42 protein-coding genes and 2 riboswitches (1 of these 44 running past the window's edge) are annotated in these 57,671 nt (G+C 60.7%); of the genes, 18 read left to right on the top strand and 24 right to left on the bottom strand.

Annotated features, from left to right (window positions below; translation table 11 throughout):
- On the bottom strand, positions 1–455 hold the start of the coding sequence (gene gnd / locus ACP7A2_RS01410) for a phosphogluconate dehydrogenase (NAD(+)-dependent, decarboxylating) (protein WP_348060280.1). It extends 529 nt beyond the left edge of the window; 455 of the gene's 984 nt are visible here — the first part of the coding sequence; the start codon lies at positions 453–455; its stop codon lies beyond the left edge, outside the window.
- A gap of 283 nt (positions 456–738) precedes the next feature.
- On the opposite strand from gnd, the gene ACP7A2_RS01405 reads away from it, so the two are divergent.
- The 4 genes from ACP7A2_RS01405 (at position 739) to ACP7A2_RS01390 (ending at position 5,539) form a co-directional block, all read left to right on the top strand.
- A complete protein-coding gene (locus ACP7A2_RS01405; RefSeq protein WP_426132939.1) occupies positions 739–900 on the top strand; it encodes a DUF6026 family protein in 162 nt (53 codons plus the stop codon).
- A gap of 154 nt (positions 901–1,054) precedes the next feature.
- Positions 1,055–2,797, top strand: a complete 1,743-nt coding sequence (locus ACP7A2_RS01400; RefSeq protein ID WP_426132784.1) for a phosphoethanolamine transferase CptA — start codon at positions 1,055–1,057, stop codon at positions 2,795–2,797.
- 130 nt (positions 2,798–2,927) lie between these two features.
- Entirely contained in the window at positions 2,928–5,165 is a 2,238-nt protein-coding gene (locus ACP7A2_RS01395; RefSeq protein WP_426132783.1) for a TonB-dependent siderophore receptor, read from the top strand.
- A gap of 152 nt (positions 5,166–5,317) precedes the next feature.
- Positions 5,318–5,539, top strand: coding sequence for a hypothetical protein (locus ACP7A2_RS01390; protein ID WP_426132782.1), 222 nt, complete (start codon positions 5,318–5,320; stop codon positions 5,537–5,539).
- A 112-nt stretch (positions 5,540–5,651) separates the two neighbouring features.
- Here the strand turns inward: ACP7A2_RS01390 and ACP7A2_RS01385 are convergent, their stop codons facing one another.
- From ACP7A2_RS01385 to ACP7A2_RS01350, 8 genes are all read right to left on the bottom strand, one after another.
- On the bottom strand, positions 5,652–6,143 hold the full coding sequence (locus tag ACP7A2_RS01385; protein WP_348060290.1) for a GNAT family N-acetyltransferase: 492 nt from the start codon (positions 6,141–6,143) through the stop codon (positions 5,652–5,654).
- A 132-nt stretch (positions 6,144–6,275) separates the two neighbouring features.
- The gene (gene zapE, locus ACP7A2_RS01380) at positions 6,276–7,382 is read right to left on the bottom strand and encodes a cell division protein ZapE (RefSeq protein ID WP_426132781.1); all 1,107 of its coding nucleotides are present in this window, start codon (positions 7,380–7,382) and stop codon (positions 6,276–6,278) included.
- 338 nt (positions 7,383–7,720) lie between these two features.
- On the bottom strand, positions 7,721–10,378 hold the full coding sequence (pepN, locus tag ACP7A2_RS01375) for an aminopeptidase N (protein WP_426132780.1): 2,658 nt from the start codon (positions 10,376–10,378) through the stop codon (positions 7,721–7,723).
- Positions 10,379–10,390: 12 nt separating this feature from the next.
- The gene (locus ACP7A2_RS01370; protein WP_375069904.1) at positions 10,391–11,221 is read right to left on the bottom strand and encodes a DUF2797 domain-containing protein; all 831 of its coding nucleotides are present in this window, start codon (positions 11,219–11,221) and stop codon (positions 10,391–10,393) included.
- Positions 11,218–11,478 (bottom strand): YeaC family protein, encoded by a 261-nt coding sequence (locus ACP7A2_RS01365; protein WP_426132779.1) that lies wholly within the window; start codon positions 11,476–11,478, stop codon positions 11,218–11,220. The genes ACP7A2_RS01370 and ACP7A2_RS01365 overlap by 4 nt, the downstream gene beginning before the upstream one ends.
- 14 nt (positions 11,479–11,492) lie before the next feature.
- Positions 11,493–12,362 carry a rhomboid family intramembrane serine protease gene (locus ACP7A2_RS01360; RefSeq protein WP_426132778.1) on the bottom strand — a complete coding sequence of 290 codons (870 nt, stop codon included), beginning with the start codon at positions 12,360–12,362 and terminating at the stop codon, positions 11,493–11,495.
- Positions 12,359–13,345, bottom strand: a complete 987-nt coding sequence (locus ACP7A2_RS01355; protein WP_426132777.1) for a metallophosphoesterase — start codon at positions 13,343–13,345, stop codon at positions 12,359–12,361. The genes ACP7A2_RS01360 and ACP7A2_RS01355 overlap by 4 nt, the downstream gene beginning before the upstream one ends.
- On the bottom strand, positions 13,345–14,235 hold the full coding sequence (locus ACP7A2_RS01350; protein WP_375069906.1) for an NAD(+) kinase: 891 nt from the start codon (positions 14,233–14,235) through the stop codon (positions 13,345–13,347). Before ACP7A2_RS01350 ends, ACP7A2_RS01355 begins: the two co-directional genes overlap by 1 nt.
- 146 nt (positions 14,236–14,381) lie before the next feature.
- On the opposite strand from ACP7A2_RS01350, the gene ACP7A2_RS01345 reads away from it, so the two are divergent.
- On the top strand, positions 14,382–15,329 hold the full coding sequence (locus ACP7A2_RS01345) for a DUF1853 family protein (RefSeq protein ID WP_426132776.1): 948 nt from the start codon (positions 14,382–14,384) through the stop codon (positions 15,327–15,329).
- 112 nt (positions 15,330–15,441) lie between these two features.
- Here ACP7A2_RS01345 and ACP7A2_RS01340 read toward each other — a convergent pair whose 3' ends face one another.
- The 4 genes from ACP7A2_RS01340 to cobW all read right to left on the bottom strand — a co-directional run bounded on the left by ACP7A2_RS01340 (position 15,442) and on the right by cobW (position 22,245).
- Positions 15,442–16,044: a vWA domain-containing protein gene (locus ACP7A2_RS01340; protein WP_426132775.1), complete on the bottom strand. Its 603-nt coding sequence runs from the start codon at positions 16,042–16,044 to the stop codon at positions 15,442–15,444.
- A gap of 53 nt (positions 16,045–16,097) precedes the next feature.
- Complete coding sequence (locus ACP7A2_RS01335) at positions 16,098–17,096, bottom strand: ATP-binding protein (RefSeq protein ID WP_426132774.1); 999 nt, start codon at positions 17,094–17,096, stop codon at positions 16,098–16,100.
- Between the two features lie 322 nt (positions 17,097–17,418).
- Positions 17,419–21,180 carry a cobaltochelatase subunit CobN gene (cobN, locus tag ACP7A2_RS01330; RefSeq protein WP_426132773.1) on the bottom strand — a complete coding sequence of 1,254 codons (3,762 nt, stop codon included), beginning with the start codon at positions 21,178–21,180 and terminating at the stop codon, positions 17,419–17,421.
- Positions 21,181–21,183: 3 nt separating this feature from the next.
- Entirely contained in the window at positions 21,184–22,245 is a 1,062-nt protein-coding gene (gene cobW, locus ACP7A2_RS01325; RefSeq protein WP_426132772.1) for a cobalamin biosynthesis protein CobW, read from the bottom strand.
- A gap of 93 nt (positions 22,246–22,338) precedes the next feature.
- Positions 22,339–22,538: riboswitch (cobalamin riboswitch) on the bottom strand.
- Between the two features lie 41 nt (positions 22,539–22,579).
- A riboswitch (cobalamin riboswitch) is annotated at positions 22,580–22,793 on the top strand.
- Positions 22,794–22,887: 94 nt separating this feature from the next.
- On the opposite strand from cobW, the gene ACP7A2_RS01320 reads away from it, so the two are divergent.
- The 4 genes from ACP7A2_RS01320 (at position 22,888) to cobM (ending at position 24,986) form a co-directional block, all read left to right on the top strand.
- Entirely contained in the window at positions 22,888–23,076 is a 189-nt protein-coding gene (locus ACP7A2_RS01320) for a CbtB domain-containing protein (RefSeq protein ID WP_024075128.1), read from the top strand.
- An 11-nt stretch (positions 23,077–23,087) separates the two neighbouring features.
- Positions 23,088–23,780: a CbtA family protein gene (locus ACP7A2_RS01315; RefSeq protein ID WP_426132771.1), complete on the top strand. Its 693-nt coding sequence runs from the start codon at positions 23,088–23,090 to the stop codon at positions 23,778–23,780.
- Positions 23,777–24,169, top strand: a complete 393-nt coding sequence (locus tag ACP7A2_RS01310) for a cobalamin biosynthesis protein (protein WP_426132770.1) — start codon at positions 23,777–23,779, stop codon at positions 24,167–24,169. Before ACP7A2_RS01315 ends, ACP7A2_RS01310 begins: the two co-directional genes overlap by 4 nt.
- A gap of 70 nt (positions 24,170–24,239) precedes the next feature.
- Positions 24,240–24,986 carry a precorrin-4 C(11)-methyltransferase gene (cobM, locus tag ACP7A2_RS01305; protein ID WP_426132769.1) on the top strand — a complete coding sequence of 249 codons (747 nt, stop codon included), beginning with the start codon at positions 24,240–24,242 and terminating at the stop codon, positions 24,984–24,986.
- A gap of 221 nt (positions 24,987–25,207) precedes the next feature.
- On the opposite strand, the gene nfuA is transcribed toward cobM, so the two are convergent.
- Positions 25,208–25,792, bottom strand: coding sequence for a Fe-S biogenesis protein NfuA (gene nfuA, locus ACP7A2_RS01300; protein WP_027606479.1), 585 nt, complete (start codon positions 25,790–25,792; stop codon positions 25,208–25,210).
- Between the two features lie 323 nt (positions 25,793–26,115).
- On the opposite strand from nfuA, the gene metH reads away from it, so the two are divergent.
- Entirely contained in the window at positions 26,116–29,826 is a 3,711-nt protein-coding gene (metH, locus tag ACP7A2_RS01295; RefSeq protein WP_426132768.1) for a methionine synthase, read from the top strand.
- Between the two features lie 60 nt (positions 29,827–29,886).
- Here the strand turns inward: metH and ACP7A2_RS01290 are convergent, their stop codons facing one another.
- A complete protein-coding gene (locus ACP7A2_RS01290; protein ID WP_426132767.1) occupies positions 29,887–37,107 on the bottom strand; it encodes an NEL-type E3 ubiquitin ligase domain-containing protein in 7,221 nt (2,406 codons plus the stop codon).
- A gap of 113 nt (positions 37,108–37,220) precedes the next feature.
- Here ACP7A2_RS01290 and ACP7A2_RS01285 point away from each other — a divergent pair, with 113 nt between their 5' ends.
- Positions 37,221–37,439, top strand: coding sequence for a DUF2970 domain-containing protein (locus ACP7A2_RS01285; RefSeq protein ID WP_348058554.1), 219 nt, complete (start codon positions 37,221–37,223; stop codon positions 37,437–37,439).
- On the opposite strand, the gene ACP7A2_RS01280 is transcribed toward ACP7A2_RS01285, so the two are convergent.
- Entirely contained in the window at positions 37,440–38,507 is a 1,068-nt protein-coding gene (locus ACP7A2_RS01280; protein ID WP_426132766.1) for an ABC transporter substrate-binding protein, read from the bottom strand.
- Between the two features lie 422 nt (positions 38,508–38,929).
- Here ACP7A2_RS01280 and ACP7A2_RS01275 point away from each other — a divergent pair, with 422 nt between their 5' ends.
- Positions 38,930–40,588 carry a nitrite/sulfite reductase gene (locus ACP7A2_RS01275; protein WP_426132765.1) on the top strand — a complete coding sequence of 553 codons (1,659 nt, stop codon included), beginning with the start codon at positions 38,930–38,932 and terminating at the stop codon, positions 40,586–40,588.
- The gene (locus ACP7A2_RS01270; RefSeq protein WP_048727764.1) at positions 40,572–41,066 is read left to right on the top strand and encodes a DUF934 domain-containing protein; all 495 of its coding nucleotides are present in this window, start codon (positions 40,572–40,574) and stop codon (positions 41,064–41,066) included. The genes ACP7A2_RS01275 and ACP7A2_RS01270 overlap by 17 nt, the downstream gene beginning before the upstream one ends.
- A gap of 205 nt (positions 41,067–41,271) precedes the next feature.
- On the opposite strand, the gene ACP7A2_RS01265 is transcribed toward ACP7A2_RS01270, so the two are convergent.
- Positions 41,272–41,676: a MerR family transcriptional regulator gene (locus ACP7A2_RS01265; protein ID WP_426132764.1), complete on the bottom strand. Its 405-nt coding sequence runs from the start codon at positions 41,674–41,676 to the stop codon at positions 41,272–41,274.
- 72 nt (positions 41,677–41,748) lie between these two features.
- Here ACP7A2_RS01265 and ACP7A2_RS01260 point away from each other — a divergent pair, with 72 nt between their 5' ends.
- Both ACP7A2_RS01260 and poxB read left to right on the top strand, forming a co-directional pair.
- Positions 41,749–42,981 (top strand): NADH:flavin oxidoreductase/NADH oxidase family protein, encoded by a 1,233-nt coding sequence (locus tag ACP7A2_RS01260; RefSeq protein WP_426132763.1) that lies wholly within the window; start codon positions 41,749–41,751, stop codon positions 42,979–42,981.
- Between the two features lie 78 nt (positions 42,982–43,059).
- Positions 43,060–44,784 carry a ubiquinone-dependent pyruvate dehydrogenase gene (poxB, locus tag ACP7A2_RS01255; protein WP_375069932.1) on the top strand — a complete coding sequence of 575 codons (1,725 nt, stop codon included), beginning with the start codon at positions 43,060–43,062 and terminating at the stop codon, positions 44,782–44,784.
- 513 nt (positions 44,785–45,297) lie between these two features.
- On the opposite strand, the gene ACP7A2_RS01250 is transcribed toward poxB, so the two are convergent.
- The 4 genes from ACP7A2_RS01250 to ACP7A2_RS01235 all read right to left on the bottom strand — a co-directional run bounded on the left by ACP7A2_RS01250 (position 45,298) and on the right by ACP7A2_RS01235 (position 48,899).
- The gene (locus ACP7A2_RS01250) at positions 45,298–46,065 is read right to left on the bottom strand and encodes an SDR family oxidoreductase (RefSeq protein ID WP_426132762.1); all 768 of its coding nucleotides are present in this window, start codon (positions 46,063–46,065) and stop codon (positions 45,298–45,300) included.
- 22 nt (positions 46,066–46,087) lie between these two features.
- Positions 46,088–47,155, bottom strand: a complete 1,068-nt coding sequence (locus tag ACP7A2_RS01245) for a phosphotransferase family protein (RefSeq protein WP_426132761.1) — start codon at positions 47,153–47,155, stop codon at positions 46,088–46,090.
- A gap of 170 nt (positions 47,156–47,325) precedes the next feature.
- Positions 47,326–48,279, bottom strand: a complete 954-nt coding sequence (locus tag ACP7A2_RS01240) for a 2-hydroxyacid dehydrogenase (protein WP_426132760.1) — start codon at positions 48,277–48,279, stop codon at positions 47,326–47,328.
- 95 nt (positions 48,280–48,374) lie between these two features.
- Positions 48,375–48,899, bottom strand: a complete 525-nt coding sequence (locus ACP7A2_RS01235) for a cysteine hydrolase family protein (RefSeq protein ID WP_426132759.1) — start codon at positions 48,897–48,899, stop codon at positions 48,375–48,377.
- A 429-nt stretch (positions 48,900–49,328) separates the two neighbouring features.
- On the opposite strand from ACP7A2_RS01235, the gene ACP7A2_RS01230 reads away from it, so the two are divergent.
- Positions 49,329–50,606, top strand: coding sequence for a serine/threonine transporter (locus tag ACP7A2_RS01230; RefSeq protein ID WP_426132758.1), 1,278 nt, complete (start codon positions 49,329–49,331; stop codon positions 50,604–50,606).
- A 153-nt stretch (positions 50,607–50,759) separates the two neighbouring features.
- On the opposite strand, the gene acnB is transcribed toward ACP7A2_RS01230, so the two are convergent.
- Complete coding sequence (gene acnB / locus ACP7A2_RS01225) at positions 50,760–53,369, bottom strand: bifunctional aconitate hydratase 2/2-methylisocitrate dehydratase (RefSeq protein WP_426132938.1); 2,610 nt, start codon at positions 53,367–53,369, stop codon at positions 50,760–50,762.
- Between the two features lie 394 nt (positions 53,370–53,763).
- Between acnB and ACP7A2_RS01220 the strand changes: the two genes are divergently transcribed.
- On the top strand, positions 53,764–54,234 hold the full coding sequence (locus ACP7A2_RS01220; protein ID WP_426132757.1) for a DUF1289 domain-containing protein: 471 nt from the start codon (positions 53,764–53,766) through the stop codon (positions 54,232–54,234).
- A gap of 132 nt (positions 54,235–54,366) precedes the next feature.
- Here the strand turns inward: ACP7A2_RS01220 and ACP7A2_RS01215 are convergent, their stop codons facing one another.
- The gene (locus tag ACP7A2_RS01215; RefSeq protein WP_426132756.1) at positions 54,367–55,230 is read right to left on the bottom strand and encodes a universal stress protein; all 864 of its coding nucleotides are present in this window, start codon (positions 55,228–55,230) and stop codon (positions 54,367–54,369) included.
- 153 nt (positions 55,231–55,383) lie between these two features.
- Here ACP7A2_RS01215 and ACP7A2_RS01210 point away from each other — a divergent pair, with 153 nt between their 5' ends.
- Entirely contained in the window at positions 55,384–55,986 is a 603-nt protein-coding gene (locus tag ACP7A2_RS01210; protein WP_426132755.1) for a tRNA-(ms[2]io[6]A)-hydroxylase, read from the top strand.
- Here ACP7A2_RS01210 and ACP7A2_RS01205 read toward each other — a convergent pair.
- Positions 55,942–57,141 (bottom strand): MFS transporter, encoded by a 1,200-nt coding sequence (locus tag ACP7A2_RS01205; protein ID WP_426132754.1) that lies wholly within the window; start codon positions 57,139–57,141, stop codon positions 55,942–55,944. The two genes, ACP7A2_RS01210 and ACP7A2_RS01205, sit on opposite strands and share 45 nt — an antisense overlap.
- Positions 57,142–57,671 lie beyond the last annotated feature (530 nt).

The raw sequence follows: 57,671 nt of genomic DNA, 5'->3' as shown, positions 1-57,671 counted from the left end.
AGGCTTTTGAAGATCGGGTCGAGGCGCTGCACGGCGTCGACGTCACCGCCGATCATCATGCAATAGCCGCGCTCCAGGCCCCAGACGCCGCCGGAAGTGCCGACGTCGACGTAGTGCAGACCTTTTTCCGACAAGGCTTGGGCACGACGGATGTCATCCTTATACATGCTGTTGCCGCCGTCGATGATCACGTCGTCGGCCTCCAGCAGGTGACTCAATTCAGTGATGGTGTCTTCGGTGGGCGCGCCAGCCGGCAGCATGACCCAAACGGCGCGAGGCTTTTGCAGCCCTGCAACCAGTGCCTTCAAGTCGGCGACGCCAGTGGCGCCCTCTTCGCTCAGGCCTTTGACGAAGGCTTCGTTACGGTCGTATACAACGGTGGTATGCCCATTGAGCATCAGGCGCCGCGCAATGTTACCGCCCATGCGGCCTAGTCCGATAATCCCCAGTTGCATGTGCTGATGCTCCTAACTGCTAATAAATGTGTGACATAGTTTATAGCGCAATGAGGCTAATGAGGGTTAGTCCAGAGCGGATCCGTGGAGTTTCATGACAAAAAGAGGCCACCCTTTCACCATCACTGCCGGAAAAGTCACAACGACCATCAAAAATAAAAAAGTTCCCTTGCCCACAAAAAGAATTCAGAATCGCTCCGACTGTTGCCGAGGACCTCGACTCAAGCGTTCTGGCACCGCGATCTACCGGCTATTTGCGAGGTAAGCAATGAGCACATCACCGATGACCCGCCCGCCCCAGACCCTCTACGTCACCGTCCGCCGTGATGAATGGCACCAATTGAAAGTCGAACGCGATCAGTTGCAGCAGGAAGTCCTGCGCCTGCGTTCACACCTGCAAGCCCAGGTCAATCAGGTGTCCGGTACCCAGCCCAGCCTTTGCTGAACCCGAGCTGAACGAACCCTTTAGAATAAACTCACAAAGTTTTCACATCTTCCTCACGATACTCCCGCCGAGAATAGGGCTGCCCATGCGCGGTGGCCTGCTGTTGCGCGCATTCCTGTGCGGCGACTGAGCAATTATCGGGTTGGAGTACTGGATGGCGATGTTTAAACGCAGCACCAAGTCTGCGAAAGGTTTTGATTGGGCAGGCCTTGGTTGGCTGTTTCTGTTTTTCTGGTATTTCTCGGGCATCACCCAACTGCTCATCCTGCTGACCGGCACGTCCGGCTTCAGTGGCTTCCGCCAGGCCTTCTTCCTCAGCGCGTTGTGGCTGGCGCCCATGCTGCTGTTCCCGCGCCGTACGCGCTTGCTCGCCGGCTTGATCGGCGTAGTGCTGTGGGCGTGCTCCATGGCCAGCCTGGGTTATTTCTTCATCTACCAGCAGGAATTCTCGCAGAGCGTCATCTTCATTATGTTCGAGTCGAACATCTCTGAAGCCGGCGAGTACGCCACCCAGTACTTCGCCTGGTGGATCGTGCTGGCGTTTCTCGCCCACACGGCCATGGCGGTTTTCCTGTGGACCCGCCTGCGCCCGGTGTATCTGCCGCGAGGCCAATCGATGATGGCGGCGACCGCCATCGTATTGGCCGTGGTCGGTTACCCGCTGGTGAAACAGATTGCGACCAACCCGACCTTGAAACTCGGGATCGAAAGCTTCGAATCTCGCGTCGAGCCTGCGGTGCCATGGCAGATGATCGTCGCTTACCACCGCTACACCGAACAACTGGAAAGCATGCAAGGCATGCTGAACAGCGCCAGCCAGATCCCGCCCCTGAAAAACCTCAAGGACACGATGGCGGGCCAGCCCTCCACGCTGGTGCTGGTCATCGGTGAGTCCACCAACCGTCAGCGCATGAGCCTTTATGGCTACCCGCGCAATACCACGCCGGAACTGGACAAACTGCGTGACCAACTGGCGGTGTTCGACAACGTCATCACCCCGCGCCCCTACACCATCGAAGCGTTGCAACAGGTGCTGACCTTCGCCGACGAAGAGAACCCGGACCTGTACCTCAAGACGCCGTCGATTGTCAGCGTCATGAAGCAGGCCGGCTACAAGACCTACTGGATCACCAACCAGCAGACCATGACCAAGCGCAACACCATGCTGACGACCTTTTCCGAACAGGCCGACGAGCAGGTGTACCTCAACAACAACCGTAACCAGAACGCTCGCCAATACGACGGCGACGTGCTGGCTCCGTTTGCCAAGGCGCTGGCTGACCCCACCGAGCGCAAGTTCATCGTCGTGCACCTGTTGGGCACGCACATGAGCTACCAGTACCGCTACCCGCCGACCTTTGACAAATTCACCGACCGCCAGGGCGTTCCGGCCGGCATCAGCGACGCACAGCTGCCGACCTATAACAGCTACGACAACGCCGTGCTGTACAACGACTTTGTGGTTTCCAGCCTGATCAAGGACTACGCCAAGGCGGACCCGAACGGCTTCCTGATGTACCTGTCGGACCACGGCGAAGACGTGTACGACTCCGTCGGCCATAGCACCCTGGGCCGTAACGAAGGCAAGCCGACGGCGCCGATGTACACCATTCCGTTCATGGCCTATGCCTCCCCGAAGTGGCGTGAAACCCACGACTGGAGCTTCGCCACCGCCCTGCAGCGGCCTTACAGCAGCTCGCAGCTGATCCACACATGGGCCGACCTCGCCGGGTTGAGTTTTGATGAGCTGGACCGTACCAAGAGCCTAGTCAGCGACAGCTTCACGCCGCGCCCGCTGATCATCGGCGATCCGTATATCGCGCAGAAAAAGGGCCTGATTGACTTCAGCCTGATCAAGCCGAAAAAACCCGACACTGCCGAAATCGTGAACAAGTAACCTTTGGGCTCTGTAACAGAAAGATAACAATCATTCTCGTTTAAGCCTAAAGTTCCGCACCTCCTTTCGTCTTTGAGCCATGGCCTCCCCTCTCCGGGGCGGTCTCAAAGACGACAAGGAGTTTGCAGCGATGTTCGCGCCGTTTACCCGTTCCATGACCTTTACCCTTGGCCTGTTCAGCGCCGCGCTGAGCCCTGAGCTGTTGGCCGAAACCGACCCCGAGCAAGTCCCCGCCAAAGCCCTTGAACTGGGCGCAACCAGCATCACAGCCCAAGGCTTGGGCTCCAATACCGAACACACCGGTGCCTACACCACAGGCGCGATGAGCACCGCTACTCGCCTGAACTTGTCCATCAAGGAAACGCCGCAGTCGATCTCGGTAATCACCCGCCAGCAGATGGACGATTTCAACCTCAACACCCTCACTGACGCCCTGCGCCAGACCACAGGCGTAACGGTGCAGCACCTGGACTCGGACCGGGTGGGTTATTCCTCGCGCGGCTACTCGATCAACAACTTTCAGGTCGACGGCATGCTCAACACCTTCGGGCGCATGAAGTCCGACGCCGACACCATCATCTACGACCGCATCGAGGTGGTGCGTGGCGCCACCGGCCTGACCACGGGTGCCGGCGACCCCTCGGCCACCGTCAACATGATCCGCAAGCGCCCGACCAGCGAGTGGCAGGCCCGGACCGGCGTGAGTGGCGCCAGCCATGACAACTACTACAGCTACGTCGACGTCGGCGGCCCACTGGCATTTGATGGCCGGCTGCGCGGGCGCACGGTGCTGGCTTACCGTGACAGCAAATCGTTCCGTGACAGCTATGCGCTGCAACGGGAAGTGGGCTACGGCATTCTCGAAGGCGACCTGACAGACGATACCGTGGTCGCCGTAGGGTTTGATTACCAGAACAAGCACGTGCAGGGCAGTTCCTGGGGCACCCTGCCCTATTGGAACAGCGACGGCAGCAAGGCGCGCTTGTCGCGCTCGGCCAACCTGGCCGCTGACTGGAGCTCCTGGCCGCTCAAAGACCAGACCACGTTCGCTTCGATCGATCACAAGCTGTCGGCGGACTGGCGCTTGAAAGCCGCCTACACCCACCGGCAAAGCGACACCGACGGCAAGGTCTACTACGGCGGCGCCGGCGCGCCAAATTCGGATGGCAGCGGCATGACGGCGTGGACCAACCAGATGACCGGCACCTCGAAAATGGATGTGGTGGATTTCAACCTCGCAGGCACCTATGAACTGCTGGGGCGCGAGCATGAGTTGATGGTCGGCTATGGCGAATCCGAACAGCGCGACACCTCACCCTTCCAGCGCTACGAAATTCCCAAGGGCTACACCGACATCAAAGACTGGCAACACATGGGCAGCATCCCCAAGTTCGCCGACCGCACCACTGGCCTCAAGGGTGAGCACGGCAGCAAAAAACAGAAGGCCGGCTACCTGGCCACGCGCCTGAGCCTCACCGACCGCCTGCACGCCGTACTGGGCAGCCGATATGGCAGTTGGGAAATCCAAAGCACCTCCCCGAGCTACAACGCCAGTAACCAGCTGACTCAGTCGGTGAAATCCAGTCAAACCCACAACGACATGTTTACCCCCTATGCCGGCCTGCTCTACGACATCACCCCGCAATACACCGTGTATGCCAGCTACACCGACATCTTCAACCCACAGAGTCAGCGTGATTCCGGCAAGAAATACCTGGAGCCGGTAGTGGGCAGCAACTATGAAATTGGCCTCAAGGGCAGCCTGCTCGACGAGCGTTTAAACCTGGCCACTGCGTACTTCTGGAGCACTCAGGATAACGTCGCAGAACTCGACAACTCGGCGCCGCCAGACCCAATCACCAGGGAGCAGTTCTACACATCGGGCGGTAAGGGAAACAAGGTGCAGGGCTTTGAGGCCGAGGTGTCGGGCGAGGTGATGCCAGACTGGAACCTCACTGCGGGTTATACCTATACCCACTCGCTGAATGGCGATAAACAGCGCAATAACACAAACCTGCCGCAACACCTGCTGAAGGTCTCGACGGCCTATCGACTGCCCGGGGAATGGCGAGGGTTGACGGTGGGCGGCGCAGTGAACTGGCAAAGCGACTTCTACGAACTCGCCAATCGCCCCACCGGTAGCAGAGACAAGGATGGCTACCTGATCACCGAACGTACGCGGATTACGCAACAGGCCTACACCGTGGTCAACCTGATGTCGCGCTACCAGTTTGACAAACATCTTTCTGCTTCAGTTAACGTCAATAATCTATTTGATAAAAAATATTACGAGCGCGTCGGCTTTTATAATGGCGTGTATTGGGGAGACCCGCGTTCTGTCACGCTTGCATTGGACTGGACGCTTTAACCACCACGCTGTGTTGCCTGAAAACTTAACGTAATTGTTAAGTTTCCTGGCGACTCAGTTAAGCCTGGCTTAATCCAACCCCCACACAATCGGCCCCACGAGTCTGATCCGAGAGAGCAGACACTGATCACACTTTGATGGGAATACATACGATGAAACTTTCGACTTTGATGCTGGCCGGCCTTATGACACTGACTTCCGCTGCTGCTTTCGCCGAAGGCGGTTCAGAGCGCTCCAAGCAGTTCTACAACGACTTCAGCTTCATCCAGCAAAAGACCCACGGCACTAACCCACAAACTGCGGTTGCCGACGGCAAGAGCATTAAGGGCGATACCGTTGAACAGAAAAGTGCAGAGCAACAACCCAACAGCTGATTTAATCTTTATTTAATGTTGATTTAATCCGCATTACCCTGTGCCATTCCGCTCCTTTGGCAAAGGTTAACTTGGCGCCATGTAATGGCGCCTTTTTTATGCCTGCCGTTTATTACAGTGGCTTGCTCCAAAACAACATGCGGCCATGGGCCGGATCAAACATCGAATCATCAAAACCAAACTTGCGATACGCCGACTGCGCCACCGCATTACCCTCAAGCACTTCCAGGGTAATCTTGCAGCAACCGCGCTGACGGGCAATTTCCTCGACCTTTTGCAGCATTTTCTGACTTAACCCCAAGCCACGAAACCGGTTAATCACCGCCACGTCGTGGACGTTGACCAGCGGGCGGCAGGCGAATGTCGAAAATCCTTCAAAGCAATTAACCAAGCCCGCCGGCTCACCGCCGACGAAGGCCAGTACGCTGAACGCGTGAGGGCGCTTGGCCAGTTCTGCAGGCAGTTGCTGCAACAGGTCGGCGGGCAATGTATGGCCGCCGCCCATCGGGTCTTCAGCGTAATGATTGAGTACCAGGCCAATGGCCTCGGCGTGCACAGCGTTGGTGTAGCTGGCTTGCAGCACCAGAATTTCAGGGGTGTCCATGTCCTTCCTCGATAACGACAACAAGGGGTTCGTCTCCCTTTGAGGGAGCGATTGTAAGCGGGGAGCCCACAGCAGATGAAGGAGATTAACGACAGATGCCCGTCAGAAAGTACGAAGAATGCGGGATTTTTTCTAAGCGCCGAAACGCTGCAATTGCATTTCTTGCAGGCGGCTCAGGGTGCGACGAAACGCAAACTCCAGGTAGCCTTCGGTGTAGAGATGTTCCAGCGCGACCTGGGCATCGATGAACAAGGGCACCTTGCGGTCGTAACACTCATCCACCAATGCAATGAACCGTCGCACGCTGTCATCGTGCACCGACAGTTCCGGTAGCTCACGATCCCCTGCCACCACACGCTGGGCGGCATCCTCGGTACCACGGGCAATGCGCGCCGGGCGCTTTTGGGCGCTAAGGTTGGGCACGTCACTCAGCAGAATCGCCTTGAAACGGTCACACAGCAGCATGAAGTCCATCGCCGCCAAGGGCTGCTCACACAGATCGGCGTAGCGGCACCAAAGCACCGTCTCGCTTGATTGCACCGCCTCAATCGAACGGTAGCCGACGCTCACCGGCCCGCTGCTCACTGCCTGCCCTTCGCTAAACTGCTTGAATACAGCGGCAAGCGCTTCCGGCTGCGCGACCCAATAGCGCTGCACGCCAGTGCCCGGATGCAGGCGGTGATCTTCATCGCCGTCCACTGCCACCACCTGCATATGCCTGTTGATCGCCTCGATACCCGGCAGAAAGCGCTCGCGATTAAACCCGCCGGCGTAAAGCTGGTCGGGCGGTTGATTGGAGGTACACACCATCACCACGCCCTCCTCGAACATCACCTGGAACAGGCGGCCAAGAATGATTGCGTCGCCGATGTCATTGACGAACAGTTCGTCAAAACACAGCACCCGCACTTCCCTGCTCAGCTCACGGGCCAATGCCTGCAAAGGGTCCTGGGTACCGGTGAGCTGAAACGAGCGCTGATGCACCCAGCCCATGAAGTGATGAAAGTGCTGGCGCCGCGCTGGCACGCGCAGGCTCTTATAGAACTGGTCCATCAGCCAGGTTTTGCCACGGCCCACCGGCCCCCACAAATAAACCCCCTGCATCGGCGAGCGGCCTGCGTGCAAGGCCTCGTGGCAGGATTGCAGGGCGTCAACCGCGCGGCGCTGGGCGTCGTCGGGCACGAAGCCCTGCCCGGCGATGGCATGTGTGTAGGCAGCGAGAGGCGAGTCAAAAGTCATGCGCGCCAGTATGACTTACAGCGAGATATCCAGCCGTGAAATCTTGCCCTGCTCGTTCAGGCTATGGGCGACGATGGCCGGGGCCAGTTCCGGGACGGACATGACAAACTCCTTTTTGGGTGATTTGTGCTGCCCTGCCAAGCCAGGAACGTGTCAGTTTTGTCAGGAGTTAACAGACTATGTGGCGAGGGAGCTTGCTCCCGCTGGGTCGCGCAGCGGCCCCAAAAAAGGGACTGCTACGCCGTCCAGCGGGAGCAAGCTCCCTCGCCACAAGTACGGCGTTCGCCCTGGTGTGATGGGCGTTAGCCTGAACTAGCCGTTTTTTTCATTCGCACACCTTAAGCAAGGCTCTTGCTGACCACCTCGAACACATCGCTCGACAGCTCACCGGAGGCGCGAATGCGCTCCAGCTCGGCTTTCATCAGCGCCTGGCGCGCGCTGTCGTATTTACGCCAGCGGGTCAGTGGCGCCAGTTGGCGGGAGGCGATCTGCGGGTTAAACCCGTTCAACTGAATCACCAGATCCGCCAGGAAGCGATAACCCGAGCCATCCGCCGCGTGGAAGTTGATCAGGTTCTGCCCGGCAAACGCGCCGACCAGTGCACGCACCTTGTTCGGGTTCTTGATGTTGAACGCAGGGTGTTCCATCAACGCTTTGACCCGCTCCAGCCCACCCGGCAAGGTGCTGCCGGCCTGCACGCTGAACCACTGGTCCATGACCAACGGGTTGTCCTTGAAGTTCTCGGCAAACACCGCCAGCGCCTGGGCCTTTTCTGCCTCGAAGGGCGAGTTGACCAGCACGGCCAGCGCGGTAAGGCGTTCGGTCATGTTGTCGCTGCTGTCGAACTGATCAAGTGTGGCTGCGAGCACTTCAGGCTTGCCGCTGAGCATCAGGTAGGACAGCGCAATGTTTTGCAGCGCGCGACGGGCAAAATGCTCAGCCGCTGCCACGTAAGGCGTTTGCTTGGACAAGTCGCGATTGGCCTGGTAGCGCAACCACAGCTCTTCGTGCAGGTTTTCCGCCAGCTTCTTGCGGGCAAACTCGCGGGCGGCGTGGATGGCGTCGACGTCCGCCACTTCACTGATTTCCGTGAGGTAGGCTTCACCCGGCAACGAGAGCATTTCGGCGACCATGGCCTGATCCAGGCTTTCGTCGCTCAGCACGCTGCGCAATGCGCTGATCAAGCGCTGATCCAGCTTCAGCGGCTGGCCCGCTTGGTGTTGGCCGATCAACTCCTGAAACACTTGCACCGCCAGTTGCTGGCCGGCATCCCAACGGTTAAAGCCGTCGCTGTCGTGCTGCATGAGGAACATCAGTTGATCGCGGTTGTACGGGAAGCTCAGTTTCACCGGCGCCGAGAAACCGCGCAGCAGCGAAGGCAACGGCTGCTCAGCGATATCGACAAAGGTGAACGTCTGCTCGGCTTCGGTGACCGAAATCACGCGGGACGTGCCGCCAGCGGCGGCCTCACCAGCGAGGCGCAAGGCAATACCGGCGCCCTTCGTGTCCAGCAGGCCCACTTCCACCGGGATCACGAACGGCAGTTTTTCCACCTTGTCCGGCGTTTCCGGGCAGCTCTGGCGGAAGGTCAGGCTGTAGGTGTTGGCGGCGGCGTCGTAGGACTCGCTGACGGCCAGACGCGGCGTACCGGCCTGGCTGTACCAGCGCTTGAATTGAGTCAGGTCGGCGCCGTTGGCGTCTTCCATGGCCTTGATGAAGTCATCACAGGTCACGGCCTGGCCGTCATGGCGGTCGAAATACAGGTCGCTGCCTTTACGGAAACCTTCGGCACCGAGCAAGGTGTGGATCATGCCGACCACTTCCGAGCCCTTTTCGTACACGGTCAGGGTGTAGAAGTTGGAGATCTCGATAAAGCTGTCCGGGCGCACCGCGTGGGCCATCGGGCCGGCATCTTCGGCGAACTGATGGGTACGCAGGTACGCCACGTCCTGGATGCGCTTGACCGTGGCCGAGTTCATGTCGGCGGAGAAGCCGGAATCACGGTACACGGTGAAACCTTCCTTGAGCGACAGCTGGAACCAGTCGCGGCAGGTCACGCGGTTGCCCGACCAGTTGTGGAAGTATTCGTGGGCAACAATTGCCTCGACCCGCTGGTGCGCGGCGTCGGTGGCGGTTTCGGCGCGGGCCAGCACGGCGCTGGAATTGAAGATGTTCAGGCCCTTGTTTTCCATGGCGCCCATGTTGAAGTCGTTCACGGCGACGATCATGAAGATGTCGAGGTCGTACTCGCGGCCGTAGGTTTCTTCGTCCCAGCGCATGGACTTTTTCAGGCTGTTCATGGCGTGCTGGCACTTGTCGATATTTTCCGGCTCGACATAAATGCGCAGCGCCACATCGCGCTCGGTCATGGTGGTGAAGGTGTCTTCAACGCACCACAAATCACCGGCCACCAGCGCGAACAGGTACGCCGGCTTCTTGAACGGGTCTTCCCAGGTCGCCCAATGGCGGCCGTCTTCACCGGGGCCGCTGGCGATCGGGTTGCCGTTGCTCAGCAGTACCGGGTAGCGGTGTTGCTCGGCGATCACCGTGGTGGTGAAGGTGCTCATCACGTCCGGGCGGTCGAGGTAATAGGTGATCTTGCGAAAGCCCTCGGCCTCGCACTGGGTGCAGAACATGCCACCGGATTTGTACAGGCCTTCCAGCGCAGTGTTGGTTTCCGGGTGGATTTTCACCGTAGTGTCGAGGGTGAAAGTCTCACTTTTTGGGTGCACCGTGAGGTGATTTTCAGTCAGCTGATAATCCGCATCCGTCAGTTCCTGATCGGCGAGGTTGATGCTCAACAGCTCCAACTGCTGGCCATCCAGCACCAACGGCGGCAAGCCGACGCCGCGCTCGTGGTTGCGGCGCATCACCAACTGCGCGTGGACCAGGCTGTGGTCCTCGAACAGCTCGAAGGTCAGGTGCGTCTCTTCGATCAGGTAGTCCGGCGCCTGATAGTCCTTCAGGTAAATCATCTTCGGCTGTTCGGTGCGCATGTCTTCGTCCTTTTACTGATGCACGGCGAGCTGGTAGGCCGTGTATTTACGAATATTGATAACGCCGGTGTCGAAGATCAGGTATTGGCCTTTGATCCCCAGCAGCGTGCCTTCGGCAATCGGGTTCTTGTCCAGGTTGAAGCTGACTATCTTTGTGGGATATTGCTCTACCGGGTAGCGAATTTCGATCGGTTCAATGTCGGCAATCGTTTGGATGGCCTGTAGGCCAAAGCGTTCCTGCAAACTCAATAACCCTTCAGCGCACGAGGCGAACAGTTGATCACGCACCTGCTTGAGGTCGACGGATTGAGCATCGCCCTTGAGCAACGCGCGCCAGTTGGTCTTGTCGGCCACCTGGCTGCGGAACAGGTCTTCGACGAAGCCGGACTGCTGACGCGTCGCGACGCGCATGATCGGCAGCGCCTGGCTGGCGCCCTGATCGAGCCACCGCGTTGGCAACTGGGACGCACGGGTAATACCGACCTTCACCCCTGACGAATTCGCCAGGTAGACCACGTGGTCGGTCATGCAGAATTTTTCGCCCCAGCCCGGATCGCGGCAGGTGCCAGCGTCGTAGTGGCAGCGCTCCGGGCTCATGATGCACAGGTCACACTGGGCCAGCTTGGTCATGCATGGGTAGCAATAACCCTGGCTGAAACTGGTTTTGGTCTTGCGGCCGCAATGGCTGCAATGGATGGCACCGAGGAACTCCAGGCGCACATGGGTACCGATCAACGGGTTGACCGGCACCTCGGTATCGCCCAGGCGAAACGCGTATTGAACGGTCGGCTCACCGAGTTGCGCCGACATTTTGTTGACTGCACCGCGACCAATCTCAATCAATGGATCGCATCCGACTTGAACAGGATGTTGGGTACCGGTGCCGATTTCGACGCACATTCCTGCGGGCCCATGTAACCGGTGCGCTGGTCTTCCGGCAGGTTCTGCAGTTCCCAGGCGATCATCGCTTGCAGGGACAGCTTGCGCTGCTCGGCAGTGAGCTTGCGGCCATCGGACCACTTGCCGATTTCCACGGCGAGCTTGAGGCTCTCGTAGATGTCCGGGGTGATGTTTTCGATCATTTCAGCAAAAGAGGACATGAGGCTCTTCCTTATCAAATAGAAGCTTTGCGGCGGTTGTACAGCCCGCCCAGCAAACCCGTCAGGCAACCGATGACCAGGCCGCTCACATGAGCCGCGTTGGCGATTTCGCCGAAACCGATCATCGAGATCAGCCCCGACATGCACAGCACCAGCCAAATCAGCATCATCGCCAGCACACCACGGGGCAGGCGATAGGCCGGGTTTGGCGAGAGTAATTGAAAGATCCAGCAATGCCCGAGCAGGCCGTACAACACGCCCGACAGGCCGCCAAACAGGCTCGGGCCGCTATAGGCGTACTGCGAATAGTTGGAAACCAGGCTGAACAACAGGGTCAGGCCGAGCAGATTAATGCTGCCCTGGCGCACTTCGATGCGCCGGCCCAGTTCCCAGTACCACATGCCGTTCATGGCCAGGTGCAGGATGCCGAAGTGAATCAGCATCGGCGTGACCAACCGCCACCACTGCCCCGACGTCAGGCTATCGGCGAGCGGCGTGAACTGGATGTACTCGCCCGACACATGGAACGGCAAAAAGGTCAGCCAGGCCATGGTTTGCAGGTTTTCACCCAGCAACGTCACCGCGCCGACAATGATGCTCGCCAGCAACACCAACGCCGTCACCGGGCTGTGGCGCACTTGCTGCACAAAGCTCGGCCGAGTGACGGGCGTCTGTTCGGGAATATCCAGCTGCTGGTCGGGGTCGCCAGCCGGAAAACGCTGGTACAACACGCGCACGTCGTCGCTGATGGTTTCAGGCACCCACAGCACTTGCTCGCCCGCTTCTTCACTGACCCGATGGGGCACTTGCATGCGTTGCAACAATTTGACGAAACCCGCCAGGTCGACGCTCAGGGGCAAGCGCAATACAGCCACGGTGCTCATTTCATGACCTCAGGTGTAATAACCTCGGGCCGCTCAACGTCGACCCATACAAATTTACGCGGATCGAGGCGGGTTTCCTGATCCAGTCGGTACGCCACCAGCTTGCCGTACAGCACTGCGCTGTAATCCAGGCACGCGAGGTTATCGCGGATCGGCGCCGGTTTGCCGCTGCGCCAATAATGGCCGACGAACAACAACGGTTCATCTACGCCATAGCGCAGCAGGGAATTCTTTTCGGTGGACGACAACGGCGTGCGCGCCACCGGCTCCGGCAAGGCGTCGGGCTGGAACACAATATCGCCGTAGGTTTTCGGGTCGTCTTCCCAGAATTTGGTGCGGAAGAACGAACGTGTCAGGCCATCGCCGCCGGTCAGCGTCAGGCCATCCGGCAGGCGCATGTCGGTGCCGCGCAGCAGGCGGTCGAACGCGTTGCAGGCAAAACTGCCCGGCACGGCCGCGGCTTGCAGGAAGTGCTGGTCGATGCAGCCGTCCGCAAAGGTCGCGCGCAGCGGCTGGATAAAGCCGTCGTCCCAGCACGCATGCACCACGCGGAAACGCCCGGCGTCGACAAACAGCGGCATGTCATAGAACCAGCCGAGGAAGTCGTGCCAGTCGGCCGGGTGCTGCTCGAACTGGCTCAGGGTTTCCTGGATCAAGCGCGCATGCCGTGGGTTGTGCTCGCGCACGAACTGCTTGCCACTGCCCGGCGGCGCAGGCGTGGTCCAGCCCAGCGCGTTGAACTCATGGTTGCCCATGATGCACAGCGCCTGACCGGCCTCGGCCATATCGTGGACGATATGCAGCGCCTCGCGAATGCGCGGCCCGCGGTCGATGATATCGCCCAGGAACACCGCCATGCGTGAAGGGTGGCGCCAGGTGCCACCGATCTTGTGGTAACCCAACTGTTCGAGCAAGTGCTCAAGGGTATGAGCGCAACCGTGCACGTCACCAATCAGGTCGTAGCTACGCGCGGGATCGAGCATCAGTCGCCTCCACCCCCCAAGCGGCTGCCCCAGCCCAACTTGGTGCGGCACACTTCGTAGTAGTTGTGGTCCAGCGGGTGGATCAGCCGCAGCTTCTGCGCCTTTTTGCTCACGGTGATGGTGTCACCGGGGGCGCAGGTGAAATGGTTCTGCCCGTCGCAGGAGACTTGCGGGTAAATCTGCATGTCTTTGGACACCACGATTTTCAGCTCACTGTTGCCGTCTACCACAATGGGGCGGCTGGACAACATATGGGGGTACATCGGCACGATCACAATGGCATCCAGCTTGGGATGCATGATCGGGCCGCCCGCCGACAGCGCGTACGCGGTGGAGCCGGTCGGCGTGGCGACGATCAGGCCGTCGGCCTTCTGGCTGCACACGAACTGGCCGTCGATATACAGCTCGAATTCGATCATGCGCGTGGACTTACCGGGGTGCAGCACCACATCATTCAATGCATCGCCCTGGCCGATGGCTTCGCCGTGGCGGCGCACTTCGGCCTGCAGCAGGAAGCGGTTTTCCACCAGGTAATGGCCGTCGAGCACCTTGGCCACTTCGACTTCCAGCTCGTCGGGGCGTATGTCGGTCAGAAACCCCAGGCTGCCCCGGTTGATCCCCAGCACCGGCACGTTATGCCGCGCCAGCGCCCGTGCCGCGCCCAGCAGGCTGCCGTCGCCGCCGACCACAATCACCATGTCACACACTTCACCGAGCATTTTGCGCGACGAGGTTTGCAGGCCATGGCCCGGCAGGATTTCGGCGATGGTGTCTTCGAGGATCACATGCAGGTGACGCTCCACCAGGAATTTTTTCAGCCGGCGGACGGTGTCCAGCACCTGGGTACTGCCCAGGCGACCGATAATGCCGATATTGCGAAATTGCTCCATGGGGCTCCTGCGGGATTTAGGGTGACGCAAAAAAGAACGATTATGGGCGAAAGGCCGCGTCAGGCAAAACCCTTTGTCGCCGTCAGACCTTGATGACAATGGTTCTCAGCCACCGACAGGACGGTTAAACAGCTATGCTCGGACACATGACTGTGTTCCCCGATTTACACACCCTGCCCCGCCAACTGCGCCACCCCGAGGTGCGTGACCTGGCGTGGGTCATGCTTGCCCCGCCGATGCTCGAACAGACGCCGTGGCCCCAGCGCCACCCGCTGGCCGGCAGCGACTGGGTGCAGGCGCCCGAGCGTCTCGAACACTGGTTACGCTCACTTGACCACGACAGCCGCCCTTTGCAGCAGTGGCTGAGCCAGGCCCGCACGCGGCGCCTGGGCCTGTATTACGAACGCCTGTGGCAGTTCGCCGTCAAGCACGCACCGGGCGTGGAGTTGCTGGCCGCCAACCTGCCGATCCGCCGCGCCGGGCATACGTTGGGCGAACTCGACATGCTGCTGCGCGACCGCGATGGGGTGCATCACCTGGAACTGGCGATCAAGCTTTATCTGGGGCCGCAAGACGGAGACGGCAAGGACAGTTCGCAATGGCTCGGCCCGGGTTGCCATGATCGGCTCGACCGTAAACTGGCACACCTGGCCCAACATCAATTGCCGATTTCGGCACGGCCGGAAAGCCGCGAAGTGCTGGCGGCGCTGGATATTCAGCAGTTCGATGCGCATTTGTGGCTGGGTGGGTATTTGCTCTACCCGTGGCCTGGCGAAGCTGAATCACCCCGTGGCGCCCATCCGCAGCATTTGCGCGGGCGCTGGTTGCATCAGCGTGATTGGCGGGACTTTGTCTGCGTGCGTCCACCGGGCCGCTGGCAACCTCTGCCACGGCATGCGTGGCTGGCGCCGGCACATTACGCGGCGAGTGACGTTTGGAGCGAAGAACAGATGCACGCCTGGCTGAGCGAACTGGACCCGATGGCGCCGGCGCAGTTGCTGGTGCGCCTGGTTCAGGTGGGTGAGGATTGGGAGGAAGCCGAGCGGCTGTTTCTGGTGGCAGACCTTTGGCCGAATGTGCCGGGGGCTGGCTGAGATGTCGGGCGATAGTGAGGGCCCCATCGCAGGCAAGCCAGCTCCCACATTTGGCAGGCGGCGCGGTCAAAATGTGGGAGCTGCCTTGCCTGCGATAGCGAGAGCCCAAGCACTACAAGCTGTCGATATGCCGATAATCCAGCTGCAACCCAACCGCCAGGTCTTCAGCCCTACCCATCCTGATCGGCCCACGCTCGATATCCACCAGCAACCCCGGGCACTCCAGTAATGGCAACCCGGCAATGTCCTTCAATCGCCCATCGGTTATCACCAGCAACCGCTGCGGTTCCGAGGGATACCGCTTGCGCCGCACCGCCAGCCATTGCCTGGCTTCATTCAGCGCAGCCAGTAACGGCGTACCGCCGCCCGCCCCCAGCTGCTTCAACCACTGCGCCAAACCTTTTGCAGCTTTCAGGCCTTGCACCTGCCACTTCGGTGACAGCCCGCTGGCCGTCAACAACGCCATGCGCGCCCGTTGCCGATACGCGTCATCAAACAGTTGAGCCAATAACCCCTTGGCATCGGTTAACGCGCGATGCCGCCGAGTGGAAGCGGACGCGTCGACAATAACCAGCCACAGCTCATGGGCCGAACGACTGCGCAGGTGATAGAGCACGTCCTCACGGCACTGCGGCCGACCGCCGAGCAAGGTGCCCGGCCAATTGATCGAGCCGTAGTGTGTGCCGCGCGCCTTGCCATGGCGGCCCCTGTCCACTCGACCCGCCTTGGGCCGGGCATCCGCCCCCGAGTCAGGTCGAGGGCGGATGCCTAAGGCTTTTTTGGCCAGGAGGGCACATCCCGGCGTGCGCCCATGGCAGACGCCTGCGCAGGCATATCGCCCCATTGGCCCTGACCGGGTGAGGTGTCGGAAGGCTTTGGCGCCTGCCCTTGTTCAGCAGGGCTGGCCGGCGCAGATTGCTCCTGACGGCGGTGGCGCAGGGCAAATTCAGCCACGGCCTCGATATCTTCTTCGGCAATGGCAGCTGCGCCACGCCACGCCGCATGCGCCCTGGCACCGCGCAACCAGACCAAGTCTGCGCGCAAGCCATCGACACCGGCAGCAAAGCAGCGCTCGGTGATCTGCGCCAAGGCGTCGTCATCCAATTCAATGCTGTCGAGTCGCGCCCGCGCCTGGGTGCAGCGCTCGCGCAAGGCTGCCTGGGGCTCGGCCCACTGTGTGCAAAACCCGGCGGGGTCGCTGTCGAAATCCAGGCGACGGCGGATGATCTGCCCGCGCTCGGTCGGCAGGGTCTGCCCGCTCAGCGCCACGTTGAAGCCGAAGCGGTCGAGCAGTTGCGGGCGCAACTCGCCCTCCTCCGGGTTCATGGTGCCGATCAGCACGAAACGCGCGGAATGCCGATGGGAGATGCCGTCACGCTCGATCAGGTTGGTGCCGCTGGCGGCCACGTCCAGCAGCAGGTCAACCAGGTGATCGGCCAGCAAGTTGACTTCATCGACGTACAGCACGCCGCCGTCCGCCTTGGCTAATACACCGGGGGAAAACTGCGCGCGACCTTCGCCCAGTGCCGCGTCCAGATCCAGCGTGCCCACCAGGCGCTCTTCGGTGGCGCCCAATGGCAAGGTGACAAACTGGCCACTCGCCAGCAGATCTGCCAGGCCGCGCGCAAGCGTGGATTTGGCCATCCCGCGCGGGCCCTCGATCAACACACCACCGATCTTCGGGTCGATGGCGGTCAGGCACAGCGCCAGTTTCAATTCGTCAGCGCCGACCACGGCGGACAGCGGAAAATGCGGGATATCAGTCATGCGAGCCCTCGGTCAACTTCATCATTCTGGAAATGCCCCGTGGCAAACGGGCCTACTGTGGCAAACGGGCTTGCCATAGCAAACGGGCTTGTTGTGGCAAGCAGGCTTGCTGTGGCGAGCGGGCTTGCCCCGCGTTGGGTGGCGAAGCCGCCCCAATCCAGGCAACGCGGTCTGGCAGGTACTCATCCGCGCCTGGTTCTGGGGCTGCTGCGCAGCCCAACGCGGGGCAAGCCCGCTCGCCACAACAAGCCCGCTCGCCACAGTGTGCCTGCCCAGCCCGACAGACGTATCCGCCCGCCAACAACACGCCAAGCGCGGCATCTCAGCTGTCTTCTTCTATGTCCAGCAACAGGTTTTCCAGGGCTTCCTTATAAGCGCCCGGTTCCTGCCACATGCCGCGCTGTTGGGCTTCGAGCATGCGCTCGGTCATGTCGCGCAGGGCGTCGGGGTTGTGCTGCTGCACAAAGTCCCGGGTATCAGGGTCAAGCAAATACGCGTCGGCAAGCAACGCGTATTGGTGATCATCGATCAGCGCGGTGGTGGCGTCGAAGGCGAACAGGTTGTCCACCGTCGCCGCCATCTCGAACGCGCCTTTATAGCCATGACGCTTCACGCCCTCGATCCACTTGGGGTTGGCGGCGCGGGAACGGATCACCCGGTTCAACTCTTCCTTCAGCGTGCGGATTTTAGGCAGGTCCGGCTGGCTATGGTCGCCATGGTAGCTGGCGGCCTTGTCGCCGCTCAGGGTTTCCACGGCGGCGAGCATACCGCCCTGGAATTGGTAATAGTCATTGGAGTCGAGCAGGTCATGCTCGCGGTTGTCCTGGTTCTGCAACACGGCCTGCACCTGACTCAGGCGCTGCGCGAACTGTTCGCGGGCGGCGGTGCCTTCATCCGACCCGCCATAGGCATAACCGCCCCAGTTCAGGTACACCTCGGCCAAGTCTTCGCGGCTTTGCCACAGGCGACCGTCAATTGCGCCCTGCACACCTGCGCCATACGCGCCGGGCTTGGCGCCGAAAATGCGCCAGCCAGCCTGTTTCGCCGCCGCCTCTTCATCCAGGCCAGACGCGAGCAACGCCTCACGCTCGCTGCGCACTTTGGCCGCCAGCGGGTTCATGTCGTCCGGCTCATCCAGCGCGGCCACCGCCTGCACAGCCGCATCAAACAGGCGGATCAGGTTGGCGAACGCATCGCGGAAGAACCCGGACACCCGCAGCGTCACGTCAACACGCGGGCGGTCGAGCAAGCTGATCGGCAGGATTTCAAAATCATCCACCCGCTGGCTGCCCGTCGCCCACACCGGGCGTACGCCCATCAGCGCCATGGCCTGGGCGATATCATCGCCGCCGGTGCGCATGGTGGCGGTGCCCCAAACCGACAAACCGAGTTGGCGCAAGTGGTCGCCGTGGTCCTGCAAATGCCGTTCGAGAATCAAATTGGCTGACTGGAAACCGATCCGCCACGCGGTGGTGGTGGGCAGGTTGCGCACATCCACGCTGAAAAAATTGCGCCCGGTAGGCAGCACATCCAGGCGACCGCGACTCGGTGCGCCGCTCGGCCCGGCCGGTACAAAACGCCCGCTCAGGGCATCCAGCAACCCTTGCATTTCTGCCGGGCCGCAGGCATCCAGACGCGGCGCGACGACGATGCGCAGGCTTTCGATCACCGCCTTCACGTCTTCCCAACCGGGTTCTTCCAACTGCTCAAGCGGCCCTTCCAGCGCCTGCTCAATCAAACGCGCGGCGTACAATTCCAGGCGCTCGCGGGTATCACCGGCGGTGCGCCACAACTGCGCGTCAATCTGTTGCAGTACCTCGGGGCGGCGCCCGGTCCAGGGCTCGGCCAGCGCACAGTCCAGCGGATCAAAACCCAGCTGGAATGCCCTGGCCAACACCCGCAGCAAACTCGATTGCGGGCCACGCCCGTCGCCACGGGGGATGCGCAGCAAGGCGAGCAAGGTGTCGATGCGCAAGCGGCCTTCGGGCGACTCGCCGAAAATATGCAGCCCGTCGCGGATCTGCGATTCCTTCAAATCACACAAATAGGTGTCGAGGCGCGGCAGCCAGATGGCGGCGTCGGCGTCGCTGTCCATTTCAAGCTCTGCGTCGATGCGGGTTTCGCGCACCAGCTTGAGGATGTTTTTCTGCAGCTCAAGGGCACGTCGCGGGTCGAGCAACTGCGCCTCGTAATATTCGTCGGCCAACAGCTCAAGATCGCGCAGCGGGCCATAGGTTTCGGCGCGGGTGAGCGGCGGCATCAGGTGGTCGATGATCACCGCCTGAGTGCGGCGCTTGGCCTGGGCGCCCTCGCCCGGGTCGTTGACGATAAACGGATAGATATTCGGCAAAGGCCCCAGCAGCGCGTCGGGCCAGCAGTTTTCCGACAGCCCCACGCCCTTGCCCGGCAGCCATTCCAGGTTGCCGTGCTTGCCCACGTGAATCACGCCGTGGGCGCCGTAGGTGTGGCGCAACCAGAAGTAAAACGCCAGATAGCCGTGGGGTGGCACCAGGTCCGGGTCGTGATACACCGCGCTGTGGTCCACCTGATAACCCCGCGCCGGTTGAATGCCGACAAAGGTCAGGCCCAGGCGCAGGCCGGCGATCATCATGCGGCCATCGCGGCACATAGGGTCGTTTTGCGGGTTGCCCCAGCGCGCTATCACCGCTTGGCGATTGGTTTCAGGCAAGCGATTGAACATCGCCTGGTAATCGTCCAGGCCCAGGCTTTGGTGGCACGGACGCAAGTCGAGGCTGTCCAGGTCATTGGTCACGCCGCCGAGCAAGTCGTGGATCAACGCGGTGCCGCTGCCCGGTAAAACATCGGGCACCGGATAACCTTCAGCCTGCAGCGCACGCAGGATATTCAGCGCCGCCGCCGGCGTATCCAGGCCCACACCGTTGCCGATGCGACCGTCGCGAGTCGGGTAGTTGGCGAGGATCAGCGCGATGCGTTTGTCGGCATTCGGCACCCGCGCCAGCTCGACCCAACGCCGCGCCAGTTCGGCAACAAAATCCATACGCTCGGGCGCAGCGCGATAGCACACCACGTCCGACTGGCTACGCTCACTGCGCCAGGCCAGGTCCTTGAAGCTGATCGGCCGGCTGATGATGCGCCCGTCCAGCTCCGGCAAGGCAATGTGCATCGCCAAGTCACGCGGGCCGAGGCCTTGCGCACTGGCCTTCCAGCCGGGCTCATTGTCTTGGGCGCAGATGGCCTGGATCACCGGAATATTGCGACGAAACGGGCGCACATGCGGCGCTTCGGGGCTGGACTGGGCGAAGCCAGTGGTGTTCAGAATCACCGCTGCCTGCACGTCATCCAGCAGGTCCTCGACCACCGTGAGGCAACCGGGCTCTTTTAAACTCGCCACCGCGATGGGCAACGGGTTAAGGCCCGCCGCCTGCAAGCGCTGGCAAAACACGTCGATAAAGCCGGTATTGGCCGCCTGCAAATGCGAGCGGTAGAACAGCACTGCCGCCACCGGGAACTCGGGGTTCCAATCCGCTTGCCAGTCATTCAAGCGAGCGTCGGCTTCGCGCGGGTGATAAATCGCCGTGCGCGGCAGGGTGCGCGGTTCGGCCCAGGCATAGTCGCGACCCAGGTACTCACTGGCCAGGCAGCGATAAAAATCCAGAGCATTGCCCATGCCGCCCTGGCGCAGGAAGTGCCACAGGCGGTCGCGCTCAGCCACACCCACTGTGCTCAAAGCGCTGAGTTCCGGGTCCGGGCGATCACACCCCGGCACGAGGATCAACTGCACGCCGCGCTCGGCTAACTCCACCAGCCGCTCAATGCCGTAACGCCAATAACCGATGCCGCCATGCAGCGAAATCAGGATGACCCTGGCGTGGCGCAGCACCTCATCGACGTACAGGTCGACCGAGGCGTGATTCTGCACCTGCATCGGGTTGGCCAGGCGCAGACTGGGGTAGTCATCGGGCAACTGCTGCGCCGCTTCGGCGAGCAGCGCCAGGCTCGAATCACCGCTGCACAGGATCACCAGTTCAGCGGGGGTTTGGCCGAGGTCGGCAATATTGTCGTCCGCGACAAAACCACCGGGCTGAGTCCTGAGCAGGTGCATGGGTTAAACGCTGAGGGCGGCGCGCAATTGCGCTTCAAGGCCCACCGCATCCAGCTCTTGGCCGATCAGCACCAGACGCGTGATGCGCGCTTCGTCAGCGCCCCAGGCGCGGTCGAAATGCTTGTCGAAGCGCGTGCCCACGCCCTGAATCAACAGGCGCATCGGCTTGTTCGGGATCGCCGCGAAGCCTTTGACGCGCAGGATGCCGTGCTGCACCACCAGTTGGGTCAAGGCGTCGAGCAGCAGCGACTCGTCAGCTTGCGGCAAGTCGATGGAGATCGAGTCAAACGCGTCGTGGTCGTGATCGTCTTCACCTTCGTGGTGATGATCGTGATGGCTGTGGCGAGCGTCGATGTGTTCCTCGGAGCCCGCGCCCAGGCCGATCAACACGTCCAGCGGCACGCGACCACTGCTCGCTTCGATGATTTTCACCGCCGGCGGCAATTCTTCAGCGACTTCCAGGCGCACGCGGGCCAGGTCTTGCGGGCTGATCAGGTCGGATTTGTTGAGGATGACCAAGTCGGCGCTCGCCAGTTGGTCGGCGAACAGCTCGTGCAGCGGCGATTCGTGGTCCAGGTTCGGGTCAAGTTTGCGCTGAGCGTCTACTTGGTCCGGGAACGCGGCGAACGTGCCAGCGGCCACGGCCGGGCTGTCGACCACGGTAATCACCGCGTCAACGGTGCAGGCGCTGCGAATTTCCGGCCACTGGAAGGCTTGCACCAAGGGTTTTGGCAGGGCCAGGCCCGAGGTCTCGATGAGGATGTGGTCGAGGTCACCGCGACGCGCCACCAACTCGCGCATCACCGGGAAGAACTCTTCCTGCACGGTGCAGCACAGGCAGCCGTTGGCCAGTTCGTAGACGCGGCCGTTGGCTTCTTCTTCGGTGCAACCGATGGAGCACTGCTTGAGGATTTCACCGTCGATGCCCAGCTCGCCGAACTCGTTGACGATCACGGCAATGCGACGGCCCTGAGCGTTGTCGAGCATGTGGCGCAACAAGGTGGTTTTACCCGAGCCGAGAAAGCCGGTAACGATGGTGACGGGGAGTTTGGCCAGTGTTTTCATCGGATGCCCTGTGGGGCGGGCATACGGGACGATAGGCCCTGCGACAGCGCGCAGCAGCTGATTTCGTCACCGGATCACCCCGCCCGGTTAAAGTAGAAAATCGGTCACGAGGCAGGTCTCCTGGCTTGGGGCTTGCGGGTCTCTCGACCGGCGCCGGCTGCGCCTTCCCGCCGTAGTGGCAGTGGCGTGGCAGTCAGCTAAACCCTTCACAGTTGCGGGGGCAGCCACGGCTTGAACCGTGTTCCCTTCTTAGCTTCGACCTCGGTCGAAGAACCTCGAAGGTGCAAGGCTACAGGTGCTCGGTGAGTTTGACTACCGCCGCTCTGCATGCTTTCCTACCCGCCTTGTTTCGGGTGCCCTTCACAGGGTGAAACGGGAAACCGGTGACTCATGTTCACATGACAGTCCGGTGCTGCCCCCGCAACGGTAAGCGAGCGAAACGTCATATCCACTGTACCCTCGGGTATGGGAAGGCGACGTTTTCAGGCTGACTCTCCCGCAGAGCGCCCCTCGCAAGCCCGGAGACCGGCCCGAAAAATCAGATAACAAACCCGCGGTGGGCGGGCGCTGTTCGAACCCTGCGTGCCCGGCTCGCGGGGTTTTATGCGCCTGCGTCACCCTGAAACCCAGAAGGGACGCGCCATGTCGATCATCAGTAGCACCTCGCACACCGCCAGCAGCACCGCCACCTTGAGCCAACGCCTGACCGCCGCCATTGGCGCGTCGATCCTCGGCGCGTGCCTGGTGTATTTCGCCGGTTTCTCGCACATCGAAGCGGTGCACAACGCCGCCCACGATACTCGCCACAGCGCCGCGTTCCCGTGCCACTGAGGCCTGCCGACATGATCAAGCGCATTGCCCAGACCGCAGGTTTTACCGGCCTGCTCGCCGCCCTCTTGCTGACCCTGCTGCAAAGCTTCTGGGTCGCCCCTTTGATTTTGCAGGCGGAGACCTTTGAAAAGGCTCCGGCGGCGCATGAACATGCCTCTGGCGCGGCGGCGCACACTCACGACGCCCAAGCCTGGGAGCCGGAAGACGGCTGGCAGCGCGTGCTGTCGACCACCGGCGGCAACTTGGTGGTTGCCGTGGGTTTTGCGCTGATGCTGGCTGGCCTTTACACCTTGCGCGCGCCAACCCGCGCGGCCCAGGGCCTGTTGTGGGGCTTGGCGGGTTACGCGACCTTTGTATTGGCGCCCACGCTGGGCCTGCCGCCTGAGTTGCCGGGTACCGCCGCTGCTGATTTGGCACAGCGCCAGGTCTGGTGGATCGGCACCGCCGCGTCCACGGCTGCCGGTATCGCATTGCTGGTGTTTGGCCGCGGCTGGCTGTTGAAAGTGTTGGGCGTGGCGATCCTGGCGGTGCCGCATGTGATCGGCGCGCCGCAGCCGCAGGTGCATTCGATGCTGGCTCCAGAGGCACTGCAAGCGCAGTTCAAGATTGCCTCGCAATTGACCAACGTGGCGTTCTGGCTGGCCCTGGGCTTGATCAGCGCCTGGCTGTTTCGCCGCAACCGCGACGGTCAATACTCGGCATGACCCTGGTGGTCGGCCTGGGCTGCCAACGGGGTTGTGACGTTCACACCCTGCTGGCGCTGTTTGACGCCGCCCTCGCCGAGGGCGGCATTGAACGCTGGCGCATTACCGCCCTGGCCAGCATTGATCGCAAACACAATGAGCCGGGGTTACTCGCTCTGGCCGAACACCTGAGCCTGCCCTTTCAATGTTTCAGCGCAGAACAACTGGCGCCCTATAAGGGCCGCCTGAGCCACATATCCGACGTGGCGTTTGCCCACACCGGCTGTTACGGCATCGCCGAAAGCGCGGCCCTGGCCTTGGCTGAACACCTCTGCAACGCCCCTTCGCGGCTGCTGATCACCCGCAAAAAAACCGCCCAGGCCACCTTTGCATTGGCTTGCGCAGGCTAAAATCCCGATAATCAGTGCGCCCGATCATGAGTACTTTTCATGCTCGCCCGTTTTTCGACAGGAAACCCCCATGACCGTCTACTTCATCGGCGCCGGCCCCGGCGATCCGGAATTGATCACCGTCAAAGGCCAGCGGCTGATCCGCAGCTGCCCGGTGATCATTTATGCCGGCTCACTGGTGCCAGCGGCGGTGCTGGAAGGTCATCAGGCGCAACACGTGGTCAACAGCGCCGAACTGCATCTGGAACAGATCATTGAGCTGATCAAGGCGGCTCACGCCAACGGTCAGGACGTGGCGCGCGTGCACTCCGGCGACCCAAGTCTGTATGGCGCGATTGGTGAACAGATTCGCCACCTGCGGGCGCTGGGCATCCCGTTCCAGATCATCCCGGGCGTTACGGCGGTGGCAGCCTGCGCGGCGCTGCTGGAGGCCGAGTTGACGCTGCCCGACATTGCCCAAAGCGTGATCCTGACGCGCTATGCCGATAAGACAAGCATGCCGGCAGGTGAGGATTTCGACAGCCTGGCGCGTCACGGCACCACCATGGCGATTCATTTGGGCGTTAACCATTTGGAAAAGATCGTCGCTGAGCTGCTGCCGCATTACGGCGCGGATTGCCCGATGGCCGTGGTGCACCGCGCGACCTGGCCGGATCAGGACTGGGCGGTCGGCACCTTGACGGATATCGCGGCGAAGGTGGCGGCGAAAGGGTTTCGGCGCACGGCGTTGATCATCGTTGGCCGGGTGCTGGCAGACGACAGTTTCAGCGAGTCCTCGCTGTACCGCGCAGGCCATGCTCACCTTTATCGCCCCTGAATAAGCACTGGCCTGAATGCAAAAAACTGTGGGAGCCGGGCTTGCCCGCGATGGCGGTGTATCAGCTCATAATTCAATTATGGGTAAAACGCTATTGCAGGCAAGCCAGCTCCCACAGTTGAACTGTTTTGTTAGATAGATTGTGTAAGGCATTGAATTTAAGGCATAAAAAAACGGCGCTCACGGGGCGCCGTTTTTTATGTTCGCAGTGAACACCTTACTCAGTAGTAGGCGTTTTCTTTCTGCGTGTGGTCAGTCACATCGCGTACGCCCTTGAGCTCCGGGATGCGCTCGAGCAGGGTACGCTCGATGCCTTCACGCAAGGTCACGTCCGCCTGACCACAGCCCTGGCAGCCGCCGCCGAACTTGAGCACGGCGATGCCGTCATCCACGACGTCGATCAAGCTGACCTGACCGCCGTGGCTGGCCAGCCCCGGGTTGATCTCGGTTTGCAGGTAGTAATTGATGCGCTCGTTGACCGGGCTGTCAGCGTTGACGTTCGGCACCTTGGCGTTGGGGGCCTTGATGGTCAACTGGCCGCCCATGCGATCGGTGGCGTAGTCGACGACGGCGTCGTCGAGGAAGGCTTCACTGAAGTTGTCGATATACGCGGTGAAGCTTTTCAGCCCCAGGGCGGTGTCTTCAGGTTTTTCTTCGCCGGGTTTGCAGTAGGCGATACAGGTCTCTGCGTACTGGGTGCCGGGCTGGGTGATAAAGACGCGGATGCCGATACCCGGGGTGTTCTGCTTGGACAGCAGGTCAGCCAGGTAATCGTGGGCGGCGTCGGTAATGGTTATGGCAGTCATGGAAACTCCTCACAGGCTTGGCGGGAGTTTACGCCAAATTGTTGCGCAGGTACAAAGTCCTAGTGTTTTTGTCGGGTTATTTTGGGGTGCACATACGTAGGTGCGTTAGACCTGCTATCGGTTCGGCTCTTCCAGCGGGTTACTTTGGCAAGAGCCCCAAATGCCGGCCCAGCCGAAAGGTCTGCGCCCAACAGTTGTTGCGCTTGTCGCGGCAAGTCGCTCCAGCAACATGAGCGATATTCATGCAAAACCTGTACATGCTCTAATTTGGCACAGGTTTGCTATGATTCATGCCCTCCGAAATGCCTGACCAGAGTAGTCCCATGTCCGATCGTAGCGCTCGTCTGCACGCCCTTCATCAAGCCCTCAAGGAACGCATCCTGATCCTCGACGGCGGTATGGGCACGATGATCCAAAGCTACAAGCTGGAAGAACAGGACTACCGTGGCAAACGCTTTGCCGACTGGCCCAGCGACGTCAAGGGCAATAACGACCTGCTGGTGATCACCCGCCCTGACGTGATCGGCGGCATCGAAAAAGCCTACCTGGATGCCGGCGCCGACATCCTCGAAACCAACACCTTCAACGCCACCCGTGTGTCCATGGCCGATTACGGCATGGAAGAACTGGCCTACGAATTGAACGTCGAAGGCGCACGCCTCGCACGCAAGGTTGCGGACGCCAAGACACTGGAGAACCCGGCCAAGCCGCGTTTCGTCGCTGGCGTGCTCGGCCCGACCAGCCGCACCTGCTCGCTGTCGCCGGACGTGAACAACCCCGGCTACCGCAACGTGACCTTTGACGAGCTGGTGGAAAACTACACCGAAGCCACCAAAGGCCTGATCGAGGGCGGCGCCGACCTGATCCTGATCGAAACCATCTTCGACACCCTCAACGCCAAGGCCGCGATCTTTGCCGTGCAAGGCGTGTATGAAGAGCTGGGCTTCGAACTGCCGATCATGATCTCCGGCACCATCACCGATGCCTCCGGCCGCACCCTGTCGGGCCAGACCACCGAAGCGTTCTGGAACTCGGTTAGCCATGCCAAGCCGATTTCCGTGGGCCTGAACTGCGCCCTGGGTGCCAGCGAGCTGCGCCCGTACCTGGAAGAACTGTCGAACAAGGCCAACACCCACGTTTCTGCGCACCCGAACGCCGGTTTGCCCAATGAATTCGGTGAGTACGACGAACTGCCGTCGGAAACTGCCAAGGTCATCGAAGAATTCGCCCAAAGCGGCTTCCTGAATATTGTCGGCGGCTGCTGCGGTACCACGCCGGGCCACATTGAAGCCATCGCCAAGGCCGTGGCCGGGTATGCGCCGCGCGCGATCCCGGACATTCCCAAGGCGTGCCGCCTGTCGGGCCTGGAGCCGTTCACGATTGATCGCAGCTCGCTGTTCGTCAACGTCGGCGAGCGCACCAACATCACCGGTTCCGCCAAATTCGCCCGGCTGATCCGCGAAGACAACTACACCGAAGCCCTGGAAGTCGCCCTGCAGCAGGTGGAAGCCGGCGCCCAGGTGATCGACATCAACATGGACGAAGGGATGCTCGATTCGAAGAAGGCCATGGTGACCTTCCTCAATCTGATTGCCGGCGAGCCGGACATCTCCCGCGTGCCGATCATGATCGACTCCTCCAAGTGGGAAGTGATCGAGGCCGGCCTCAAGTGCATCCAGGGCAAGGGCATCGTCAACTCCATCAGCATGAAGGAAGGCGTCGAGCAGTTCATTCACCACGCCAAACTGTGCAAGCGCTACGGCGCGGCGGTGGTGGTGATGGCGTTCGACGAAGCCGGCCAGGCCGACACGGAAGCGCGCAAGAAAGAAATCTGCAAACGCTCCTACGACATCCTGGTCAATGAGGTCGGCTTCCCGCCGGAAGACATCATCTTCGACCCGAATATCTTCGCGGTCGCCACCGGTATAGAAGAGCACAACAACTATGCCGTCGACTTCATCAACGCCTGCGCCTACATCCGCGACGAACTGCCGTACGCGCTGACCTCCGGCGGCGTGTCCAACGTGTCGTTCTCGTTCCGCGGCAATAACCCGGTGCGTGAGGCGATTCACTCGGTGTTCCTGCTGTATGCGATCCGCAACGGCTTGACCATGGGCATCGTCAACGCCGGCCAGCTGGAGATCTACGACCAGATTCCCGCCGAGCTGCGCGACGCCGTGGAAGATGTGGTGCTCAACCGCACCCCGGAAGGCACCGACGCCCTCCTCGCCATCGCCGACAAGTACAAGGGCGACGGCAGCGTCAAGGAAGCCGAGACCGAAGAGTGGCGCGGCTGGGACGTCAACAAGCGCCTGGAGCATGCACTGGTTAAGGGCATCACCACGCACATCGTTGAAGACACTGAGCTGTCGCGCCAATCCTTCGCGCGCCCGATCGAGGTAATCGAAGGCCCGCTGATGTCCGGCATGAACATCGTCGGCGACCTGTTCGGCGCCGGTAAAATGTTCCTGCCCCAGGTGGTGAAATCCGCCCGTGTAATGAAGCAGGCCGTGGCCCACTTGATCCCGTTCATCGAGCTGGAAAAAGGCGACAAGCCGGAAGCCAAGGGCAAGATCCTGATGGCCACAGTGAAAGGCGACGTGCACGACATCGGCAAGAACATTGTCGGCGTGGTGCTCGGTTGCAACGGCTATGACATCGTCGACCTCGGCGTGATGGTGCCGGCAGAGAAGATCCTGCAAGTGGCCAGGGAGCAGAAGTGCGACATTATCGGGCTGTCCGGCCTGATCACGCCGTCCCTCGACGAAATGGTGCACGTGGCCCGCGAGATGCAGCGCCAGAACTTCCATTTGCCGCTGATGATCGGCGGCGCGACCACCTCCAAAGCGCACACGGCGGTGAAGATCGAGCCCAAGTACAGCAACGACGCGGTGATCTACGTGACCGACGCCTCGCGCGCGGTCGGCGTGGCCACGCAGTTGCTGTCCAGGGAATTGAAGGCCGGGTTTGTCGAGAAGACTCGCCTGGAGTATATCGACGTGCGTGAGCGCACCTCGAACCGTAGCGCCCGCACCGAACGCCTGAGCTATCCGGCGGCGATTGCCAAGAAGCCGCAGTTCGACTGGAGCGCTTACACTCCGGTGACGCCGACGTTTACCGGCGCCAGGGTGCTGGACAATATCGACCTCAACGTCCTGGCCGACTACATCGACTGGACGCCGTTCTTTATTTCCTGGGACCTGGCAGGCAAATTCCCGCGCATCCTGACTGACGAAGTTGTAGGTGAAGCCGCCACCGCGCTGTACGCCGACGCTCAGGAAATGCTCAAGAAACTGATCGACGAAAAACTCATCAGCGCCCGCGCGGTGTTCGGCTTCTGGCCGACCAACCAGGTGCAGGACGATGACCTGGAAGTCTACGGTGACGACGGCCAACCGATCGCCAAACTGCATCACCTGCGCCAGCAAATCATCAAGACCGATGGCAAGCCAAACTTCTCCCTGGCCGACTTCGTCGCGCCCAAGGACAGCGGCGTGACCGACTACATCGGTGGCTTCATCACCACCGCCGGCATCGGTGCCGAGGAAGTCGCCAAGGCATATCAGGACGCTGGCGACGATTACAACTCGATCATGGTCAAGGCTCTCGCCGACCGCCTGGCCGAAGCCTGCGCCGAATGGCTGCACCAGCAAGTGCGCAAAGAACACTGGGGCTACGCCAAGGACGAACAGCTGGACAACGAGGCGCTGATCAAAGAGCAATACAGCGGCATCCGCCCTGCCCCTGGCTACCCGGCGTGCCCGGACCACACTGAAAAAGCCCAGTTGTTCCAACTGCTGGACCCAGAGGCCCGCGAGATGCACGCCGGGCGCAGCGGCGTGTTCCTCACCGAGCATTACGCGATGTTCCCGGCGGCGGCGGTCAGTGGCTGGTACTTTGCCCACCCGCAGGCGCAGTACTTTGCCGTGGGCAAGGTCGACAAGGACCAGGTGCAAAGCTATACCTCGCGCAAGGGCCAGGACCTGAGCATCACCGAGCGCTGGTTGGCGCCGAACCTGGGTTATGACAACTGAACCTTCGCTCTGCCACCCCTCATCTCGGCGCCTGACAGCGCCGGAATGCGGGGCGTTGGGCTATTGGCGGGTTGACGGGCCAGGCTGCGGCGCTGCCGGCGGCCCTGCCTGGGTCTCGGGCGTCAAGACGAGTACCTCCTGGCGCGACAGCCCCATCAGCCTCTGCGCCCGCGTACTGCCCAACTCGACCTCCAACAGGTTAAGGGCCACTTCGTATCGCTCCTGACTCGCAGTGCCCGCTACCCGGTCGCTGTGTTCGTCCTCCAGCGCCTCTTGTCTGCTCAGCGCATTCGTCTCCAATGCCTCGAACACTTCGGGATACCGCCCTTTCAGATAGTTGATCCAGTAATCGCGGGAAATCAGGCTTTCATAGAACGCGTCACTGGCCTCCGCGGCAAGCACGCTGTCGCGCGCCTCGATCAATCGTTGCCCCTCGATCGGCCGGGCATACGTCATGTACGAAGGCTGCCCCGGCAGCTCCAGCCCATCGGGCCAGACGTTGCGCATGCCGATGCGGTACTGCAGCCGCCGCTCGGCGCTGTCCACGGCGCGACTGCCATGGATTTCCGACAACGTGTCGACCCGGTCCAGCCGGAACAGGCGCCGGGACAAGTTCAACAAGCGCTGGCCTCGCTGGCGTAAATCATCGGCCGGTACGCCCAGCAGTTCACGCTCTTCGTAAACCAGCACCTCCATATTGCTGAAGGTCAGCGTGCGTCCGTCGATGCACGTGTTATGGGTTTGCGCGGCGGCGAATAACACCTCGCGCTGTTCTGCACGGTAGGCGGCGGACTCAATCACGTCCCAGACCCGCCGGGTGAGATCGGCACGGGTAAACCTGAATTCAGCCGTATCTTGCAGTCGCGCCAACAGGTGAAAAAATGCTTCATGACCTGACTCCTGCGCCAACTGCCCCCACTCCACGCGCCTGGCCGCCTGCAGCGCAGCCGGCGTATTCACCAGCCAAGGGGTTAACGCCGCCTCCCCCGCGTCCCCATCTGGATCAATAATGAGTTCAAGGGGTTCATAGGCTTCCTCCACATCAGTCTCAGAATCGCTGGCGGATTCATCGCTTGAATCCTCCCGGGAAGTGGCTTCACTGCCCGCTTCGGCCTCTTCAAACGCGGCAATCCTTTGACGAATCTCATTCTGCGAAAACCCCATCAACGGCGCTGTGGTCCCATTCGGGCTGTAGCGACTTATCTGCTCGAAGCTATGAAGCGTCAGGTCGGCGTTTTCCGAAAGGTCGACGCCCGCCACCAGTTCCTCATGGGTACCATCGAGCAAGCGGTCCGGGAAATCGGTCAGCTCGTTGCCGCTGAGGTCCAGGGTGCGCAGGTGTTGGGCCTCCAATACGCCTTCGGGCCAAAACGCGATCCTGTTGTAGCTCAAGTTCAGGGTTTGCAGTTGGTTGAAGCCCGTGCCGACGAATTGACTCAGGTTGTTGTGACTCACATCCAGCCAGACCAGGCCTGCGAGGTTGGGGTGTTGGTACAGCGCCTGGGTGTCGGAGAGCTGGTTGCTCGCAAGCTCCAGCCGCTCAAGCCGGGGCATGCGCAGCACTGCGTCGGGAACGCCGGTCAGGCCGTTGCCGCTCAGCACCAGGGTGCGCAGTTGGGAAAAACACTCAAGAAAGCCATTGGAGCCTTGGACGGAAATGCGCGCACCGCTCAGATCCAGCGTGTGCGTCCTCGGAAATTGCACGTTCAGCGCAGGCAAATCGCCAGTTTGCAGGCCCTGCAGATTCAGCTCCTGGCGCGCCTCGGGCAACAGCCCGCCTTGCCAGCATTCACGGATAGTGGCGGCGACGGTCCTGCGCGTGGCAGCCGAAGCATGCACGCCTGGGCCTTGGGGCTCGCGGGTATAGAGCCAGCCGTTGAGCTGGCGCGTGAGCGTCTCGAAATCCTGGTGCCATGCGCTCAATTGCGTATTGATTTGGGCATCGCTCATTCCACCGCTGCGCAGTTGTTCAATCCGTTGCAGCGCCTGTTCATCAGTGACCGCCGGGTTCAAGCGCTGCAAGCGTTTGACAAAGCCTGCCGGCCCTTGCAGTTCAACGAGGGGCTCGGGCAGCGGTAACAGCGTGCGCGCAAGTGAACGAGCGGTATCCAGTGGTGGGAACGTGTCGGGGACGGGCTCCTGCTCAAACCGCTGCAGTGTCCCTTCCGGCAACCCCTTGGCAGCCTCGACCCGCTTGCGCGCCGCTCGTATATCTACATCACCCCTCAGCCACGGGTTGCCGAGCGTGTTGACCTTCATCAGCGCCTCATCGTTGCTCAGCACCTGCGCCGGTATCGTCAGCAGATTGTTGTCCCGGATGTCGACCCATTCCAGTTGCGGCAAATGCTCGGCGCCCGCTGGCCAGGCCGTCAGGTCGGTCGCTTTCAAGTTCAGCGTTTCAAGGCGAGTGAGCGCGCTCACATCCACCACGCCCAGCGGGTTATGGCTCAGGTCCAACTGTTCAAGGTTGCTCAAGCCGTTAAGTTGCGCCTGAACCTGCGGGGTAACGACCAGGCGGTTGCGGGACAGGTTGAGCGACGTCAAGGCCGGAAAATCGGCAGCGTGAACAGGCCACTCGGTCAAGCTCACCTCGTTGAGCTCAAGGGATCGCACATCAGAGAAGGCACGCAGGAACCCGCGAGTCTGCTCAAGGGTTTCGCCTGCCCAGTTCATGCGCAGCGTTTTTACGTGGGAAAAAGACCCGGCCGGCAACTCGGGAAGCTTGACCCGGTTATCCGGAAGACGCGCCACAAACCCTTTGGATTCCGGCGACGGCAGTTGCAGCACCGACTCATCAAGGTCCACGCCATAGCGTTTGGCCGCAGCACGGCCCCAACTGGCCTTCAGCGCATGGATAACGCTCGACCTTTCGGTGGTGTGCCAGGTGGACCGCAGGAGCCTGAACCTGAAGTTGGGGAGCGCGGGTTCGTAGAACCTGTCGAAAAGTGCCGCGTGTTCTGCGCTGAGCGCCTCGATCGCCGCGAAGCGCGTTTGCGGGGTAGGGAAATCCGTGAGGATCCTTTCATGCAGCACCTGCGCAATCGGGTGATGGTTATACAGTGACTGCAGTTCGCCCTTGGCATAGTCACGCACCATCAGGTCCAGGTCGATCAAATGGCCTGCCGATGTCGAGGGAAGGCTCGCACACGCATACACGGGCTTGAACGCGTCGCGGGAAAATCTCGACCAGTTCAGCGACAAACCGGACAGCAACCTCTCATGGCCGACGAAGAGGCGCTCGGGGAGCGCGCTGATGTTGGTACTCGCAAGGTCAAGACGCTCCAGCACGGGCAGCTGTTCAACGCTGGACGGCCATTCCCACAGCACTGTGTGTGCTTCAACCTTGAGTTTTTTAAGGTTCACCAGCGCGGAAAAATCCAGCATGCGCATGTCCGTATGATCGCGCCCGGTATAGTCGACGTGCAATTCCTCAAGGGCTGTCAATTCGCGCAGGCTTGAACTGAAATCCGCGACCGTCGCGTATTCATCAAGATGGAACTTCAGCCGTTTGAGCGCCCGCATCGCCTTCACCGACTGCGGCAAGGTGGTGAGACAGCGGCGGTTGATTTGCGCCAATGACTCCAGCGGGTTTACCTGCTCTATCGTCAGCTTCTCAACCTCCGGGAAGCGTGCCAGAAATGCATCGGCATTGGTGTCGTTCATGCCGCGCCCGCTGATGGACAATTCGCGTATATGAGAAAAATCGGCCGTCAGCGGTGGCAGAGTGTCCCCTATCACAAGCTTGAGACTTGCCGCCGCGGGTACTCGCCCAACCAAGGGGGCGCGCTGCCATGCCAGCTTGAGCGCCGTCGCGGCTTGCCGTCTGCTGGTTGATTGCCTGCTGAAGGGATCGGGTTGCGCACCAGCGGGTTGTCTCACCCAATCATTGAGCGTCGACTCCAGTGCCTGGTATTCACGGCTCAGGTTGTGCAAGTGGTTGTAGATGGCTCTATCAGTAGGGTACGTGCGACGTAATTGGAGGATAAACCCGTCGGCCTCACTGTCGGACATTTCGGGGTAGACATCACGGGCACGCGTACTCAGGCTCGGGCTCAGGCCTTCCCCGCGACCACTGGCGTAATAACCCACCAGCTTGCCGTTGACCCGTACCGGCGGCTTGAACCCTTTGCGCTGCGCCTCCAGCAGCTGTGGGGTTTGACTGCGATTAAGCTCGGCACACTCGATGATGTTGGCTCGCAGTTGAGCGCTCTGACTCACGTGCGGCACACCCAGCGCCTGCCGTGCTTCATCGGGCAGGGCATGCATCAACGAGGCATAAAAGTTATCGCCCTCCTTGGGCAAGCTGTTGAGTTCCTCGCCGCGTTCATTGAACGCCTGAAAGCGCGGGCCTTTTTTCACCAGGTACTTCTTGTGCCGTGCCGTGTCCGGGCCAATGCTGTCCAGCAGCGTGCCGCTGTCACTGCCCTGGCGAACCTCCAAACGCAAGGTGTCCGGCCAACCGGGTAGTTTTTCCAGGGTATGCAGCGCCAGCCGTCGACTGTCCGCCGAGGCCATGGTATCGCTGCGCAAGCCCGCATACGCACGGGTCTGTCGACCCTGGCGTGCATACCAACGGGCCTCCTCCAGCATCGGCAGAGGCACCCGACGAGTCGCCTCCAAACGCTTGAGGTCATCCAGCGAAGCGTTGGCCAGTGTTTCCTGGGCCGCGGCTTCACTGAGCCCAGGGCAGGTACGCTGCAGGAGCTTGACCTGGGTATTGTCCGGTTCGGTACCCGCGTAAATGCTGTCGAAAATAGCGGGTTTGCGGGTCTGGGCATACTCGGCGATTTGCTTGGCAAACTCGTGCGGCCTCAAGTGCTTCACGCGCGCGCCCTCGCCGCCCAGCAGGCGGGTAACCTCCGAATCGTCCAATGCCGCCAGGATCACCGCAGGCAGTTGCCCGCCCAAGGCATCGGCGCGGCTTACCTTGATGGGGGGCTTGGCGACGGCACCACGCGACAAGCGCCCTGCGCCGTATTTGACTGACTCCCCCGACAATCCAGACCCCTTGAATACCTCCAGCACCCGCGTGTTTGGCCAGCGTGGCATCTCGGTCACCAGGGGCAGCACGTATAAATACCGCTCATTGATCGGTTGTGTGCCACGCAACTGCGCAATCACCTGCTCGACGCCCGCGTCGGCCTTGAACAGGCGCATCGCATCCAGCAGCTCAGGGGGCGGCGCTGCATGGTCCACGTGCATTTTGCGCAGGGCGTTGTCGCTGACGCCGCTGACATCCGCCACGGTGATCAACTCGGCATCGGAAAACGCCTCGGTGTCGTGCCCCATTCGCCGCAACAGGGTCAGGCGGTCCCACTCCAGCGGGCGTTCCAGGGTGTGGCGCCATGCGCCACGACCGTTGCTGCCTAGAACAGGTTGGTAGGCTTGGGCATCAGTCGGATGCTTGATCCTCCACGTGTTGATCGAGTCATCGTAGAACGTCTCGTAGACCGCCTGACCCTGGCGGATGTAGGTCTTTCCATCGAGTGTGTGTTGACCCAGGGCATTGGCGCCTGGGCTGGCATCCAGCGTGACGGTACTTTCATAACCCTTCAGATCCGCCTTCCACAGGCGGGTTTCGCCGTTGGGCAGGGTAACGGGGCTGAGGCCTTCGAGCACCGGCTCCGGCTTGACCGCTCTGAACCTGCTCGCCAGCGCCCCTACTCCGGCCATCACAGCGATCTGTGCCAGGTTCTCTGCCACGTCCACCAAATGCGCTTTGGCCGCACGTTTATCGCCCTCGGCCCATTCAGCCGCGCCTTCGAGGGTTTCGGCCAGCAATTGCTCAACCATCAACCCCATCATTACCTCGCCCAGTACCGGCACGAACATAGAGACCAGGTTAAACGCCAGCATGCCCAGTTCCAGCACGTGCGCCAGTTTGGCCTCCCGCGCCTTGGTGTCGACTTCAGCGGTGGGCACGGCATGGGCGCGGGCATCGGCCAGCACCTTGTCGCGGTGTTTTTCGTAGAGGAAGGGCCACAGGTCAAGAAGGCCGGAAAAGGTGCCTCTACCGCGAAAGGGCATCAGGTTACCGGGCGCAATATAAGGGTCGTCTACCGGCTCCAGCTTCAGGTTTTTTTCAGGCGGTAGTTCTTTGATTTGGGTGAACACGGAGAGTCCGAGGAAGGTTTCCACGAACGTTCGCCACGGCGAGGCCAACGGATTGCTCGGAGAATCAGCAGACCTTTGGGTGAACTGGCTGAAATAGTAGGGTTGCTGGTCGTAAGGCAGGAACTGGCTGAAAAACCTTTGATAGGCCGTCGGTGCGGGGTCGCCAGCCGCCATCCCATCACGAGCGGTGAACAGGCGCTTAAGCTCGTCGCACATTTGTTGCCGGGTATAGCGCTTGAGTGGGTGAGCCGGATCGTGAGGTATATACAGAATCAATTCGTCACTGTGCCTGTCACCGATCGCAAAATAGACGCAGCCCACCAGTCTTTTTTTCATCAGGCCCATGTCGAGCGGCCAGACCCGTTTGCTGCCGAGCATGGGATAAACGTTGCCGCTGATCACCGAAAGAATCATCGCGTGATCCGCAGGTTCAATATCCCCGGCCAATACGGCGAGGTCGGCGGCGGCCTTCATGGTCGCGTTTTGGCTGGCAATAAAGTGTTGGCGAAGGGCCGGTTCAGGGCTCGTGTCCACCGGTTCAAAGAATGAGTTCAGGTAGCTCTGGTACTGCGCGCCGATGTCGAGGCTGCGGCACAACGACATAAACTGGCTGACCGTCAGGTTAACGGTCGTTGGCGTGTAGGTGCCGGCAGTGGCGGTTTCCAGCACATAACCCGAGGTCTTGTGGTAAGCACCCGGCTTGCACTCCCAGGCCTCGAAGTTATGCAAGGCCGCTTGCAGCATCGGCAGCTTCAGAAACTCGAAAGACGATATCTCCACTTGCAGCGCACTAAGCGCCAGCGGGCGCCGCAGGCAGAGCAACGTCTTGTCGACATCGACTTGCACGTGATACTGGTCGTTCAAGGCCTTGAGCAGTAGCGGTCGCGCGAACGCATCGATGTCCAGGAACGTCTTCATGGTGGCGTCCAGTTGGACCTGGGCCGTCACACTGGCCTTGAGGCTTGCGTCGTAGCTCTTGCGTTGTTCGGGCGATGCGTTCGTGTACCACGCCGGCAGCACTGGTGCGGCTTCTTTAAGCGCCATCCGACGAGCCGGTGTCGCGTCGACCAACCACTGGGGTACGGCCTTTTCGAGAAAATCGCCATGAATACTCAGGGTCGCCGCGGGCGGCCTGCCAGCGTCGGGACGGGGCGGTAAATCGGGCATGTTGTCACTCCTGTTAAATGAAGTGACAGCACACCACCCTCAACCCCTTGGCCGGTGGTGCATAGGTACAGGGCGTCTATGCTCAGTAGAACAGTCTGCCTGACGAGGGTGTTATGGACGATCCACTCGACAACAAGCCGCCGACCTTCTGGCAAATGCTGCACAGTGTGATGGCGGCGGCCTTTGGCGTGCAGAGCGGGAAAAATCGCGCCCGCGACTTCTCCCATGGCAAGCCCAGCCATTTTGTAGTGTTGGGTATTCTGTTCACCGCAGTGTTTGCGCTGGCCCTGTTCGGCATCGTCAAACTTGTGTTGTTGCTTGCTGGCGTTTAGCTACCGCAGCAGCAGTTGCAGGCTAAACGGATAGCGATAGGACGCAGGCTTGCCCACCGCCGACAGCGCTCGGAAATCCACCGCCGGCATCGGCCCCAACAACCGGCGGGCCTGCCTGGCGTCGATCAACTGGAACAACGCTTCCTGACGGTCACGCCCACCGTGAGCGCCGATATCCACGCCCTTGGCATCATCATTGATCAGCACCATCGCCCACCCGCCCAAGGTGAAATGCCCGGCGACCAACGTCGCCAGCCGCCCCTCAAGCCGCGCTTTCAAGATCTGCGGCGAGCTGTTGACCGCACTGAACAAAGCGTCCTTTCCCGGCACTCGCCCGCTGTCCTGCAACGCCTGCATCGCACCCAACGCCATCTCATCATTGGCCGACCACACCAGCGCCGTTTGCGGGTAGCGCTTGAACAGTTGCAGGGCCTGCTCGAAGGCGCGCGGCCGGCTCCATTCGCCGTAGACCAACTGGCGCAGGCGCACCTCGGGGTGCTCGGCCAACGCACGGCGCAAGCCTTGTTCACGCAGTTGCGCAGCCGGGGTGTTTTTGAAGCCGGAGAATGCCAGCAAGTCGAGGGATTCGCCGGGAGCCACCGGGCCATGCTGGCGGACCAGGTCGGTGAGCATCAGGTAGCCCGCCTGCTCATCATCGGGGACCAGGCTGCCCATCCATTTGGCATCATCGCGTGCATCGAGCATCTGCATTTGGTCAGGGGTCAGCGCGTTATTCACCATCAGCAACTTGACCCCGCTGCCCTCGGCCATGCGCAGGATCTGCGGCGCGACGTACTGCTCGTTCACCAGCACCAGGTAATCCGGCCGATCGGCGCCTTGCAGCGCTTCGCGGGCCTGAGCCAGGGTGTTTTGCACGTCGCGCTCCGAATAGCGCACGCGCAAATCCAGGCCGAGGTCCTTGGCGCCGGCCTGCATGAATTGCGCGTAGCTGACCCAGAAGGTTTCAGTCGACATGCCAGGGTTGAGAAACACCACCGACGTCGCGTGAGCCATTGCCCCGTACGTCGATCCCAGCAACCACATACACGTAATCAGAACCTTCAACATGTTTGTTCAAGCCTTGAACGTTGACCGCCATGATAATGGCAATGGGACAGTCAATCGAGGCTCAATACACACGCTTTACTGGTGGCCGACCCAGAACACAGCAGTGCCAACGACCAGGATTATCAGGAACAAAATGGCCCAGGCATCCACAGTGCTGTCGGGTTTACGGATTTTTGTCGAATTGCTCATCGCATCGCCTCTTGTCGGTTTTATAGGTGATTGCATTAAGACTCGACCACAGTAAAGTTCACACTTGCCCCTATGACAAATGTGGATATCAAGATAATCAGTCTCATTAGTCGATTTGGTTCTTTGCATATACTCAAACATCACTTTTGCGCATAAACGCAAACTGGTATCGTGCGCCGGCTCCGTTGGGAGTGCGCGGCCGTGCGCGCAGATTTGCCGAGAACAGGACCTATATGTACGTATACGACGAATACGATCAGCGCATCATCGAGGACCGCGTCAAGCAGTTCCGTGATCAGACCCGACGCTATCTGGAAGGCGAACTGAGCGAAGAAGAGTTCCGCCCTCTGCGCCTGCAAAATGGCCTGTATGTTCAGCGCTTTGCGCCGATGCTGCGGGTGGCCGTACCTTACGGCCAACTGACATCGCGCCAGACGCGCATGATGGCCAAGATTGCCCGCGACTTCGACAAAGGCTACGCCCACATCAGTACCCGCCAGAACGTCCAGTTCAACTGGCCGGCGCTGGAAGATGTGCCGGATATCCTGGCTGAGTTGGCGACCGTGCAGATGCACGCGATTCAGACCAGCGGTAACTGCCTGCGCAACGTGACCACCGACCAATTTGCCGGCGTTGCTGCCGACGAGTTGATCGACCCACGCCCATGGTGCGAAATCGTCCGTCAGTGGACCACCTTCCACCCGGAATTCGCCTACCTGCCGCGCAAGTTCAAGATCGCCATCAACGGCTCGACCTCGGACCGTGCAGCCATCGAAGTGCACGACATTGGCCTTGAGCCGGTGCACAACGCGGCGGGCGAGCTGGGCTTCCGTGTTCTCGTCGGCGGTGGCCTTGGCCGTACGCCGGTGGTCGGCGCGTTTATCAACGAGTTCCTGCCGTGGCAGGACCTGTTGAGCTACCTCGACGCGATCCTGCGGGTTTACAACCGCTATGGCCGTCGTGACAACAAGTACAAGGCCCGGATCAAGATCCTGGTCAAGGCGCTGACCCCTGAGGTATTTGCCCAGAAAGTCGACGCTGAAATGGAACACCTGCGCGGCGGCCAGACCACCCTGACCGAAGCCGAAGTACATCGCGTGGCGAAGCACTTCGTTGATCCCGAGTACAAGGCCCTGACAAATCAGGACGCCGAGTTAGCAGCGCTCGACCAGCAACACCCAGGCTTTGCCCGTTGGCGTTCGCGCAACACCCTGGCGCACAAACAGTCGGGTTATGTGGCGGTGACCCTGTCGCTGAAACCTACCGGTGTTGCACCGGGCGATATCACCGACAAACAGCTCGACGCCGTCGCCGACCTGGCCGACCGCTACAGCTTCGGCCAACTGCGCACCTCCCACGAACAGAACATTATTCTCGCGGACGTTGAGCAAAGCCAACTGTTCACCCTGTGGGGCGAACTGCGCGAAGGCGGTTTCGCCACGCCGAACATCGGCCTGTTGACCGATATCATCTGCTGCCCGGGCGGCGATTTCTGCTCCCTGGCCAACGCCAAGTCCATCCCGATTGCCGAGTCGATCCAGCGCCGCTTCGACGACCTGGATTACCTGTTCGACATCGGCGAGCTGGACCTGAACATCTCCGGTTGCATGAACGCCTGCGGTCACCACCACGTCGGCCATATCGGCATCCTGGGCGTGGACAAGAAAGGCGAAGAATTCTACCAAGTGTCCCTGGGTGGCAGTGCCAGCCGCGATGCGAGCCTGGGCAAGATCCTCGGCCCGTCCTTCGCCCAGGAAGCCATGCCTGAAGTGATCGGCAAACTGATCGACGTGTACGTCGAGCAGCGCACCGAAGATGAGCGTTTCATCGACACTTACCAGCGCATCGGCATCGACCTGTTCAAGGAGCGCGTCTATGCAGCGAATCATTAAGAATAACGAAGTCCTCGACGAAACCTGGCACTTGCTGCCCAAGGACGCGAGCTTCGATGGCATCTCCAACTGCGACGACCTGATCGTGCCCCTGGCCCTGTGGCGCGAACACGGCCACGCCCTGAAGGCCCGCGATGGCGGCCTGGGCGTGTGGCTGGACGCCGACGAAGAAGCCGAAGAAATCGGTGATGACGTGGAACACTTCCAGGTCATCGCCCTGAACTTCCCGGCCTTCACCGACGGCCGCAACTACTCCAACGCCCGCTTGCTGCGTGACCGCTATGGCTACAAAGGCGAGCTGCGGGCGATTGGCGACGTACTGCGCGACCAGCTGTTCTACCTGCGTCGCTGCGGGTTCGATGCCTTCGCCTTGCGCGCCGACAAAGACCCGTATGAAGCGCTGGAAAGCCTCAAGGATTTCTCGGTGACGTACCAGGCTGCCACGGATGAACCGCTGCCACTGTTCCGTCGTCGCTAAGCCTTATGCAATGCCGTTGTGGCGAGCGGGCTTGCCCCGCGTTGGGCTGCGCAGCAGCCCCAAAATCAGGCGAGAAAGAGTCACTGACTCACCGAAATTAGGGGCTGCTGCGCAGCCCAACGCGGGGCAAGCCCGCTCGCCACAGGTAGTGCGTTCACCGTTTCATTGCTTAATTGAACGACCTGACAGGCATGCCAGGGCTTTTTTATGAGTTGATGTTGATGGATGCCAGCATCTGCTTTTGCCCCATGGAGCACGGCACATCAGCCGGGTGCGCCCGCACCGCCTCAATCACGCTGAGCAATTGCGCCTTGCTGTGGGCCAACTTCGCCTGCATGCCTTCGATTTGCTGCACCTTGCGTTCCAGCGCCTCGATCAATTCGTCGCGCTTGTGCTCGCCCGGCGCCGGCATCAGCGCCTTGAGTTCCTGCAAAGTAAAGCCGGCCTGCTGCGCGCTTTGAATCAATTGCAGGGTCTGCAGCGCCTCGTCTGAGTAGCGTCGATAGCCATTGGCCTGGCGCCCCACCTGGCTGATCAACCCTTCGGCTTCATAAAACCGGATACGCGACGCCGCCAGCCCGCTCTGCTTTGCCAGCTCACCAATATTCATCGCAACGACCCACTTGACATTAAAGTTAACTTTAAGCTTAGCCTGACGCCTCCCCCGCTCAGGAGTCAACCCATGTCACCCTTTGAAGTCTTGCAACTGCCCAATGGCCAAGTACTCTCCAACCGCATCGCCAAGGCGGCGATGGAAGAGAACATGGCCGACGCACACCAGGCACCGTCCCATGAATTGAAACAGCTGTACAAGACCTGGGCAGACGGCGAACCCGGCTTGCTGCTGACCGGCAACGTGATGATCGACCGCCACGCCATGACCGGCCCGGGAGGCGTGGCCCTGGAAGACGAAACCCACCTGGACAGCTTCCGCGAATGGGCCGATGTCGCCCGTGCCAAGGGTGTGCACTTTTGGGTTCAGCTTAATCATCCGGGGCGTCAGACGCCGGGTAATTTGCAGCAGCCTGCCTTGGCGCCTTCCGCCGTTGCGCTGGACCTTGGTGGTTTCTCAAGGATGTTTGCCAAGCCCAAGGCAATGACCGAAGACGAGATTCAGGACGTGATCAAGCGCTTCGCCACCAGCGCCCGGCTCGCAGAGAAAGCCGGCTTTACCGGGGTGCAGATCCACGGGGCGCATGGGTATTTGTTGAGCCAGTTTCTTTCGCCGCTGAGCAACAGACGCACTGACCGCTGGGGTGGTTCGCTGCAAAACCGTGCGCGCTTGTTGCTGGACGTGATTCACGCCGTGCGCGCCAGCGTCAGCCCGTCATTTTGCGTGTCGGTGAAGCTCAACTCGGCCGACTTCCAGCGCGGCGGCTTCGACGCCGCCGATGCTCGCGCTGTGGTCGAGTTGCTCAACCCGCTGCCCATCGACTTGCTGGAGTTGTCCGGCGGCAGCTACGAAGCACCGGCCATGCAGGGCGAAGCGCGGGATGGTCGGACTCTGGCGCGCGAGGCGTACTTTCTGGAGTTCGCCAAGGAGTTGGCAACCATCGCCAAAATGCCATTGATGGTCACCGGAGGCATTCGCCGCCTGCCCGTCGTGCAGCAGGTGCTGGACAGTGGCATCGCCATGGCCGGTATCGCCACGGCCCTGACCCTGGAACCGCAACTGATCAAACACTGGCGCGAAGGCCGCGACCTCAACCCGCAACTCAAACCCATCAGTTGGCAGCGCAAGCCACTGGCGGCACTGGCCATCCTTGCCGTGGTGCGTTACCAGATGCGTCGCCTGAGCAATGGCCGCCTGCCTCAACCCAAGGTCGCGCCATGGCTGGCACTGCTGCGTGACCAATGGTTTATCGCCCGGCGCACCCGTCAATACCGCGCCGCCATGACTCAATCTTCACATTAAAAGGGTGAGCATTCGCCGTGATCAAACTGTCCTCTAGTGATCAGCAGTTTTTAACCTCACTGACGATTGGAGTTCTTCATGGCGAAAATCAACCTGGCCCAGCAACTGGCGACCACCCTTGAACAGGCGGGCATCAAGCGTATCTGGGGCCTGACCGGCGACAGCCTCAACGGCCTGACCGACGCCCTGCGCACCATGGACAGCATCGAGTGGATGCATGTGCGCCACGAAGAAGTCGCCGCCTTTGCCGCCGGCGCAGAAGCCGCCGCCACGGGTGAGTTGACCGTGTGCGCCGGCAGCTGCGGGCCGGGCAACCTGCACTTGATCAATGGCCTGTTCGACTGCCATCGCAACCACGTGCCGGTACTGGCGATTGCTGCGCAAATCCCCTCCTCCGAGATCGGCCTGAACTACTTTCAGGAAACCCATCCCCAGGAGCTGTTCAAGGAGTGCAGCCATTTTATCGAGCTGGTAACCAACCCCGCGCAGATGCCTCAAGTACTGCACCGTGCCATGCGCTCGGCGATCCTTAACCGTGGCGTGGCCGTGGTGGTGATTCCCGGCGACGTGTCACTGCTGGAAGTCGAAGACAAGCTCAAGCCATGGCCCGCCCTGCACGCTCCGCGCACCTTGCCAGCCGAACCAGACCTGCAACAGCTCACCGACATTTTGCAAAGCAGCGAGAAAGTTACCCTGTTGTGCGGCAGCGGCTGTGCCGGTGCCCATGACCAAGTTGTGGCCCTGGCTGACGCACTGGGCGCGCCGGTGGTGCACGCGTTGCGCGGCAAGGAGCATGTGGAATGGGACAACCCGTTTGATGTGGGCATGACCGGCCTGATCGGCTTCAGCTCGGGTTACCACGCCATGCTCGATTGCGACACGCTGATCATGCTTGGCACTGACTTCCCGTATCGCCAGTTTTACCCCACTGACGCGAAAATCATCCAGGTCGACCGCAACCCGCAGGCATTGGGGCGTCGCGCTACTCTGGATTTGGGCATTGCGGCTGATGTCGGCGAGACCATTGACGCGCTGTTGCCCCGCCTGACGCGCAAGACTGATCGCAGCTTTCTCGAAACCTCGTTGAAGCATTACGAGAAAGCCCGCCAGGGCCTGGATGATCTGGCGCAGCCGTCCAAGGCTGATCGCCCGATCCATCCGCAATACGTGGCGCGGTTGCTCAGTGAGCTGGCGGATGATGATGCGATTTTTACCGCTGACGTGGGCTCGCCAACTGTTTGGGCGGCGCGCTATTTGAAGATGAACGGCAAGCGCCGTTTGATCGGCTCGTTTAACCATGGCTCGATGGCCAACGCCATGCCCCAGGCTATCGGTGCTCAGGCGGCTTTCCCTGGGCGGCAGGTGATCTCGATGTCTGGCGATGGTGGTTTCGCCATGTTGATGGGGGATTTCATCTCGCTGGCGCAGTTGAAATTGCCGGTGAAAGTAATTGTGTTTGATAACTCGTCACTGGGGTTTGTGGCGATGGAAATGAAGGCGGCTGGGTATCTGGACACTGGCACGGAGCTGAAGAATCCGGACTTTGCGGCCATGTCTAATGCCATGGGTATTTTGGGGATTCGTGTGGAGCAGTCTGAGGACCTGGAGCCGGCCTTGCGCCGGGCGCTGGCCCATGATGGACCGGTGCTGGTGGACGTGGTGACGGCGACTCAGGAACTGGTGATGCCACCGACCATCAAGCTGGAACAGGCCAAGGGGTTTAGCCTGTATATGCTTAAGGCGGTGATGAGCGGGCGCGGGGATGAGGTGATTGAGTTGGCGCGGACTAATTGGTTGCGTTGATTGGCTTGGGGTTTTTGGGTGCATATCCGTTATTTGGGTGATGGCTGATATCGGTTCCGCTCTTACAGCGGGTCACTTTTGGAAGGACCCAAAAGTAACCAAAAAGTCCTCGCCCCACCACTCGGCACCTCGCTTAGGCTCGGTGTGCCCGCACTCCGGCTTGAATCCGTGGGCCGCCGCGATGGGCCATCCTTGGCCCAGCGCGGCTAACCCGGCGTCCTGCCGGGTTACCCACGGATTCAAGCCTGCGTGCGGCCATCGTGGTTAACGGGCGCCTCAGATCAAGATCAAAATCTAAAGCACGGCGGCCTAGTAGCCGACCTGAGTGGTTGAATCAAAAGCGCTGTTTTTGCCAAGGCAGATTGCATTCTTCCTGATGTATGAAGATCAACTGTGGGAGCGGGCTTGCTCGCGAATGCGGTGTATCAGCCACCAGATTCATCACTGACCCACCGCCTTCGCGAGCAAGCCCGCTTCCACAGTTTTGATCGAGTACAACCGCCGAGTGCGTGATCAGGACAGGAAACCGCCGTCCACATTCAGCGACACGCCGGTGGTGTAGCTGGACGCTTCACTGGCGAGGAACAGCACCGCGCCGGCCATTTCGCTTGGGTCGGCCACGCGCTTGAGCGGGATCTGCGCCAGGGCCATTTTCAGGATGGCGTCATTCTTCACCAGCGCCGAGGCGAACTTGGTGTCGGTCAGGCCTGGCAGCAGGGCGTTGCAACGAATGCCGAATGCGGCGCATTCCTTGGCGAAGACCTTGGTCATGTTGATGACGGCGGCCTTGGTCACTGAATAGATGCCCTGGAACACGCCGGGGGAAATCCCGTTGATCGAGGCCACGTTGATGATGCTGCCGCCGCCGTTGTCGCGCATCAGCTTGCCGGCTTCTACCGACATGAAGAAGTAGCCGCGAATGTTCACATCGACGGTCTTCTGGAACGCGCCGAGGTCGGTGTCCAGTACGTTGCAGAACTGTGGGTTGGTCGCGGCATTGTTGACCAGAATGTCCAGGCGGCCGAACTGTTCACGGATGCTGGCGAACACCTGGGTGATCTGCTCCATTTCACCGATATGGCAGGCCACGGCGGTTGCCTTGCCACCGGCGGCAATGATCGCATCGGCCACGTGCTGGCAGCCTTCGAGCTTGCGGCTGGACACGATGACGTGGGCGCCTTGCTGGGCCAGCAACTTGGCGATGGCTTCACCGATCCCACGGCTTGCGCCGGACACAAAGGCGATTTTGCCGTCGAGGTCAAACAGGTCTGTCTTGGACATAAGGGTTCCTTGTTGGGGGCAATCAGAGCGCGGATGTGCTGATGACCTTCAGGCTCATTTGCTCCAGCAGCGTGTTCATGTGGATGAACTGCGCAAAGCGTTTGTCCTGGGTCTGGCCATGGAAAAAGCGGTAGTAGATCTGCTGCACGATGCCGGCCAGGCGGAACAGGCCGTAGGTGTAGTAGAAGTCGAAATTGTCGATCTGGATGCCGCGGCGCTGTGCGTAGTAATCAACGAACTGGCGGCGCGTGAGCATGCCGGGCGCGTTGCTCGGCTGGCGGCGCATCAGTTGCACTGGTGCCGGGTCTGCGGCTTCGATCCAGTAGGCGAGGGTGTTGCCGAGGTCCATCAGCGGGTCGCCGAGGGTGGTCAGTTCCCAGTCCAATACACCGATGATCTGCATCGGGTTGTGGGGGTCGAGGATCACGTTGTCGAAGCGGTAGTCGTTGTGCACGATGCTGGAGGTCGGATGGTCGGCCGGCATCTTGTCATTGAGCCAGGCACGTACGGCTTCCCAGCTCGGGGCATCGGGGGTCAGGGCTTTCTCGTAACGGTCGCTCCAGCCGCGAATCTGGCGCTCCACGTAGCCTTCCGGTTTGCCCAGGTCGGCCAGGCCGCAGGCGCTGTAGTCAACCTGGTGCAGCTCGACAAACTTGTCGATAAAGCTTTTGCACAACGCTTCGGTCTGTGTGGCGTCGAGGCCGAGTTCGTCTGGCAGGTCGGAGCGCAGGATGATCCCGTTGACCCGCTCCATCACGTAAAACTCAGCGCCGATCACCGAGTCGTCGGTGCAGTGCACGTAAGCCTTGGGGCAATACGGAAAGCCGTCCTTGAGCTGATTGAGAATGCGATACTCGCGACCCATGTCATGGGCGGATTTGGCCTTGTGACCAAACGGGGGACGGCGCAGCACGAATTCCTGGCCCGGGTATTCCAGCAGATAGGTCAGGTTCGACGCGCCGCCGGGGAACTGGCTGATTTTGACCGCGCCGCTCAGGCCTGGAATATGGGCCTTGAGGTACGGATCGATCAGGTTGGCATCGAGTTCTTCGCCGGGGCGAATCTGGGTCGATTGGTCGTTCAGCGCCATGCTTATCCCTTCTGCTTATTCTAAAGGCCTTGGACTATTGGCTAATCTAATGCGCACCGCTGCCAAGCGACAAGGCCGGGGCGGCTTAATAGGTTAGCGTGTTGGACGATGATCAGTGGGCCTGATGCGCTCAAGTCTAAAGGTGCGCATCAGGTCAGGCTGGGGGTTTGCTATGCGTTGCGCGGCGGCAGCGTCACCGGTGTCAGTACCGGGCGGCCGGCGAAGTATTCGACCAGGTTGTCGGCTACGCGCTGCACGGTGTCGTGAGCCGCTTCCGGCGATAGGCCGGCCACGTGGGAGGTGAGTACGGTGTTGCCGAGTTTTTTCAGCGCGTCGGGCACTTTGGGCTCGTCATCGAACACGTCCAGCGCCGCGCCGCCGATACGCCGCTGCTCCAGAGCGGCCACCAGGTCTGCCGTAACCACCACACTGCCGCGGCCGATGTTGACCAGGTAACCGTTGGGTCCCAGCGCGTCGAGCGCGTGCCGATCAATCAGGTGGCGGGTGCTCGCGCCACCGGGCGTGGCCAGGATCAGGAAGTCCGAAGTGCGCGCCAGTTCCACGGCGGTGGCGCAATAGGTGTAGTCCACATCATCGCGGGGCTGGCGGTTGTGATAACTGACTTCCATGCCGAAGCCGAGCGACGCGCGCCTGGCGATTTCCATGCCCACAGCGCCCAGCCCGAGAATGCCCAGCTGTTTGCCGCCCAGGGAAGGGCGCATCACCTTCGGCCATTCGCTGCGCCGCACGGCGGCATCCGTCTGGGGAATGCCCCGTACCAGCGACAACAGCAACGCCATGGCGTGGTCGGCCACTGACGGCGCGTTCACCCCGGCGCCGTTGGTCACCACAATCCCGCGATTGCTGGCGGCCTGCAGGTCCACATGTTCATAGCCGGCACCAATCACGCAGATGATTTCCAGCAGCGGTAACGCTGCGATTTCCTCGGCGTACAGGCCCAGCGGGCCACGGGTCAGCACCGCCTTGATCTGCCCACCGTGGGCCTTGATCGCCTGAGCGCGCTCGGCGGGCGTCGGCGCCAGAATCACGTGAAAGTCATTGCTCTCGATGATTTGCAGGTATTCGTTGATGGTTTCAACCAGGACCAGAACAGTGGTGGACATCGGGAGGCTCTTCCTGAAGGGTTTGAGAGGAGGAGTATGCGGGATTTGTAAGACGGTACGTTTTGTTCCATCAGAAAAAACCCGCACAAGGGGCGCTAGAACTGAATATCCTGTGCTTTCACCCGCTTAACAAATGCCCCGGCCAGGGTGGTGTTGTGATGCTCGATGATCGCCTCGGCCTTGAGCGCCGCAGTGTCCATGCAGGTGTGGGCGTCTTGCGGCAGTACAACCGAGAAACCCAGCTCCACCGCCACGCGGCAGGTTGTGTCGACACAAAACTGGGTTTTCATCCCTGCAACCACCAGCTCATCGACCTTCGCTGCTGCGAGGTGTTGCGCCAGGTCTGTACCCAGGAAACAGCTCGGCCGGGTTTTATTGAACACGTGGTCGCGGGTTACGTCGACATCCAGAGCCGGCCACAGCTGCCAGAGCGGGCTGCCGGCTTCGATTGGGGAACCTGCCGGGCCGGTGTGGCGTGCGACGAAGACAGGCGCATCGGCGGTGCGAGCGCGCCTGATAAGTGCATTGATGGTGCCCAGCACACGTTCGCGTTCGAACGGTTTATCCGGGCCATCAAACAGGCCGATTTGCATATCGATGATCAGCAGGGCGGTGTTCATGGTGTTGCTCCTTGTGATTGCCAGGTGGCGGAGCAATAAAAAAGCCCCGTCCATTGCTGGCGGGGCCGTTGGTTGTTTACTGGGTGTATCTAGTTCATGCACCCACGGCAACCACGCGACCCGCCAGTGGCGGTCGTGGTGGTGCGGGTGAGGCGGCGCTGAATAAGGTTCATGGCCCGATCATGCTGGCACGGGCGCTTGGCTGTCAACGAAGGCATCTGAATTGGTTTCGGGCAAAAGCGTTTCGTGCGGCCTCAAGGAATTCATCTGACAAGCTACCGCCGCGCGCCACGGTTTAGGTGCCGTTCCTCAGCTAAGTCTTTGCTTATTCACAAGAATCCCGGACAATTCGGCCCCTTCTATGGCTGGGGCGCTGCCTGTCAGGTTTTCTGACTCGTCCCGGCCGTGTCAATGCGGAGATCCGACCGGATGAATGATCAGGCCAATAGCGTCGACGAACGCTATGAGACGACACCTGCAACCCTCGCAAGCTGGAGCCGCCAGGACACCACCTGGATGCTCGGTCTGTTCGGCACCGCCATTGGCGCCGGTACGTTGTTTTTGCCAATCAATGCGGGCCTCGGGGGCTTTTGGCCGCTGGTGATCCTGGCGCTGCTGGCGTTCCCGATGACGTTCTTCGCCCACCGTGGCCTGACCCGTTTCGTACTGTCTGGCCGCGAAGGTTCCGACATCACCGACGTGGTCGAGGAACACTTCGGCATCAAGGCCGGCGCGCTGATTACCTTGCTCTACTTCTTCGCAATCTTCCCGATCCTGCTGATCTACAGCGTGGCGCTGACCAACACGGTCGGCAGCTTTATGGAACACCAACTGCACATCATGCCGCCGCCGCGGGCGATCCTGGCGTTTGTGCTGATCCTCGGCTTGCTGGCCGTGGTGCGGTGTGGCGAGCAAGTGATCGTCAGGGCCATGAGCCTGATGGTGTATCCGTTTATCGTCGCGTTGCTGTTCCTGGCGGTGTACCTGATCCCGCACTGGACCGGTGGCATTCTCAGCACCGCGCGTGAGGTGCCGGCGCCGTCGGCGTTGCTCAGCACGCTGTGGCTGGCGATTCCGGTGATGGTGTTCTCGTTCAACCATTCGCCGATCATCTCGGCCTTTGCGGTTGACCAGAAGCGCCAGTACGGCGCGAACGCCGATGAGCGCAGCTCGCAGATTCTGTCCCGCGCGCACCTGTTGATGGTGGTGATGGTGCTGTTCTTTGTGTTCAGCTGCGTGCTGACCTTGTCGCCGGCACAGCTGGCGGAAGCGAAAGCGCAGAACCTGTCGATCCTGTCGTACCTGGCCAACCATTTCGACAACCCGACCATCGCCTTCGCCGCGCCGTTGATTGCGTTCGTGGCGATTGCCAAGTCGTTTCTGGGCCACTACATCGGCGCCAGCGAAGGCCTTAAAGGCCTGGTGCTGAAAACCGGTCGCCGCCCAGCCGCCAAGTCTCTGGACCGCATGACCGCTGCGTTCATGTTGGTGGTGTGCTGGCTGGTCGCCACGCTTAACCCAAGCATTCTCGGCATGATCGAGACCCTGGGCGGCCCGGTGATTGCGTCGATTCTGTTTCTGATGCCGATGTACGCGATCCGCAAGGTGCCAGCCATGGCCAAGTACCGTGGGCAGGCGTCTAACGTGTTTGTGACTGCTGTTGGCTTGGTGGCGATTACGGCGTTGGTGTATTCGCTGATTGCTTGAGCCTGATGCGGTCTATGTGACTGTGCAGATCTAAACTGTGGGAGCTGGCTTACCTGCTCCCACAGTTGTTTTGTGGTGTTGCTAATACTGTATTCCAGGCATAAAAAAACGCCGCGTATCGTGCGATACGCGGCGTTTTTTCACATCAACACCTTAGGCTTGAATCACCGGGATGTTGGCGCTTGCTGCGATTTTGCGGAACTCGGCGATCTGGTCGAAGTTCAGGTAGCGGTAAACGTCACTGGCCATGGTGTCCAGTTTCGCTGCGTAACCCATGTACTCTTCGACAGTCGGCAAGCGACCCAGCGTGGAAGCGACTGCCGCCAGCTCAGCCGAGGCCAGGTAGACGTTGGCGCCGTCACCCAGGCGGTTCGGGAAGTTACGGGTCGACGTCGACACAACGGTCGAATTCGGCTCTACACGTGCCTGGTTACCCATGCACAGCGAGCAGCCCGGCATTTCCATGCGCGCGCCAGCCTTGCCGTAGATGCCGTAGTAGCCTTCTTCGGTCAATTGGTGAGCGTCCATCTTGGTCGGCGGCGACAGCCACAGACGGGTTGGCAGCTGACCCTTGACCTGTTCCAGCAGTTTACCGGCAGCGCGGAAGTGACCGATGTTGGTCATGCACGAACCGATGAACACTTCGTCGATCTTCTCACCGGCAACGCTGGACAACAGACGGGCGTCGTCCGGGTCGTTGGGTGCGCAGAGGATCGGCTCGTTGATGTCGGCCAGGTCGATCTCGATGATTTCGGCGTATTCCGCGTCGGCATCGGCTTCCATCAGCTCTGGGTTGGCAACCCAGGCTTCCATCGCTTGGGCGCGACGTTCCAGGGTGCGTGGGTCGCCGTAACCTTCACCGATCATCCAGCGCAGCAGGGTGATGTTGGAGTTCAGGTATTCGGTGATCGACTCTTTCGACAGCTTGATGGTGCAACCGGCAGCCGAACGTTCAGCCGAGGCGTCGGACAGCTCGAAAGCTTGTTCCAGCGTCAGGTCGTTCAGGCCTTCGATTTCCAGGATGCGGCCGGAGAAAGCGTTCTTCTTGCCTTTCTTCTCGACTGTCAGCAAGCCCGACTGGATCGCGTAGTAAGGAATGGCATGAACCAGGTCACGCAGGGTGATGCCAGGTTTCATTTTGCCTTTGAAGCGCACCAGGATCGATTCCGGCATGTCCAGTGGCATGACGCCAGTGGCTGCGGCAAACGCGACCAGACCGGAACCGGCCGGGAACGAGATGCCCATCGGGAAACGGGTGTGGGAGTCACCACCGGTACCGACGGTGTCCGGCAGCAGCATACGGTTCAGCCAGCTGTGGATGATGCCGTCGCCTGGACGCAGCGATACACCGCCACGGGTCATGATGAAGTCAGGCAGGGTGTGGTGGGTGGTCACGTCGATCGGCTTTGGATAAGCCGCGGTATGGCAGAACGACTGCATTACCAGATCGGTCGAGAAGCCCAGGCACGCCAGGTCTTTCAGTTCATCACGGGTCATAGGACCGGTGGTGTCCTGGGAGCCCACGGTGGTCATCTTCGGTTCGCAGTAGGTGCCAGGGCGAACGCCTTTGCCTTCTGGCAGGCCGCACGCCTTGCCGACCATTTTCTGTGCCAGGGTGAAACCCTTGCCGGTATCGACTGGGGCTTCAGGCAGTTTGAACAGGTCGGTAGGGCCCAGGCCCAGCTCAGCACGTGCCTTGTCGGTCAAGCCACGACCGATGATCAGCGGAATACGGCCGCCGGCGCGCACTTCGTCCAACAGCACCGGGGTCTTCATTTCGAAGGTGGTGATGACGTCGTCGGTGCCGTGTTTGCAGACTTTGCCCGCATGTGGATACAGGTCGATCACGTCGCCCATATTCATGTCGGTCACGTCGAATTCGATCGGCAGTGCGCCGGCATCTTCCATGGTGTTGTAGAAGATTGGAGCGATCTTGCTGCCGAAGCAGAAGCCGCCAGCGCGCTTGTTCGGCACGTAAGGAACGTCGTCGCCGAAGAACCACAGCACGGAGTTGGTTGCCGATTTACGCGACGAACCGGTACCGACCACGTCACCGACGTAGGCGATCGGGAAACCCTGGCCGCGCATCTCTTCGATCTGCTTCATCGGGCCGGTTTTGCCTTGCTCGTCCGGCACAATGCCTTCACGCGCCATTTTCAGCATGGCCAGGGCGTGCAGCGGGATGTCAGGGCGGGACCAGGCGTCCGGGGCAGGGGACAGGTCGTCAGTGTTGGTTTCGCCGGTGACCTTGAACACGCGCAGGCTGATTTTGTCAGCCAGGACAGGGCGGTTGCGGAACCACTCGCCGTCAGCCCAGGACTGGATCACGCCTTTGGCGTGCTCGTTGCCGTTGCGGGCTTTCTCGGCCACGTCGTGGAACGCATCGAACATCAGCAGGGTGTGCTTGAGTTGGGCGGCAGCAACCGGCGCCAGCGTGGCGTCGTCCAGCAGCTCGACCAGGGTCACGATGTTGTAGCCGCCTTGCATGGTGCCAAGCAGTTCAACAGCGCGCTTCTTGTCGATCAGGGGGGAAGTGGCTTCGCCCTTGGCCAGGGCAGACAGGAAACCGGCCTTGACGTAGGCAGCTTCGTCAACGCCTGGTGGAATGCGGTTGGTGATCAGGTCAACGAGGAATTCTTCTTCGCCAGCCGGGGGATTTTTCAGCAGCTCGACCAGGCCTGCGGTTTGTTCGGCGTTAAGCGGCTGGGGAACGATACCCAGTGCTGCGCGCTCTTCGATATGTTTGCGGTAGGCTTCAAGCACAGTTATTACCCTCATCAGTGGTCCCACGGGACGCTCATCCAGAAATGATCGGCACGCGTGCGCTCGGGGGCTTTTTGGGCCGCAAAGCCAGCGCTGCCGGCATTTCTCACAGAAGCTGCTTTCAAAGTTTTACGCCTGCAGAGCGGAGCTGATGAGGGTTGGCGCTGGCTACTTACAGGGTAAATAACCGTCGCCAACACCGCTCTGAAGGAACGACTGTGCTCGTGACGCTTTGAAAACAGCTTCCAATGGATTATTGGCGCCTTACAAGGCCGGATGATTCTACGGCAAAAAAAATCTAAAGGTAAGTTGCCAAGCCAAGTTTGCAGGGTGATGAAGGTTAGACAAAGGGCTAACATGGCGCACTGTTTCGCCACATTGCGTGTTGTCGCCCATGTCCAACCACACCATCAAGACCCCCTGCGTCGGCCTGTGCTCCACGGTTTACGGCGATCTCGTGTGCCGCGGCTGCAAGCGCTTCCACCACGAAGTGATCCAGTGGAACGGCTATAACGAAGAAGAAAAGCGCGCGGTCTGGCTGCGGCTTGAGCAGCTGTTGGTGCAGGTAATGGCGGGAAAAGTGGAAGTGTTCGACCCCAGGACCCTGCGCGGCCAACTGGAGCAACGCAAGATTCGCTTTGTGCCGCACCAGTCCGAGTACTGCTGGGCCTACCAGTTGATCGCCCGGGGCGCGCGGGTGATTTCCAACCTGGAGGCGTATGGCATGGTGTTATTGCCGGAGTTTCGCGGTTGGGCGTTGCCGGAGTTGCGGGATGCGATTGATCGGGAGTTTTTTATTCTGTCCGAGGCGCATTACCAGCGCTACATCGCACCGGGGTTCTTGCGCGATGCACTTGCTCCCTGACTGCACCGGTCAATGTGGGAGCTGGCTTGCCTGCGATGGCGGCCTGTCAGTCGATACAGTGTTTGCTGGTCCACCGCTATCGCAGGCAAGCCAGCTCCCACCTTTTGATCTTCATTGTTTGAAAGGTCTGCATCAGGCCTTGGTCGCCAGCTCTTCCAGGTGATCCATCAGCTCCTGCGGCTTGAGCACCAGCACATCACCTTCGACCTCATCCAGCACCACTTCAGCCGTATTGCCAATCAACGCCCCTGAAATCCCGGTGCGCGCCACTGTGCCGATAACTGTCACGGCCGCCTCCCATTTATGTGCGGCAAACGGAATCAATACATCCGCCGGGCCTTCTTCGATATGCAGGTGTGCGTCATCCACATCGAATTCAGCCTGGAACGTCTTGCACTGCTCGCGATAGCGCCCTTCAATGGTTTCCTTGAGTTGAAAGGTCGGGTCTGCTACCGACAGCATGGGCGACGGGTGCGCGCTGATCACGTGCAACTGTGCCTTGGCCAGGCGCGCGATGTCGAAGCCGTGATCCACGATGGTGTTGTGCAATGCCTGGTGTTCGTGGTCGGTATTGCCCACGTCAATGGCCGCCAGTACCACCTTGCCGGCCCAGGGTGTCGCGGTTTTCACCAGCAGCACCGGGGTAGGGCAATAGCGCAGCAGTTTCCAGTCCGCCGGCGTCAGCAGGGCTTTTTTCAGGGGGCTGTCGGGGAAGTGCTGTTTGACGACAAGGCCGCAGCCTTCGGCCTGCTGCACGTCGATGATGGTTTCATGCAGGCTGTCATTCCACGCCTGCTCGGTGGTCACGCTGTAGCCGTCTTCCTGCAAACCGGATTTAAGCAGGCTCAGCAATGCCGAGTGTTCATGCTTTTTATCGCACACCAGCAAATGCAGGTGCGCACCGGTGACCCCGGCGATCAGCTTGGCGCGCTTTAAGGCCAGGCTTTGCGCATGCTCGGGCTCAATGACCACCAAAATGCTGCGAATGGCTTGCATGCTCGGGTTCTCCAGATAAAGACGGGGCGTGGAACAACTATAGTTGCTGGCGAGCGTACGTCATGTTGATACACATCAAGGCCGGTGGCTGGTGGTCTGCGGCGCGGTCGGTATAATCGGCGCCCTTTTGTGATGCTTTTGCCCGTGAGCCCGATGAACCTGCCCGAAATCCACGAATTCCTCGGTTGCCGCACCCCTGACGCCTGGGTTCAGGCCGCGTTGGCCGATCAGGACACCCTGCTGATCGACCACAAGAACTGCGAATTCAAAGCCGCCAGCACCGCCATGAGCCTGATGGCCAAGTACCACGGCCATGTCGACCTGATCAGCATGATGTCGCGTCTGGCCCGTGAGGAATTGGTGCACCACGAACAGGTCATGCGCCTGATGAAAAAGCGCAAGGTCGAACTGCGCCAATTGCATGCCGGGCGTTATGCCTCGGGTTTGCGCAAGGTGGTGCGCACCCATGAACCGGTCAAACTGGTGGACACGCTGGTGGTCGGCGCCTTTATCGAAGCGCGCAGTTGCGAGCGTTTCGAGGCGCTGGTGCCGCATCTGGACGAAGAACTCGGCAAGTTCTACTTCGGGTTGCTCAAGAGTGAAGCGCGGCACTTCCAGGGGTATTTGAAGCTGGCGTACCAATACGGCGACGCCAAGGACATCGCCCAGGTCATCGAGCGGGTGAGGACGGCTGAGAGGGAACTGATCGAATCACCCGATATCGAGTTCCGCTTTCACAGTGGCGTGCCAGCCTGAGGCGACGGCTATGCCGATCAGCGCGGTGATCCCGGTTAACAGCAGGATCACCGTTTGCGTGCCCAAGGGCGCCGCCAACACGGAAATCAGCAGCCCCGCCAACGGTTGGGACAGGTTGTTGAGCAGTGTGATCACGCCCACGGTCTTGCCAAAGTCCTGCACCGGAATCACCCGTTGACGGGTGCTGCGCAGGTAGACATTGAACATCTTGTCGAAACCGGTGATCAGCAGGAAACCAAGGGTGTAAGCCCACAGGTTAGGGCTGATCGCGGTGATCAACGCGCCTGCGCCGATCATCACGTACGACAGCCCGCCCAGTAGTTTCAGCGGCAACGCGGCCCGTGCCAGGTAAAACAGAATCGCGATGGTCACCGCCGCGCCCGCCGCTTGCAGCACGGCATAGGTGTCCTTGCCCGCCGCGAAGTGGCCCGTCACCAGCGCGGCAGAGGTGGCCAGCGTCACGCCGATGATCAGGTTTACCCCAACCGCCAGCGTAATGATCCGCTTCAATTCCACCAGCGTGCGGATATGCCCGAATGCGATGCGCAGCGGTTGCCACCAAATGTCGCGATGTTGCTCAAAGCTTTCCAGCTCCACAGCGCCCGTGCGCTGCCAAACCCGCATTGCCACGTCTGCCAGCACAAACAGCCCGGCCACGCCCAGCACCACTAAGTGCCAGGCCCATACCTCCAGCATCAATGCGGCCACCAATGGCCCGAGCACCAGCCCGCTCTGGTCGGCGATTTGTGAATAGGACAGGGTTTTGGCGTAGGTGTACTGCTTGAAAATATGCGGCAGTAACACCTCCCGCGCCATGATGCCCTGAGTGGTCAACACCCCGCACAGCGCCGACAGCGCGACGATCCAGTAAATACCGTCGAACAGCCCATACAGTGCCACTGCCACTACGCAGGCCAGCGCCCGATACACTTGGCTGATATGCAGGATGCGCACCGGCGAGAACTTGTCGCACAAGGCGCCGCACACCGGAAAGGCCAGGTAGCGCGGCAGCGACTCGACAAAAAATGCCAGCCCCGCCCACGAGACGCTCTGGGTGGTTTGAAACACGATTAACGGCACGATAAACAACAGAATCTGATCGGCCAGCCGTGACAGGAACAGCGAAACAAAGAACGCCAGGTAATCCTTACGCATACAGCTCCCTGTGAATGGCGTTAAAGAGTGCGGGGTATTTGTTAAAAACGCTTAAAAGCATGAAGCCTCGTCGTCCCGTAATCGCCAGGCGCTTCTGCCGCGCAGCTTGCCACCTATAATGCCCGCACTTCAATCCGCGCATCCACACTGAGAATTTATCAGCGTGAGCTGAATCAGCTTAAGCAGCAGGCCGACCCGTGTCAGAGTGCGGGCAGGTGGAGGTGCTGGATTCGGAGTGGGGCGGGGCGTTGTTTCGGATGAGGTGGGGGGATGCTGAGTAGTGTGGGCTGGGTTGTCTGCGGTGGCGTTTTGTCGGGGTACATACGTGGTTAACGGGCGCCTCGGATCAAGATCAAAATCTACAGCACGGCGGCCTGGTAGCCGACCTGCGGGGTTGAATCAAAGGCGCTGTTTTTTCTGGAGCAGATTGCGTTCTCCCAGACAAAATGGAGATCCACCTGTGGGAGCGGGCTTGCTCGCGAATGCGGTGTATCAGCCACCAAATCCATCACTGACCCACCGCCTTCGCG

Origin of the sequence: Pseudomonas sp. PWP3-1b2 (genome assembly GCF_049896045.1) — a bacterium.
GTDB classification, from domain to species: Bacteria; Pseudomonadota; Gammaproteobacteria; order Pseudomonadales; family Pseudomonadaceae; genus Aquipseudomonas; species Aquipseudomonas antarctica_B.
The sequence above is the reverse complement of the archived record's forward strand: the minus strand, read 5'-3'. Positions and strand labels throughout refer to the sequence as shown.

What these genes read in the sequence shown, in the direction of transcription:
- ACP7A2_RS01275 (WP_426132765.1), top strand. Translation starts at nt 38,930, where the DNA reads ATGTACGTATACGACGAATACGATCAGCGCATCATCGAGGACCGCGTC.
- ACP7A2_RS01235 (WP_426132759.1), bottom strand. Translation starts at nt 48,899, where the DNA reads ATGAACACCGCCCTGCTGATCATCGATATGCAAATCGGCCTGTTTGAT.
- nfuA (WP_027606479.1), bottom strand. Translation starts at nt 25,792, where the DNA reads ATGACTGCCATAACCATTACCGACGCCGCCCACGATTACCTGGCTGAC.
- ACP7A2_RS01205 (WP_426132754.1), bottom strand. Translation starts at nt 57,141, where the DNA reads ATGCGTAAGGATTACCTGGCGTTCTTTGTTTCGCTGTTCCTGTCACGG.
- ACP7A2_RS01365 (WP_426132779.1), bottom strand. Translation starts at nt 11,478, where the DNA reads ATGTCCTCTTTTGCTGAAATGATCGAAAACATCACCCCGGACATCTAC.
- ACP7A2_RS01395 (WP_426132783.1), top strand. Translation starts at nt 2,928, where the DNA reads ATGTTCGCGCCGTTTACCCGTTCCATGACCTTTACCCTTGGCCTGTTC.
- ACP7A2_RS01270 (WP_048727764.1), top strand. Translation starts at nt 40,572, where the DNA reads ATGCAGCGAATCATTAAGAATAACGAAGTCCTCGACGAAACCTGGCAC.
- ACP7A2_RS01280 (WP_426132766.1), bottom strand. Translation starts at nt 38,507, where the DNA reads ATGTTGAAGGTTCTGATTACGTGTATGTGGTTGCTGGGATCGACGTAC.
- ACP7A2_RS01315 (WP_426132771.1), top strand. Translation starts at nt 23,088, where the DNA reads ATGATCAAGCGCATTGCCCAGACCGCAGGTTTTACCGGCCTGCTCGCC.
- ACP7A2_RS01230 (WP_426132758.1), top strand. Translation starts at nt 49,329, where the DNA reads ATGAATGATCAGGCCAATAGCGTCGACGAACGCTATGAGACGACACCT.
- ACP7A2_RS01335 (WP_426132774.1), bottom strand. Translation starts at nt 17,096, where the DNA reads ATGACTGATATCCCGCATTTTCCGCTGTCCGCCGTGGTCGGCGCTGAC.
- ACP7A2_RS01405 (WP_426132939.1), top strand. Translation starts at nt 739, where the DNA reads ATGACCCGCCCGCCCCAGACCCTCTACGTCACCGTCCGCCGTGATGAA.
- ACP7A2_RS01220 (WP_426132757.1), top strand. Translation starts at nt 53,764, where the DNA reads ATGTCCAACCACACCATCAAGACCCCCTGCGTCGGCCTGTGCTCCACG.
- ACP7A2_RS01345 (WP_426132776.1), top strand. Translation starts at nt 14,382, where the DNA reads ATGACTGTGTTCCCCGATTTACACACCCTGCCCCGCCAACTGCGCCAC.
- pepN (WP_426132780.1), bottom strand. Translation starts at nt 10,378, where the DNA reads ATGCGCACCGAACAGCCGAAGATGATTTACCTGAAGGACTATCAGGCG.
- ACP7A2_RS01290 (WP_426132767.1), bottom strand. Translation starts at nt 37,107, where the DNA reads ATGCCCGATTTACCGCCCCGTCCCGACGCTGGCAGGCCGCCCGCGGCG.
- ACP7A2_RS01285 (WP_348058554.1), top strand. Translation starts at nt 37,221, where the DNA reads ATGGACGATCCACTCGACAACAAGCCGCCGACCTTCTGGCAAATGCTG.
- ACP7A2_RS01245 (WP_426132761.1), bottom strand. Translation starts at nt 47,155, where the DNA reads ATGGCGCTGAACGACCAATCGACCCAGATTCGCCCCGGCGAAGAACTC.
- ACP7A2_RS01350 (WP_375069906.1), bottom strand. Translation starts at nt 14,235, where the DNA reads ATGGAGCAATTTCGCAATATCGGCATTATCGGTCGCCTGGGCAGTACC.
- ACP7A2_RS01250 (WP_426132762.1), bottom strand. Translation starts at nt 46,065, where the DNA reads ATGTCCAAGACAGACCTGTTTGACCTCGACGGCAAAATCGCCTTTGTG.
- ACP7A2_RS01240 (WP_426132760.1), bottom strand. Translation starts at nt 48,279, where the DNA reads ATGTCCACCACTGTTCTGGTCCTGGTTGAAACCATCAACGAATACCTG.
- metH (WP_426132768.1), top strand. Translation starts at nt 26,116, where the DNA reads ATGTCCGATCGTAGCGCTCGTCTGCACGCCCTTCATCAAGCCCTCAAG.
- cobN (WP_426132773.1), bottom strand. Translation starts at nt 21,180, where the DNA reads ATGCACCTGCTCAGGACTCAGCCCGGTGGTTTTGTCGCGGACGACAAT.
- ACP7A2_RS01260 (WP_426132763.1), top strand. Translation starts at nt 41,749, where the DNA reads ATGTCACCCTTTGAAGTCTTGCAACTGCCCAATGGCCAAGTACTCTCC.
- ACP7A2_RS01215 (WP_426132756.1), bottom strand. Translation starts at nt 55,230, where the DNA reads ATGCAAGCCATTCGCAGCATTTTGGTGGTCATTGAGCCCGAGCATGCG.
- cobW (WP_426132772.1), bottom strand. Translation starts at nt 22,245, where the DNA reads ATGAAAACACTGGCCAAACTCCCCGTCACCATCGTTACCGGCTTTCTC.
- poxB (WP_375069932.1), top strand. Translation starts at nt 43,060, where the DNA reads ATGGCGAAAATCAACCTGGCCCAGCAACTGGCGACCACCCTTGAACAG.
- ACP7A2_RS01400 (WP_426132784.1), top strand. Translation starts at nt 1,055, where the DNA reads ATGGCGATGTTTAAACGCAGCACCAAGTCTGCGAAAGGTTTTGATTGG.
- ACP7A2_RS01320 (WP_024075128.1), top strand. Translation starts at nt 22,888, where the DNA reads ATGTCGATCATCAGTAGCACCTCGCACACCGCCAGCAGCACCGCCACC.
- ACP7A2_RS01390 (WP_426132782.1), top strand. Translation starts at nt 5,318, where the DNA reads ATGAAACTTTCGACTTTGATGCTGGCCGGCCTTATGACACTGACTTCC.
- ACP7A2_RS01210 (WP_426132755.1), top strand. Translation starts at nt 55,384, where the DNA reads ATGAACCTGCCCGAAATCCACGAATTCCTCGGTTGCCGCACCCCTGAC.
- cobM (WP_426132769.1), top strand. Translation starts at nt 24,240, where the DNA reads ATGACCGTCTACTTCATCGGCGCCGGCCCCGGCGATCCGGAATTGATC.
- ACP7A2_RS01355 (WP_426132777.1), bottom strand. Translation starts at nt 13,345, where the DNA reads ATGCTCGATCCCGCGCGTAGCTACGACCTGATTGGTGACGTGCACGGT.
- zapE (WP_426132781.1), bottom strand. Translation starts at nt 7,382, where the DNA reads ATGACTTTTGACTCGCCTCTCGCTGCCTACACACATGCCATCGCCGGG.
- ACP7A2_RS01360 (WP_426132778.1), bottom strand. Translation starts at nt 12,362, where the DNA reads ATGAGCACCGTGGCTGTATTGCGCTTGCCCCTGAGCGTCGACCTGGCG.
- ACP7A2_RS01265 (WP_426132764.1), bottom strand. Translation starts at nt 41,676, where the DNA reads ATGAATATTGGTGAGCTGGCAAAGCAGAGCGGGCTGGCGGCGTCGCGT.
- ACP7A2_RS01385 (WP_348060290.1), bottom strand. Translation starts at nt 6,143, where the DNA reads ATGGACACCCCTGAAATTCTGGTGCTGCAAGCCAGCTACACCAACGCT.
- ACP7A2_RS01310 (WP_426132770.1), top strand. Translation starts at nt 23,777, where the DNA reads ATGACCCTGGTGGTCGGCCTGGGCTGCCAACGGGGTTGTGACGTTCAC.